The organism is Mesorhizobium australafricanum (assembly GCF_033977265.1).
Lineage (GTDB): Bacteria > Pseudomonadota > Alphaproteobacteria > Rhizobiales > Rhizobiaceae > Mesorhizobium > Mesorhizobium australafricanum.
In genome coordinates, this window is the sequence record NZ_JAVIIT010000004.1 from 1 (window position 1) to 57,671 (window position 57,671).

Here is a 57,671-nt window from a genome sequence, read left to right on the forward strand (position 1 = left end):
CCGAGCGGCTGCGCATCACGCCGACGCCGTTCCATTCGGACGCGCTGATCGCCGAATTGCAGGACGCGCTGGTCGAGACCTGGGACGCGCTGGGCATTCCCTATGCCGGCTCCGGCCGTCCCGCCGTCGTCAAGAGCGACCGGATCATTCCGTTGCTGGTGCCGAAGTCAGGCGGCTGAAGCCGTTTGAAACTCGCTCCGGCTTCAGGTCAGCTCACACACACCGTCTTCATCCATTTCGCCAGGCGATGCGCCGCTTCCTCGAGCTGATCGAGGCGGCGGTGGAAGCATAGTCTGAGGAAGGCTTCGCCGCCGGGGCCGAAGGCGGTGCCAGGCGCCAGGCCGACATTGGCATTGTCGACGATGTCGAAGGCGGCGGCGCGGGAATCGGCGATGCCGTCGACCGTGAAGAACAGATAGAAGGCGCCCTGCGGCACGGTGAAACGCGCCTTGCCGGTGGCACCCAGGATATCGCAGACGAGATCGCGCGCGGCCCGCGCGCGCTCGACTTGGCTCTCGATGAAGCCGTCACCCTCGTCGAGAGCGGCAACCGCGCCGCGCTGCATGAACTGCGCGACGCCCGAGGTCGAGTACTGGACCAGGTTTTCGAACACCTGCTGCAAGGCCGGATGGGTCTTGATCCAACCGACGCGCCAGCCGGTCATCGCCCAGTTCTTGGAGAAGCTGTTGACGAAGAGGATGCGGTCTTCGGGCGTGGCAATGTCGAGGAAGGATGGCGCGCGGCCATGGCCATAGTGAAACAGCGAATAGATCTCGTCGGCGATGATCCACAGGCCCTTTCGGCGAGCAAGATCGAGGATCGCCTGGAGGGTCTCCTTGTCGGCGGTCCAGCCGGTCGGGTTGGACGGCGTGTTGATGAACAACAGCTTCGTGCGCGATGTGATCGCCGCGGCGATCTTGTCGACATCGCAGGACCAGCCATTGCCGGACTGGTCGAGCGTGACCGGCACCGGCACGGCGCCAGCCACACCGGCGGCAGCGGCGAAATTCGGCCAGGCGGGCGAGAGGTAGATCACCTCGTCGCCGCTGCCGGCGATCGCGTCGATGGCCAGCTGGATGGCATGCATGCCGGAGGCGGTGACGATGAACTCTTCCTCGGCAAAGCTCTTGCCGAAATGCCTGGCGTAGTAGCGGGAGAGCGCCTGCCTGAGCTCGGGGATGCCCTTCTGCCAGGTGTAGAACGTCTCGCCATTGGCGAGCCCGCGTGCAGCGGCATCGCTGATAAAAGAAGGCGTCGGCAAATCGCCCTCGCCGGCCCAGAGCGGGATCAGGCCTTCGCGCAGGCGGCCGTGGTTGACGACGGCGACGATGCCGCTTTCAGGCGCCGCGAGGGCTTCGGGGCGCAATGTCTGGATGATGGTCATGGACAAATCCGTATTCGTCTCGCCAGCGCTCTTACCAGATCGCCGAAGAGAAAACCCCGGCCGCGGACGACCGGGGTTTTGGTCCAGAATGCTCGCGAGACCTATTTCTTGGCCAGTAGATCGCGGATTTCGGTCAGCAACGCGACGTCGGCCGGCGGCGGCGCGGCAGCAGGGGCGGGCTTTTCGCGCTCAAGCCGCCTGCGCATGTTGTTCACGGCCTTGACCATCAGGAAGATGATGAATGCAAGGATCAGGAAGTTCAGCACCACGGTGATGAAGCTGCCATAGGCGAAGACGGCGCCCTCTTTCTTGGCGTCGGCCAGCGCTGCCGAATGAACGTTCGAGGACAGTCCGAAGAAGTAATTGTTGAAATCCAGTCCGCCGAAGATCGCGCCGACGACCGGCATGATGATGTCGTTGACCAGCGATTCGACGATCTTGCCGAAAGCAGCGCCGATGATGACGCCGACGGCCAAGTCCATCACATTGCCCTTGGAGATGAATTCCTGGAATTCTTTCAGCATTCGACCCTCCTTGCCATGGCGGGCCGCGCTGCCGCCTCACCAGTGTCCTTCGGCACCGACCCGCGCCCACAATAACAAAAACCCCCGGTTGCAAAACCGGAAAAAGAGCGAAGGCACTGGTTTGTGTTTACGCAGCGTCATCAGCCACCTATGCGCCAAAAGCCGCGATGGACTTAAGCCTTAAGCTATGATTGCGTCTTGCTAGCCGGATAGGAGACCGGCCAGGGAGGAAGTACGGACCGTGCAAGGCTGGTTCGTCGTCATCATTGCGATCGCCTATGTGACGCTGCTTTTCGCCATCGCCAGCGTCGGCGACCGGCGTTCGGCCACGATCGGGCTCGGCCGGGCACGGCCCTTCATCTATGCGCTCAGCCTCGCCATCTACTGCACGTCCTGGACTTTCTTCGGCTCGGTCGGCCTGTCCTCCGAGCGCGGCCTCGAATTCCTCGGCATCTACATCGGCCCGGTGCTGGTCTTCGTGTTCGGCTTCCCGCTGCTCAACCGCATGATCAGGCTGGCCAAAAGCGAGAAGATCACCTCGATCGCCGACTTCCTCGGCGCCCGCTACGGCAAGAGCTTCACCGTCGCGGCGATCGCGACGCTGATCGCCACCATCGGCGCGGTGCCCTACATCGCGCTGCAGCTCAAGGCGATCTCCGGCTCCGTCAGCCTGATGGTCGAGCACTATACCGGCTCGCCGCCCTCTTTCGATCCGTTCGTCAGCGATATCTCGCTGGTGGTGGCGATGTTGCTGGCGCTGTTCGCGGTGCTGTTCGGTACCCGTCATGCCGACGCCACGGAACATCAGGACGGGCTGGTTCTGGCGGTGGCGGTCGAGACCGTGGTCAAGCTCGCCGCGTTCATCGCCATCGGCCTGATGGTGACGTTCCTGATCTTCGGCGGCCCCGGCGACATGTTCGCCAAGCTCGCCGCAAACGGCCAGGTGCGCCAGGCAATGAGCTACAGCACCTCCCTGGCCACCTGGCTGGTGCTGACCGGCTTGAGCGGCTTTGCCGTCCTGATGCTGCCACGACAGTTCTACGTCACCATCGTCGAGAACCGCGGCGAGGCGGAGCTGCGCACGGCGACCTGGGTGTTCCCGCTCTACCTGGTGGCGATCAACCTCTTCGTGCTGCCGATCGCCTTTGCCGGCCTGTCGCTGGTCGGCACCAGGACCAGCAGCGACCTTTACGTGCTGTCGCTGCCGCTGCTCAGCGGCCATGATCTGCTCGCCATGGCCGCCTTCATCGGCGGCCTGTCGGCGGCGACCGCGATGGTGATCGTCGAGAGCGTCGCGCTGTCGATCATGATCTCCAACGATCTCGTCATCCCGCTGTTCGTGCGCCGCGTGCTCAAGACCAGCGCTTCGGAGAACGAGGACTGGTCGACGCTGATCCTGAACGTCAGGCGCGCGTCGATCTTCATCATGCTGTTCATCGCCTTCCTCTACTACCGCGGGAGCACCGACAGCGCGCGGCTGTCCTCGATCGGCCTGATGTCGTTCGCGGCAATCGCGCAATTCGCACCGGCGCTGATCGGCGGGCTGATCTGGCGCCGCGCCAACGGTCGGGGAGCCGCGCTGGGCATGGTCGCCGGCATCGCGGTCTGGGGTTACACGCTTCTCTTGCCGTCGCTCGCCGGCCCCAACGCCGGCATCCTCCAGCACGGCCTGTTCGGCTTCGACGCGCTGAGGCCGCAGGCGCTGTTCGGCACTGCCGGCCAGCCGCTCAATCACGGCGTGCTGTGGAGCCTCTCGGTCAACGCGCTGTTTTTTGTCCTCGGCTCCCTCTCCCGCGCGTCCGTGCCGCTGGAGCGCATCCAGGCGGCGATCTTCGTGCCGCGCGAGGCCAGCCCGATGCCAAGCCTGCGGCGCTTTCGCACCGCCGTCACCGTCAACGACCTGAAGGACACGATTTCGCGCTATCTCGGCGTCGAGCGCACGGAGCGCTCGTTCCAGTCCTTCGAAAAGAGCGCCAACGTCTCCCTGCACGGCAAGGAGCAGGCGAGCATGGATGTCATCCGCTTCTCGGAGCAATTGCTGGCGAGCGCCGTCGGTTCGTCCTCGGCGCGGCTGATCCTGTCGCTGCTCTTCCGCCGTAACGACCGCGATTCAAAAGACGCCTTCAAGCTGCTCGACGACGCCACCGAGGCGCTGCAGCACAATCGCGACTTGCTTCAGATCGCGCTCGACCAGATGGAGCAAGGCATCACCGTCTTCGACCGTGATTTCCGCCTGATCTGCTGGAACCGGCAATACCGGCTGCTGTTCGACCTGCCGGACGAGATGGGCCAGGTCGGTGTTTCGCTCGACCGGATCCTGCGCCATCTCGCCGAGCGCGGCGATATTCCCGCCGACCAGCGCGTGACGATGCTCAACCGGCTGACCAGTTTCGCCGGCCCATGGCAGATGGAACTGAAAACCAGCGGCCGCATCCTGGAGTTGCGCTCCAACCCGATGCCCGACGGCGGCATCGTCGCCACCTATGCCGATATCTCCGGCCGGGTCGAACAGGACCTGGCGCTGAAACGGGCCAATGAATCGCTGGAGCAGCGGGTCAAGACCCGCACCATCGAGCTCACCCGCGTCAACGAGGAACTGGCGCAGGCGCAGATGCTGGCCGAGGAGGCCAACCTCGGCAAGACGCGCTTCCTCGCCGCCGCCGGCCACGACATCCTGCAGCCGCTGAACGCCGCCCGGCTTTATTGCTCGTCGCTGATCGAAAAGGCCGGCAAGGGGCCGGCCGGCAAGGCGGCGGTCAACATCGAGTCCTCGCTGGAATCCGTCGAGACCATTCTTGGCGCCGTGCTCGACATCTCGCGGCTCGACGCCGGCGCGATGAAACCCGAGGACACCGCCTTCAGCCTCGGCGGGCTGCTCGGCCAGATCGGCAATGATTTCCGCCCGCTTGCCGCCGAAAAGAAGCTCGAGCTCAAGATCATACCGTCCTCGCTCGGCGTCATGACCGACCGCAATTTATTGCGCCGGCTGATCCAGAACCTGGTTTCCAATGCGATCAAATACACGCGCGAGGGCCGCATCCTGGTGGGTGTCAGGCGGCGCGGCGAACTGGCGGAAATCCAGGTGATCGACACGGGCATCGGCATTGCCGGCGACAAGCTGAACACGGTCTTCCATGAGTTCACGCGGCTCGACGAAGGTGCGCGCGAGGCCGAAGGCCTTGGTCTGGGGCTCTCCATCGTCGACCGCATTGCCCGCGTGCTGAGGCTCGAAATCCGCATCAACTCCAACCCGGGCAAAGGCACGCGCTTTTCCGTCCTCCTGCCGGTCGCGGCGGTCGCGGCGCCGCCGCGTGAGATCGGCAAGGCGCCGGCTCGCTCCGCGTCGACGCTTGCCGGGCTCAATGTGCTCTGCATCGACAATGACGCGCGCATCCTCGACGGCATGCGGCTGCTGCTCGAAGGCTGGGGCTGCCGTGTCGAGACGGCTTCGGGATCAGGCGATCTCCTGAAGTCCGACGCGCCAAAGCCGGACCTCGTGCTTGCCGACTATCATCTCGACGGCAGCAGCGGGCTCGATGCGATCGCCACGCTGCGCGCCGCCTACGGCCAGGATCTGGCCTGCGTGCTGGTCACCGCCGACCGCTCCAGCGAGATGCGCATGGCTGCCGGCCGGCTCGACATCCCGGTCGTCAACAAGCCGCTGAAGCCGGCCGTGCTGCGCTCGATGATGGCACGCGTCAGGCCGCTGGCGCCGGCCGCGGAGTAACTTCCAGCCGCAGTCTCAACCGCCGGACAATGCCGCGCGCGACGCGCTGTCGAACGGCTTCGGCCGGGTGATGCGCTATGGCGCGGCAGGCAGCGGTTCAGCGCTCCGATTGAGGCGAACCGATCAGCCGACCGGCTGCAGCGGGTCATTGCCGATCTTGGAGAGCTGGATGACCGCCTGGGTGCGGCTGTCGACGCCGAGCTTCTGCAGGATGGCCGAGACATGCGCCTTGATGGTCGCCTCGGAGACGCCGAGCTCATAGGCGATCTGCTTGTTGAGCAGGCCTTCCGCCAGCATGCCGAGCACCCGCGTCTGCTGCGGCGTCAGCGCCTGCAGGCGCTTGATCAGGTCGGAGATTTCCGGATCGCGTTCGACACCGAGGTCGATACCGGCGGGTGCCGCGATATCGCCGGCAAGCACCGCCTGCACGGCATCGCGTATCTCCTCCATGCTGGCCGATTTGGAGATGAAGCCGGAAGCGCCGAGATCGAGGGCGCGGCGGATGGTGACGGGATCGTCATGCGCCGACACCACTACCAGCGGCACCGCCGGATGGATGCCGCGCAGCGAGATCAGGCCGGAAAGCCCGCTGGCGCCCGGCATCGACAGGTCGAGCAGCACCATGTCGACATCCTCGTTGGCCAGCACCAGCGCCTTGGCGCTTTCGAAATCGCCGGCTTCGTGGATGGCGGCAACGTCGCCGATACCGGCCAGCGCCTCCTTCAGCGCGCCGCGAAAAAGCGGATGGTCGTCGGCAATGACGAAGGTGTGGCCCGACGGCAAATATCCCTCCCCCGATCCCATCATGATTTTTTAGCTTCTTGCGGGGACCAGAATGATTATGCGGCGGCGCGGCGCGTTTTCAAGCGGCAAAGGCCGCGTTTGAGGTTTTTCCCAAGGCGGCTCAGTCGCGCCAGCGCTCAGGTCTTCTGCTGGTTCAGCTTGCCGCCGCCGTCGCCGTCTTCCTTGTCCATGTCCTTGACGATGTCCTTGAAGGTCCGGAAGAAGCGCTCCATGTAGCCCATGGTCTTGTTGAAATCCTCTTCGCTGGGCAGTTGCGATTCCAGCCGGGCGGAGAGCGAATTCTCGAGCTTGGCGACACGCGTGTCGAGCGCCTTGACCGATCTGTCCAGCCGGTCGATCTCGTCCTGGTAGGCGGCACGCTCGTCGGCCGCCATCTTGCAGACGAGCTGGCCGGAGCGCTCCTCGCAGATCGACATGGCGCCGGTCTGGGTGTCCATGCGGACATAGCCGTCGGCGGACTTCTCCAGCCGGTAGCGGTCGGTCTCTTCGGAGTAGGCGGAAGCGGCAACCAGCGAGCAGAGCGCCGCCGGGATCAGGATGTGCTGAAGACGCATATTGTCCTCCATGAGCCAGTAAAGGCGGCCTATCACAGGTTTGCGCCGGAAATGGGGAAGAGTCGAGCTTGAGCCTTCCCCGTGCCTTCGGTTCGGACTATAGCGCGACAATGTCTCAGATTATCTACAAGATCACGCCCGAGGCGCTTTGGCGCGAAGCCGAGACGAACGGGCGCTTCACCGGCGCGCCGATCGACGTTGCCGACGGCTTCATCCATTTCTCCACCACGAGCCAAGTGCGCGAGACGGCGGCCAAGCATTTTGCCGGCCAGACGGACCTTGTGCTGATCGCCATCGACGGGAACCGGCTGGGCGAAGCGCTGAAATACGAGGTGTCGCGCGGCGGCGCCCTGTTTCCGCATCTCTATGCTCCGCTCGCTCTCGATGCCGTTCTCTGGGTGAAACCGCTGCCGCTCGGCGCCAACGGCCACGAATTCCCGGCGCTGGAGGGCAAATGAGCGTGCTCGACCGGATCGGCCAGAAGCTGCTTTTCTCCTTCGATCCGGAGACAGCGCATGGCATGTCGATCGCGGCGCTGCGCTGCGGCCTGCCGATTGGCGCGACGGCGACGCGCGACGCGCGGCTGCCGACGCATGACGCGCGGCTCAAGGTCAGTCTCTGCGGCCTCGATTTCCCGAATCCGCTCGGCATGGCGGCCGGTTACGACAAAAATGCCGAAGTGCCGGACGCGCTGCTTGGGCTCGGCTTCGGCTTCGCCGAGGTCGGCACCATCACGCCGCTGCCGCAATCGGGCAATCCGAAGCCGCGCATCTTCCGGCTGACGGCGGACGAAGCGGTGATCAACCGGCTGGGCTTCAACAATGAAGGCCACGCGGCTGCCGAAAAACGCCTTGCCGCACGCAAGGGGCGGCCGGGCGTCGTCGGCGTCAACATCGGCGCCAACAAGGACAGCGCCGACCGCATCAGCGACTATGAGCGCGGTGTCGTCCGCTTCGCGCCCTATGCCAGCTATCTCACCGTCAACATCTCCTCGCCCAACACGCCGGGCCTGCGCAACATGCAGGCGCGCGAGCAACTCGGCGAATTGCTGTCGCGGGTGACGGCCGCGCGTGCCGCGGCCCCCGCGCAACCGGCTATCTTCCTCAAGATCGCGCCGGACCTGATCGAAGCAGAACTGGAAGACATCGCGGCGGAGGTCATCGAGAAGAAGATCGACGGCGTCATCGTCTCCAACACGACGCTTGCGCGAGCCGGATTGCGCAGCACGACCGTGGCCGGCGAGACCGGCGGCCTTTCGGGCAAGCCACTGTTCGAGCGCTCCACCGCTGTGCTCGCCAGGATGCGCAAGCTGCTCGGGCCGAACATGGCCATCATCGGTGTCGGCGGCGTCGATTCCACCGAGACGGCGTTGGAGAAGATCCGAGCCGGCGCCGATCTCGTCCAACTCTACACCGGCATGATCTATGCCGGGCCGGCGCTGCCCGGGCGCATCGTTGCCGGCATGGCGCGGTTTGCGGAGCGCGAGCGGCTCGGCTCGATCAGGGATCTGCGCGACTCTGCTTGCGAGCACTGGGCTGCAAAGCCGATCAGCTGAACGCTGTGCGCACCCTGAGCCGCAGAACCGCCAGCAGGCTCAGCCCCCGCACCAGCAGGAAGACATGCAGCGATGCCCACAGGCCGTCGTTGCCGAAGGCCGGGGCGAGGGTGATGAGCGCGGCGCTGAAGGCGAGAAACGACAACAGCATCATGTTGCGCATGTCGCGCGACCATGTGGCGCCGATGAACACGCCGTCCATCTGGAAGGCGAGCACGCCGCTCAGCGCCGTGAAAGCCGCCCAGGGCAGATAGGTGTCGGCGATGGCGCGAACTTCTTGAGACGTCGTCACCAGTGCCACCAGACCGGCGCCCGCGGTCAGCAGGACGAGCGTGGCGATGCCGGCAAGGGCAAAACCCCAGATCAGCGTCAGCCGGACCGCCTGCCGGAACGGGGCGGGCGCATGCGCGCCGATGGCGCGGCCGGCGAGCTGTTCGGCGGCGGTGGCGAAACCGTCTAGGAAATAGCCGGCGATGAGGAAGAAATTCATCAGCACGGCGTTGGCGGCAAGCGTCACCGTGCCGAACTGCGCGCCCTGCCGCGTGAACAACGCGAAGGCCGCAAGCAGCGAGAAGGAGCGGATCATGATGTCGCGGTTGAGCGACAGCATGCGCCGGTAGGCCGGCAGGTCGAGGATGCGCCGGCGCGAGGGCCGCTCCAGCTTGCGGAAGCGGCTGAGCACGATGGCGAGGCCAAGCAGCATGGCCAGGAATTCGCCCGTAACCGTCGCCCAGGCGACGCCGGCGACGCCCCAGCCGAGCTCGAGGCCGAGCAGGAAGCAGAGCGCGATGTTGATGCCGTTGAGCACCGCTTGCAGCATCAGGCCGAGCCCGCCTTCGCCGCGTCCCAGCACGTAGCCCAGTATGGCGTAGTTGATCAGCGAGAAGGGCGCGGCGAGCAGTCTGATGCGGATATAGACCGACATTGCCGCGCCGACGCGCGGCTCGGCGCCCATGAACCATTGGCCGGCGACGGCAAAGAGTGGCGAAAGGGCGGCAAGCACGACACCTGCGACGACCGCGATCAGCACGGCGCGCCACAGCACCGCCTGCTCTTCCAGCGCATCGCCGCGCCCGAAGGCCTGAGCGACAAGGCCGGTGGTGCCCGAACGCAGGAAATTGAACGTGGTGAAGACGACATCGAAGACGAGCGATCCCGCCGCCAGGCCGCCGAGCAGGGCCGCATCGCCGAACTGGCCGACCACCGCCGTGTCGACGATGCCAAGCAGCGGCGTCGTCAGATAGGCAAGCGTCATCGGCACAGCGATCGCCAACACCGAACGGTTGGTGACGGCGAAGGACCTGACGTTGGCTTGGGTTGCATCCAAGGGGATTGCGGCCTGGCTGATTGCGGCTTGATCGAGGAACCGATGTGCCCCAGTTTGCCCGCGTCACGCAACCACCATCCGCCGAACTGCCAACCGAATTTTCTGCTGTTCTTACGCAATTCCCGACGGAAAACCGTTTCACACTTTTCCTGGAATTGCTCCAGGCTGGCGCAGGCTTCCCGATCCATGCCGCTGCAGATCGTCCATCACCCCGACTATGACGCCGGCTTCGCCGTCAACCATCGCTTTCCGATGAGCAAATATCCGCTGTTGATGGAGGCTTTGCGCTTACGCGGTCTGGCTGTGCCGGGGGCGCTTTCAATGCCCGAGCCGGCGCCGGCGGCGTGGCTGAAGCTTGCCCATGCAGGCGAGTATGTCGACCAGGTGATCGCCTGCCAAGTGCCGGCGAAAATCGAGCGTGAGATCGGCTTTCCGATCGGCCCGCGCGTGTCGCTGCGGGCGCAGCTCGCCACCGCCGGGACCGTGCTGGCGGCGCGACTGGCGCTGAGACACGGCATTGCCTGCAACGCCGCCGGCGGCAGCCACCATGCACGGCGCGCGCAAGGCGCCGGCTTCTGCACCTTCAACGATGTCGCCGTCGCCTCGTTGACGCTGCTTGCGGAAGGTGCCATCGAAAACGCATTGATTGTCGATCTCGACGTGCATCAGGGCGACGGCACGGCCGACATCTTGAGTGACGAACCACGTGCCTTCACCTTTTCCATGCATGGCGAGCGCAACTACCCGGTGCGTAAGATCGCCTCGGACCTCGACGTCGCCTTGCCGGACGGCACCGGCACCGACGCCTATCTCGAGCGGCTCGCCGCCATCCTGCCGGAACTATCCGGGCAAAGGCGCTGGGACATCGTCTTCTACATTGCCGGCGTAGATGTCCACGCCGAGGACAGGCTCGGCCGGCTGGCGCTGACCGACGACGGCCTGCAGGCCCGCGAAGACATGGTCATCGGCCATTTCCGCAACCGCGGCGTGCCGCTATGCGGCGTCATCGGCGGCGGCTACTCGACCGACGTGCCGGCGCTGGCCGCGCGTCATGCCATCCTCTTCGAGGTGGCCGCCCGACACGCCGCAGATTACTAAATCTAGGCAGTAGGGAATAGGCAGTGGGCAATAGGGAAAGACAGCCCTACTGCCTACTGCCTACTGCCTACTGCCTACTACTTCCTGTAGCTAGCGATCCGGAGCAGGATGAAGACCGGCACGACGATCGCGGCGCCGAGCAGGATATAGCCCAGGAAGCGGTCGATGGCGTGGAAGCCCAGATTCCACAAATCGACGAAGAACTGGCGGATGCCATAGAAAACATCCATCGGCGACCAGCCGAAGGCGTGCATGACGAGGCCGACGAGGAAAGAGACCACGAGCAGCTTCAGGAGCACCCTGAGCGGCGTGTCGCCTAGAAAGCGCGTCAGTGCGGACAAGGCCATTCTCCGGTTCGAGCCGCCCGATTCGGCAGCGCAGCCCAGAAATACGCACTCGATTGTCCGCCATCAAGCGGCCAGGAGGACAGTCCAGGCCGGCGCGAACGCTTAATTTCGCGTAAACAGAAACGCAGCAAATTGCTGAAAATAAATAGAAAAATCTTCATTTTGCCGACCCGCGCAATGTGCCGGCAATTTTCGCCTGACAGATAGAGCTGGTCTTTCGAGCAGTGCGTCGCAACGGAAGTTCGGACCGCAAGGCAGGCGCTTTGCGGCAGAAGGATTTTTTCCTGCGAGAGACAAGCGAACCGGAGCGGTCATCCCAAGAGCCGTCTCCACGGGTCAATCCGCGCATGGTGTTGCCCTGCGCCTATGCGTTTGGAGTGTGGAACGTGTTTTGTCGAACCAAGATTGCCTTTACGGCGGCTTTTGCCGTCGGTCTCAGCGGGACGGCTATGGCCGCCGACCTCTCCCCCACCTACAACGATCCACCCGCCTTCCAGTGGAGCGGCGCCTATGTCGGCGTACATGGCGGAACGGCCTTCACCAAGATGCCCAATCCGTTTGCCGGCCGGAATGGCTGGAGCGGCGGGCTGCAGGCCGGCTACAACATACAGACGGGTCCGGCCGTGTTCGGCGCCGAGCTCGAAGGCTCCTATCTCGGCGGCGCCGAGCACAATGTCGAGGGCGGCAAGATCAAGGAGAAATGGCGCGCCGCCGCCAAGGCCAAGGCGGGTCTCGCCTTCGATCAGACGCTGGTCTTCGGCACCGCCGGCGTCGCGATGACCACTTTCGACAAAGCAGGCGGGGTGCGCGACACCGACAGCCGCAAGCTCGGCTACCTGGTCGGCGCAGGCGTCGAGCAGGCCTTCGCCGGCGGCCTCTCAGCCAAGATAGAGTACGACTACATCCGCACACCCAATGTGGAAACGAGATCGGCCTTCGGCACAGCGAAGACCGGTATAGGCAGCCAGGAGTTGAAGGCCGGGATCAACTACCGCTTCTAGCTCGTGGCGCGCCGGAGAGCAGTTTTCCGTGGCGGCTGCCCGCCGATCTCCACCACGGGAAACTGCCTTTCCTCGCCATCGGTGAAGCGACGGCCGCCCATGCCCGCCGCGTAATGTCGATGCAATTTTCATCGTCTAGCTCAAGGCGCTCTCAACGACGGGAACGAAACATGCCCATATCACCGAAGGGCCTCAGATGGGCGCCGAAGGCCTTCCTTGCGGCAGCGCTTTTGTCCATATCGCCTGGCGCATCAGCTGCTCGACCATCAGCTGTTCGAGCGCCCCGACGAACAACGCCAGATCGTCGATCTCGGCGAGCTTGCCCGCCAGGTGGCAGCCGACTTCGCGCCTTTGGCCATCGAAGCCGGCTACGACCTCGGCTTCGAGCCTCCGGCCGGCGAGGTCCATGTCGAGGTGAATGGCACGCAGATCGAGCGCGCGCTGGCGAACCTGGTGCGCAACGCCATCGACCATGGCGGCGGCAGCGGCGCGATCACGGTCGCCGTCGACGAGAGCGGTGGCGTCGAAGTGCGCGACGAAGGTCCGCCGGAGGAGCGGGAAAATGTGTTCCAGCCCTTCTATCGCCTGCAGCCGCAGTCGCGCGGCGCGGGCCTCGGCCTCAATCTCGCCCGGCAGATCGCGCATCTGCATGGCGGCTCGATCAGGATATTGAGCGGCGGGTGGCGAGGTGCGCGCGTGCGTATGCAACTGCCCACCTTGCCGTCATAAGCGGTTCTGTTTTGCCGATTGCTTGAGGCAGCGCCATCATGGTAACGAGGGCTCGCGCGGGTATGATGTAATGGTAGCCTGTCAGCTTCCCAAGCTGAACGCGCGGGTTCGATTCCCGCTACCCGCTCCAGTCTCCGCAAATATCTAGGCCGATATCGGCCATGCTTCATGACCGACATTGACATGGAGCCGGCTTGCCGCCAGCAATTGCTTGCGCTTAAGCGACGCAGCATCCTGGATATCTTGATGGCTCTGCCCGCATAATTCGCCTGCTCCAGGGTCAAACGGAGCTGTACTGGTCGGCCAGGGTCGGCTATCGGCGCATCCATGGCGATGTTTAGAGAACTTAGAACAAAACTGGGCTTGAGAAAGCCATACCCCGGCAGGCATGTCATTATAGGCAGAAAGACCTACGGCGTCGACTTTGGCAACATTTTCCAGGCGACTGCAGAGGCGCCTGTTAGCATTGGAAGCTATTGTTCGATCGCTGCTGGCGTCCTTTTTATCGCAGCCGGCGAGCACCCGATGTCTTCGGTATCCAGCTACCCTTTTCCAGACGCTCACCGATTCGGACCGCCCACGCGTGACATCGCAAAGGGTCCAATCACCGTAGGGAATGACGTGTGGATCGGTTCCCGCGCCATTGTTTTATCCGGTGTGAAGATAGGTGATGGCGCGGTCGTCGGCGCAGGCGCCGTGGTCACAAAAGATGTTCAGCCATACGCCGTGGTCGCCGGCAACCCTGCCAAGCTAATCCGGCATCGGTTTGAGCCGAAAGTCATAGAAGGACTCCTAGCCATCCGCTGGTGGGATTGGAGCGACGATCAAATCGAAGCGGCGATGCCTGATTTCCACACCTCGGTCTCTGAATTCGTCTCGAAGTACCTGGCTGCGTAACCGATCAACGGGGTGATGGGTCTTGCACGGTCGCCTTGCAAGACCCATCCCTTCAACGCCTCTTGCGCCTGAACTACAGCCAGAAGCCGATCCATACGCGCTCGCGCCAGCAGCGGCGGCGCCAGCGGCCATGACGCCAATAGCGACGGCAGACCCTTCTCCACCCACGGCGCCGTCTGCGGCGACGAGGGCCGTAATGCCAATGACGATGGTAAACCTGCTCCAGTTCGGCTCGATCGTCCCCGTCCTCGAAAACGGTTCGATCCGGCTTGTCGAGTTCGTCCAGGATTCCGTTGCCGGCGGGAATTCCGGCAACCGCCTTGCTTGGTCCGGCCAGGCCTGCAAGTGCAGCCGCCCCCGCCACGCCAAGCATTCCAGTCAGAAACAATCGACGTTCCATCAAAACCTCCCGAGCTGTTGAGCATCGGCTGCTCTTCCCTCACCCGCAACGGGCTCAAGCGAGCCGCCGATCGGTTTGAACGTACAAGTAGCATTCTCGTTCCATTACCCCACTTCGCGCAAAATGAAGTCGTGCAGCATTTTTGCGGCCGGCGAGAGCACGCGATTCTTGATCGTGATCAGGCTGTAGGGCCGGACCTCGATGTCGAACTCGGTCTGCACGACGTCGATGGCACCGGCCAGCCCGTCCGGCCCCTGGATGAACTTGGCGACCTGGATCGACACCGGCGCGATGGCGTCGGACTGCGCCACCATGACCAAAGTGAGCAACAGCGAAGACGTGTTGAGGATGCGGTCGGGAAGCGGAATGTCGCGGTTGAGGAAATTGCTTTCCATGGCCTGGCGCAGCGGCGAGCCGCCGGACTGGAACACCCAGTCATAGCCGGCCGTCTCCTCCAGCCGCACCGCCTTGCCGCTGGCCAGCGGGTGGCCGCGGCGCACGATGAGGCAGGCCTTCTCGACACCGATGACGCGCGATTCGAAAAGCCGAGGATTGAGGTCGTCGGGGATGCGCGCGATGATGAAATCGTGCCGCGACGCAATCAGCTCGCGGGCAAGCACGTTCGAGGTCTCGACCTGCATGGTGATCTCGATGCGCGGATAGATGCGGCGGATCTCGCGGATCGCCGGCACCGCGAGTTCGATCGCCGGCGCCGTCACCGCGCCGAGGAACACCGAGCCGCCCTTGCCGGCCTTTAGCTCGGAAATCTCGCGATCTGCCTCCCGCATTTCGAGCAGGATCGAGCGGGCGCGCCGGGCGAGCGCCTGGCCATAAGGGGTCAGCGTCACGCCGCGCGGCAGCCGCTCGCACAACTTCACGTCGAGCACCGCCTCCATCTCGGCGATCATGCGCGAGGCGGCCGGCTGGGAGATGTTCATGACCTGCGCGGCGGCGCTCACCCGTCCGTGATCGTCCAGGGCGGCGATCATGCGCATGTGGCGAAGACTCAGGCCGCTGCGCAGCAGCGTCTCGCCGTCTCCCGGCAATTTCTCGTAACTAACTGAGATCGCGTCGGAATCGCGCAGTGCCGCCATGATTTGGAACCTCTCCACCGGGCTTATATCAGTCCTTTAAGCTATACCGGTTCCGATATAGCAACCAGCGAAGATCGCATTTGACAGTTATGTCAAAGGAACCCAACCTCTGCGCGTTCCGAGGCGCAACAGTCGGCAACGAGCGAATTCGTATCGATTGAAACTGCGTCGCGGGACCGATTGGGAGGATACCGGAGATCGATAAAGCCGACAGTGGCGCGCCAGCGCACCTGCTCGACTGCGCGCCCCGCGAAGCCCCGAGGTGTCGCGTCCATCAACCAGGGAGAGTAATGTGAAGATCATCAAGACGCTGGCCGCCGTCGCGGCCCTTGGCATCGCCGCCATGACCTATTCGGCGCATGCAGCCGACAAGGGTCTCGTCGGCGTGCTGATGCCGACCAAGACCTCGCAGCGCTGGATCAACGACGGCGATGCCGTCAAGTCCCAGCTCGAAGCGCTCGGCTACACGGTCGACCTGCAGTATGCGCAGGACGATATCCCGAACCAGCTCAGCCAGCTGGAAAACGAAATCACCAAGGGCCCGAAGGCGCTTATCATCGCTTCGATCGACGGCACCACCATGGCCGACGCGCTGCAGAAGGCCAATGACGCAGGCGTCGTCGTCGTCGCCTATGACCGCCTGATCAAGAAGACCAAGAATGTCGACTACTACACCACTTTTGACAATTTCGGCGTCGGCGTCATCCAGGCGAACTCGCTGGTCAAGGGCCTCAAGGAGCGTTTCCCGAACACCAAGCCGTGGAACGTCGAACTGTTCGGCGGCTCGCCCGACGACAACAACGCCTTCTTCTTCTACAACGGCGCAATGTCGGTCCTGCAGCCGCTGATCGACGACGGCTCGATCAAGATCAAGTCCGGCCAGATGGGCATGGACAAGGTCGGCACGCTGCGCTGGCTCGCCGCCACCGCCCAGGCCCGCATGGACAACCTGCTCTCGGCCAACTACTCGGACGGCAGCCGCGTCGATGGCGTTCTGTCGCCCTATGACGGCCTGTCGCGCGGCATCACCGCCTCGCTGCGCGCCGTCGGCTACGGCACGGAGGCACAGCCCTGGCCGATCGTGACCGGTCAGGACGCCGAGACCGCCTCGGTCAAGCTGATCATCTCGGGCGAGCAGTATTCGACGGTGTTCAAGGACACCCGCGAACTGGCCAAGGCCACCGTGCAGCTGGTCGACAAGGTGCTCTCCGGCGGCAAGCCGGACGGCCTCGACGAAAAGACCTACAACAACGACGTCAAGGTCGTTCCCTCGATCCTGTTGACGCCGCATGAGGTCGACAAGTCGAACTACAAGGAGCAGGTCGTCGACTCCGGCTACATCAAGGCCGACGAACTGAAGTAATCCAGCCTCAAAGGAAGGGGTCCTGCGCGACGCAGGGCCCCTTTTCGTTCACAAGCGACCCCGGTATTGTTTTTTGCCGGCTTCTGCAGCGCCATGCGCCATCGCGGCGCTGACCAGACTGCAGTATGTTGATTTCGCGCATGACGCTTTCCGCGAATGGAAGGCATGCGCCAGGGAGCAGAACCTCATGGCCTCGACGATTTTGGAGATGCGCGACATCACCAAGACGTTTCCCGGCGTGAAGGCGTTGTCGAACGTCAATCTCAGCGTCGAGGAAGGTGAGATCCATGCCGTCGTCGGCGAGAACGGCGCCGGCAAGTCGACACTGATGAAGGTGCTGTCGGGCGTCTATCCATCCGGCACCTATGATGGCCAGATCGTCTTTCGCGGCCAGGAATGCAATTTCAAAGGCATTCACGACAGCGAGCATATCGGCATCGTCATCATCCACCAGGAGCTTGCCCTGGTGCCGATGCTGTCGATCGCGGAAAACATCTTTCTCGGCAACGAGCATGCCACCTATGGCGTCATCGACTGGAATGCGAACGAGAAGCGCACCGGCGCCCTGCTGCAAAAGGTTGGTCTCAAGGAAGACCCCAAGACGCTGATCACCAATATCGGCGTCGGCAAGCAGCAGCTGGTCGAGATCGCCAAGGCGCTCAGCAAGGAAGTGAAGCTTCTGATCCTCGACGAGCCGACCGCCTCGCTCTCCGAAAAGGACAGCCAGGCGCTGCTCGACCTTCTGCTCGAGTTCAAGCGCCAGGGCATGACCTCGATCCTGATCTCGCACAAGCTCAACGAGGTGAACCGCGTCGCCGACAAGGTGACGGTGATCCGCGACGGGCGCACCATCGAGACCTTGCCGAGGAAGGACATCTCGGAAGACCGCATCATCACCTCGATGGTCGGCCGCTCGCTCGACGACCGCTATCCGCCGCGCGAGCCGAAGATCGGCGACGTCATCTTCGAGGTGAAGAACTGGTCGGTCTACCACCCGATCCATGCCGAGCGGCAGGTGATCAAGAACATCAACCTCAATGTGCGCAAGGGCGAGGTGGTCGGCATCGCCGGGCTGATGGGCGCCGGCCGAACCGAATTCGCGATGAGCCTTTTCGGACGCTCCTACGGCCGGCATATCACCGGAGAGGTGTCGCTGCGTGGCAAGCCTATCGACCTCTCATCCGTGAGCAAGGCGGTGGCAAGCGGCATCGCCTATGTCACCGAGGATCGCAAGACCTACGGCCTCAACCTCATCGACCACATCAAGCACAATGTGACGCTGGCCAATCTCGGCGGCGTTTCCAGCCGCGGCGTCATCGACGACATGCGCGAGATGAGCGTCGCCAACGACTATCGCAAGAAGACCAACATCCGCGCCTCCAGCGTCTACCAGCTGACCGGCAACCTCTCAGGCGGCAACCAGCAGAAGGTGGTGCTGTCGAAATGGCTGTTCGCCGATCCGGAAGTTCTGATCCTCGACGAGCCGACCCGCGGCATTGACGTCGGCGCCAAGTACGAAATCTATACGATCATCGCGCGCCTCGCCGCCGAGGGCAAAGCGATCATCGTCATCTCGTCGGAAATGCCCGAGTTGCTCGGCATCTCCGACCGCATCTATGTCATGAACGAAGGGCGTATCGTCGGCGAAATGGCGGCAAGCGACGCCAGCCAGGAAAAAATCATGCGCGCCATCGTTCGGGGAGAAGGAAAAGCATCATGAGCACAGACAGCGCTCCCGCGCCGCAAAGCGGCGTCGCCGAGGACGTCAAGCAGGGACCGCGCGTTGCCGTCTCGGCGCTGACGACGAACCTGCGCGAGTACGGCCTGATCATTGCGCTGATCGTGATCATGCTGTTCTTCCAGTACACGACGTCGGGAACGCTGTTCAAACCGGTGAACCTCAGCAATTTGGTGCAGCAGAACTCGTTCATCATCGTGATGGCGCTGGGCATGCTGCTGGTCATCGTTTCCGGCTATATCGACCTCAGCGTCGGGTCGGTCGCCGGCTTCATCGGCGCGCTTGCGGCGATGATGATGGTGATCTGGCCGCTCGGTATATTCTCGAATCCGCTGGTGGTCTCGATCGTCTGCCTGATCGTCGGCGCGCTCATAGGCGCCGCGCAGGGCTACTGGATCGCCTATCACCGGATACCGAGCTTCATCGTGACGCTGGCGGGCATGCTGATCTTTCGCGGCATCTGCCAGGCGCTGCTTGGCGGCGGCTCCTCGGTCGGCCCGCTGCCGGACAGCTTCAAGGCGCTGAGCTCCGGCTTCATTCCGGACGTGATCGGGCCGCTCGTATTGATCCCACCGACGGTCAATGCCGCCGGCAAGACCATCGTCGGCAGCGGCTTGACGCTGCACATGACGACGGTCGTGCTGGGCCTGATCGCGGTGCTGGCCTACGCCTATTTCGGCTTCAGGACGCGGCGCAAGCGCGAGCGTCATGGTTATGAGGCGGAGCCCTTCCCGATGTTCGTCGTCAAGACGCTGGTGGGCAGCGCGTTGGCGCTGTTCCTGGTCTTCCAGTTCGCGAGCTACAGGGGCCTGCCGGTCGTGCTTATGGTGATGGGCGTGCTGATCTCGCTGTTCGTCTTCGTCACCAAGCGCATGACCATCGGCCGCCGCATCTATGCGATGGGCGGCAACGCCAAGGCCGCACAGCTTTCGGGCATCAACACCGAAAGGCTGACGCTGCTGGTCTTCATCAACATGGGCGTGCTGTCGGCGCTGGGCGGCCTGATCATCGCGGCGCGCCTCGGCCAGGCCGTGCCGGCCGCCGGTCTCGGCAGCGAGCTCGACGTCATCGCGGCCGTCTTCATCGGCGGCGCCTCGGCAATGGGCGGCGTCGGACAGGTGATCGGCGCCGTCGTCGGCGGCTTCATCATGGGCGTGATGAACAACGGCATGTCGATCATGGGCGTCAATGTCGACTGGCAGCAGGTGGTCAAGGGCCTGGTGCTGCTCGGCGCCGTCATCTTCGACGTCTACAACAAGAACAAGGCCTAGAGCGTGATCCCTAAAAGCAGGAACCGGTTTTCGGAAAGGATCATGCTCAATCTAAAGGCGGCAAGCGAGGTTCAGGAGGCATACGGGTTCTAGATCGCGAAGCTGCCGGCAACCCATCGGCGCCAAGAAGTCCAGGCAAGGACCAGGCTCGCGAGCGCAATCCGGACGAAGAGTTTCAACCGTGGCGCGGATTGCTTCGCGCCGCGCCGGTCGAGGTTTGCGCGTTGGCAGCCGCACCCGGCGAAATGAGAGAGGATTCAAACATGCTGATCTCCCAGATCCTCGATGACGCCGAGACGATCCGCGTCGTTGCCCGCAATGGCGGCGGCAAGACCAGGGTCATCAACGGCGCGCGCAGCGTCTATTCGCTGGCGATGGAGGCCGCACGGACCGGCACAGGCCTCGAAGCGCTGATCGAACGCAAGGGCTATGGCGAGGCGGTCGATCTCGATGCCGCCTACAAGAGAGGCAGGCTGGTTTCGCCGATCAATCATCCCGATCCGGCGCATCTGCACCTCACCGGCACCGGCCTCACGCATCTCGGCTCCGCGGCGACGCGCGATTCCATGCACAAGAAACTCAGCGAGGGCGGCGAGGAGGAGCTCACCGATTCCATGAAGATGTTCCGCATGGGTCTCGAAGGCGGCAAGCCCGCCAAGGGCCAGGTCGGCGTGCAGCCGGAATGGTTCTACAAGGGCAACGGCACGATGGCGGTGGCGCCCGGCGCGCCCCTGATGTCGCCCGCCTTCGCGCAGGACGGCGGCGAGGAGCCGGAGATCGCCGGCATCTATGTGATCGGGGATGACGGCGCGCCATTCCGCGTCGGCTTCACGCTGTCAAACGAGTTCTCCGATCACGTCACCGAGCGGGTGAATTACCTGTTCCTCGCCCATTCCAAGCTGCGCAACGCCTCGTTCGGCCCCGAAATCCTGATCGGCGACCTGCCCGCCGATATTCGCGGCGCATCGCGCATCTGGCGCGACGGCAAGCTGCTCTGGGAAAAGCCGTTCCTGTCGGGCGAAGCGAACATGTCGCACACCATCGCCAATCTCGAGCATCACCATTTCAAATATTCGGCCTTCCGCCAGCCGGGCGACGTGCATGTGCATATGTTCGGCACCGCGACATTGTCCTTCGCCGACGGCATCAGAACCGAGGCCGGCGACACTTTCGAGATCGAGGCGCAGGATTTCGGCCTGCCGCTGCGCAATCCGCTGGAGATCGAAAAGCCGGTGAAGGTGGCGGTGAAGGCGCTGTGAGAGCGAGATATCTCCACCTGCGGGGATAGCGGTAGAGATAGCGCAAAAATGTGGGCACTCGTTGATGCCTCATCGCGACGGCTGTCTACTTCAGTTATCTGGAATGCCCAAGGCGCACATGGTTGACGGGCTGACGCAAGGTAGCCTTGTCGTTTGCCTTTTATGTGCTTGATAATTCCGCAACGAATCATTCAGCATCCGTAGATGGGAAAAAGTGATTTAGTTCGTTTCAGCAGGGATGGAGACCAGTTTCATTATTTGTGGGCAGCGCGACGTTGTCTGCAGATGCTGTCACGGGGCTCCGGGTTGGTAGCTCTATCAATCGAGGGGGCATCAACTTCTGAAAGCAATGAAGGGCGGGCGACCGACGTCGGCGAAGAGCTTATCGATATTGCGGAATATTACGGCAGCCAGAATTTTGAGACGGCTGAATCCGTTAGGTATTATCAGCTCAAACATTCGACTCAGCGTCCAAATGAACCGTGGACCGCTAGCGGTTTGGACAACACCCTCGAAGGGTTTGCGGATCGCTATAAGAAATTACTCGAGCTTTTTGGCGCCGTGAGATGCCAGCAAGTTCTACAGTTCCATTTTGTTTCAAACCGACCGATTTCTTCCGAAATACTGGAGACCGTCGCCGACGCAGCGGGCAGTATTAAGGCCCGTCACCCAAATGAATTATCCAAGCTCGCAAAACACACCGGATTGGCGGGTGACGCCCTGTCCGGCTTCTGCAAATTGCTGCGTCTCGGGGAGCAACAGGCAGCATATTGGGATCAAAGGAACATACTAACACAAGACGTCAGCGGCTACGTAGCGAATGCCGACGTGGACGCTCCGGTGCAGCTCAAGGAGCTAATAAATCGAAAGGCTCTTTCGGAGAGTTCGGACAATCCGACGATAACAAAGATCGACGTGCTGAGGGCGCTCAAGACCGATGAGAGCAGTCTTTTCCCCGCTCCCTGCCTCATATTGGTTTCAGACAATGTTGTGCCTCGGGAACAGGACGCAACATTAATCGCAGAAATCGTCGCCGCCAAGTCAGGCCCCGTTCTCATTCATGCGGACGGGGGCGTTGGCAAGTCCGTTTTCTCGACACGTGTAAGGTGCGGTCTTCCTCAGGGCTCCGTGTGTATTCTGTATGACTGCTTCGGGAATGGACAATATCGCAGTTCAAGTGCATTTCGACATCGCCATAAAGATGCGCTCGTACAAATAGCAAACGAGCTTTCAGGTATGGGTCTCTGCCATCCGCTTATCCCCACTCCGAATGCGGATATGACTGCATATCTAAAAGCGTTCAAACACCGAATCAGCCAGAGCATCACATCAATAAGGGGGAACCATCCGGACGCCTTGTTGTGCATTGTTGTGGACGCAGCTGACAACGCGCAAATGGCAGCAGAAGAAATAGGCGAACCACGATCCTTCGTTCGCGACCTGTTGCGGGAAGATTTTCCGGACGGTGTGCGGCTTGTTGTGACTTGCAGAACCCATCGACGTGAATTGCTGGATCCTCCAATGGATGCTCTTCAGCGCCAATTGAACCCGTTTAGCCGATCAGAAACTGCAACATTGCTCCAACAGAAATTTCCTGCTGCGACAGAGCACGACATAGATGAGTTTCACCGGTTAAGCTCGCAAAATCCTCGGGTGCAAGCGACGGCACTCTCAAACGTGGCTCCCTTGCACGAACTTCTCCGCGCACTTGGCCCGAATCCAACTACCGCCGAAGATACGATTTCAAATTTGCTGGATGATGCAATCAGCCGACTTCGAGATAAAGTAGGGCGGGCGGAACGTGAACAGATTGACCTTATCTGTGCCGGACTCGCTACCCTTAGGCCACTCATCCCAATTAAGGTCCTAGCGTCAATCTCTGGGGTCGAAGAAGCGGCCGTGAGAAGTTTCGCAATTGACCTTGGACGCCCCCTTATGGTGGCCGGCGAGACAATCCAGTTTTTTGACGAACCTGCCGAAACCTGGTTCCGAGGGAGATTCAAGCCGGAGGCGGTCAAGCTGGGGGAATTCATTCAAATTTTAAGACCTCTCGCTTCAAAGATCGCGTATGTGGCAGCAGCGCTCCCGCAATTGATGTTGGAAGCTGGCCAATTTTCAGAGCTAGTGGGGTTGGCTCTCTCGTCAGATGGCCTTCCTGAAGGTAGTCCCCTTGAAAAACGCGACGTGGAGTTGCAGCGACTGCAGTTTGCGCTCAAGGCCAGTCTGCGTGCGAAGCGCTATGCCGACGCAGCAAAGCTTGCGCTGAAGGCCGGAGGCGAAACGGCTGGCGAAGGTCGCCGAGACGACCTGATACAAGAGAACACGGATTTGGCTGCGTTGTTTATGGATGTGGGCCTTATCCAAGAACTGGTATCGCGCAGGACATTCGGGGGCGGTTGGCTCGGCTCCCATCACGCCTATGAAGCCGGGCTGCTCTCAGCGAGGCCTGAGTTGCGGGGTGACGCACGCAGCCGACTGAGAATGGCTCACGAATGGCTTAGAAATTGGGGGAGGCTCGGCGAAGACGATCGTCGCAAAGAGACGCTTGAAGATATCGACATCGCCGAGATGGCGATTGCTCACCTAAACGTCCACGGTGCAAGTGACGCTGCAAACCACCTTCGCGGGTGGACGCCTTGCGATGTTTCTTTTCGGACGGGAACAATTCTCGCAAAAAAACTTGTCGATCATAAGCGATATTCCGACCTGGACCAGCTGGCGTTCGCAGCCGACAATGATCTGGGCATTGTTCTTGCCGTCACGGCAGAACTGCGGAGCGTTCATAGGCACCCACCCGCTGACGTGGTCGAACGTACGTTGCGTCTACTGGGCAATTCTCGAGTCAAGCTGTCGCCAACAGGGGACTTCGATCGCGAAGAAAGGCTGATTGGCTCCGTGACGCCTCTTGTAGAAGCTGGGTGCCAACTTTCTTTGGGCAGCTCCAAGGAGTTCGCATCATTATTGAGGCGCTATCTCCCCGATAGTCCACCGCATGGCCTTTCATCTCGCTTTGGAGGTCAAAGATTTTCGCTCCTTCGCGCCTATTCGCTTGAGACCGCGCTGGATGGCAAGATCCTTGAACTCAACGACCTTGCGCATCCGGAACTGCAGAAAGAGCTAGAGAAGCATGGTTCCCACCACGACTCTAGGGATGTGCGGGAGTTCAAAGAAATCGTGGGGGCTGTCCTACCTTGGCACCAACTCTGGGTTCGCGTTTTTCTCAGGCAAATACCTGAAGACCAGTTGAGCGCTGCCATAGCTGCTACTCGTGCCTCTTCCTCAAAGGCTGGCAGCAGCAGCTATCGAGAGGAGCCTCAAACGTCTGATGAGATCGCCCGGCTTTGGTTCGATATCTTGGTATTGGCCGGCGGTGCACAAGAAGCAAGATTGGACGAGTTCGACGGCTGGATTTCGTCACTCAAGACCCCACTCTTTACGTCCACGAACAACAACATTACGCGGGTCGCTGCCCGTCATGAGCCGATGCAGGCTAGATCCTTCGCCTATGCCAGGCAGTCATTTGATTTGATCAAAGGTGTAAGAGAGGACGCTAGCTCAAAGACTGCCTCATACGTTGAAGTAGCGCGAGCGATCTTGGCGGTTAGCGAATCCGAAGCGAGTGCCTACTTTAATCACGCTGTCGAGGTCGCTAGTAACATCGGCGACGAGAATCTGGACCGATGGTCGTCGATCTTATACTTAGCTGATCGCGCGGCTGACCCCAGCGGTCCTGCCCCCGAAGTTTCCTATAAACTCGCGCGATGCGCGGAGCTTACATACGACTACGTTGCCCGTGACAAGTATTTTGACTGGGAAGCCACGATCAGGGCGATTGCAACCTTATGCCCGTCATCTTGCGTGACAATTCTTAGCCGATGGCGGGATAGAAAATTCGGCCGGGCTGGCCGGTTGCTGCCACAAGCCTTTAAGTTCCTTGTGGAAGACCGCAGGCTCGACCCATTGGCACCGCTGGCGCTGATTGGTTTTCGAGCCGAATGGGACGAGGTGCAATTGTTGGGTTCGGCACTTGCAGCCTGCAAGTCCAAATCACAGAAGGACGCAGTATCTAGCTATCTTTACCGTTATATGCGGCTCGACGAACACGATGCGTCTACTTGGCGAAAGTTGAATGATATCGCCATATCGCATGGCTTAACGCTCCCAAAGATCGACGATGTAATGGCATTCTCCAAACAGAAGGAGCGCCCAAGCCAATCGAATGATCACCATGTCGGCGAACGTACAACCAAAGGCGCGAGCACAGACGGAGCGGAACGGGATTGGGAAGCGGTATTCGCTGATATAGACCTGAGCTCCCCAAACGAAATTTCAACGGCTTATCAACGGTTCAAATCGTTCGATCCGCCTTGGTATGCCGATCGCTTCTTTCATGAGGCCTGCAATCGAGTCACGGTTGGTCAGGAAGACAAGTTCGTTAGGGCAATCCCCGAAGTCCCGGAGTTCGACCTATACGAGTTAAGAAAATTCTTTGATCAGCTATCCGACGATTGGAAGTTGCGGTTGTCGATTAAGTCCGCACTTGGCGACACATTGAAAGTCTTTTGCAGACGCTATTGTATGGAGATAACCAAGAGCCGCAACTACGAGGTGCTACCTTTCAGCACCGCATGTGAGTTGTCCGGCCTTTCGGAGCGCGACATAGCCGGCATCGTTCTTGAAGCCATTGCTGAGACGACTGAAGAACTGGCATCCGGCCGACTGTTCACGCTGACTGGGCTCTTGACGCTGCTGATTAATCAGGAAGAAGCACTGGAGGTGCTTAAATTCGGACTGAACTTATTTGAAGACTTTCTGGGCGCGGAAGATGGTGACGGTATTTGGTCTCCCGACCTGTCTCCACCCCCAGACATACATGCCGCGATTGCCGGCTACGTATGGGCTGGCTTGGCAGCGCCTAATAGTTCACTCCGTTGGCAAGCGGCCCACGCCGTCCGAGGTTTGTGTCTCCTCGAGCGCACCGACATTCTGGCAGAGTTGATCAAGCTTGCTTACGTTGGAGAGGCGGGGCCGTTCGCCGATCGTACCCTCCATTTCTATGGACTGCATGCGCTTCAATGGCTTCTCATTGCGCTGGCACGAGCGGCACGCGAAAGCCCAGACAGCGTCAGGCCGCACGTCGCGTTTCTTTGGACAACTGCGCTGGAAGGCCGCACGCACATATTGATGCAAGATTTTGCCGCGAAGGCGATCCAGACTCTCATAGATAGCGGGCATGTAAGTGCAGACAACGAAATCCGGAGCAGGCTTTCGTCGATAAACACATCAAATTTTCCCGTTGTGTTTAGCAATAGCCACGATCGGATTAGCACTAAAAAGGAAGCGCCTGAAATTTCTCGAGACTGGGAATATTACTTCGGCATTGACATGGGTCCCTATTGGTTCTCAAGCCTCGGTCGCTTGTTTGCTTTATCCCAGGCAGAGATTTCCAAAGAGGTAGCTCATGTCGTTGAGGATGAATGGAGTTTAGGTTCTCGCGAGGTTTGGCGGAGGGACCAAAGGTGGAGCAAACAGATATTCGCGGATCGTGAAACATCCCACTCTCACGGTTCCGCTCCGGCAACAGACGACCTTCAGTTCTACCTGGCCTATCACGGGATGATGACGGTGGCCGGAAAGCTACTGCGGACAAATCCCCTACACCAAGCCCCGGATGACGCCGAGGATGAGCTTCAGTATTGGCTGGAGGGCCACCGCCTTTCCCGAAAAGATGGAAACTGGTTAGCCGATCGACGCGATCCCCACCCCCTTGAATGGCCAGAGTGGAAGAATGAGAAGCCTGGCGACAACTGGCCATCGTCGGTACAAGTTGCTGATTTTGAGAGACTTTTAGGCGCCGGCCGTGATCGACTGAACCTCTGGGGCCGCTGGACCGCCAAGTCGGGAAAACGAGAGGAGTCTGTTCAAATATGCAGTGCCTTCGTATCTCGCGACAAATCGGACGCCCTTATGCGAGCGCTGCAAACCGCCAGCAATCCCCATGATTATCGCATCCCAGACGCTGTCGACGATCTCCAAATTGATCAAGGCAATTTTCAATTGAAGGGCTGGGTTGTAGATAGAACTCGAGAAAATGGCCTAGACGAGTTCGATCCTTGGTCGGGAGACATAAAATGCCCACCAATCACGCCTTCAAGTCTTGTTGTCGAAGCTTTGCCCCTGACTTCGGATAGTGAGAGCAGGACATGGAAACTAAAGGAAAATAATAAAGACGTTATTTGGTGTGAGATTTGGGGTAAACGTCAGACCAAAGGTGAGGAGAATGACGTTGAACGCGGCAGACGCTTAGTCGCAGATGTCGGGTATTTGAAAGAACTTCTCAAACGGGTCGATAAAGACATGATCATAGAAGTTGACCTTAGGAGAAACATTCTCCGATCCAACTATGAAAGCTACAAGGAAAATGACCCCGGATACTTCCCCCCTTATACAAGAATCTACCTCCTCAAATCCGATGGCAGCATCTGCACGGTTTGATGATGTCCTAAAGTTGGGCAAGCAGATTGTTGCAGAACTCGGACTTGATCAGTCCGTCGACACGCTGGGACGTTGGATGGCGCACTACATTGTCGAACTGATGCACAGCGCCGAGGCAGCCAGCGCCGACGAAGGAGAGGGAAAGCGTTCCCGTTGCGCGGCTGCAATTCTCGAACTTTGGAATCATCGCCACGCGATGCCAAATGGGAGGCGGCCGTTTGAAAGCTTTGAGCCTATCGTTAGGACAATCGAGAGCCTTGCTCCGGACGATACAACGCCGAGGTATTTTCGCTCTGCTCGTGCGGCTGCTACGAAGGAGGACGAGAAATCAGAGAGCTCAACTTGGCTCGAAATCGCGGAAGGCCTTGATTACACAGCACGAATTCTCATTAGCTACTGTCTAGCTTGTTCTGCACGAGAAGCCGCCGATAAGTCGAAGGAATGGGTCCGTCTCGCAGAGGCGGCGGGAGCGATGGACGACGGCTATCTGCCAATCATACGAATTATCGCGCACGAGGATGAATTAGCTAACGGCGAAACAGCGACTAACCATGAGCGGGAAGAGATTGAGAATCGAATTAGGCGATTGGAGGGTTTCACGCATATTGCTGAAATGTTGTCCAAGCATCTCTCTGCGAAGCTCAATTTAATTGATCTCGCCAAGGGAAAGTCTCGTCAGGAAAGCTTCTCCGAATAAGATCCTGGAGAGCATCTAATTTATCGCAATCAATCATATTGCCAAGAGAATCACGATCACCCCCCCGAAAGTTGCTGCGACAGCCCGCAAATCCCGTCCTGTTGGATGATGAAATCAGCAGGCGAGGATGATCGGCTCTGGATCAATGCCAAAATGATAGCGTCCACCTCTCGGCGCATTAGAGCTTGGCTTTGGGACGTTTTGCTGCTGCACACACAAAGGTCGCTATCTTTCGCGCCCAGCCCTGCCGGGCATCTCCCCTTGTGGAGAGATTGACAGCTCAGCGCGCTGCCCTGAAGTGCTTGGAGAGCTTCAGGCCCTGCGCCTGATAGTTCGAGCCGAGATCGGTACCGTAAAGCGCCTGCGGCCGCTTCAGCATGTGCTCGTAGACGAGACGGCCGACGATCTGGCCGTGGTCGAGGATGAACGGCACCTCGTGGCTGCGCACTTCGAGCACCGCGCGGCTGCCGCTGCCGCCGGCGGCGGAGTGGCCGAAGCCCGGATCGAAGAAGCCGGCATAGTGGACGCGGAATTCGCCGACCAAGGGATCGAACGGCGTCATCTCGGCGGCGTAGAGCGGCGGCACGTGCACCGCCTCCCGGCTGACCAGGATGTAGAATTCGTCGGGATCGAGGACCAGCTCGCCGGCGCCGCTCTTGTAGATCGGCTCCCAGAAATCGACGACATCCTGCGCGGCGCGCTTGTCGACGTCGACGAGGCCGGTGTGGTGCTTGCCGCGGTAACCGACAAGGCCGTCCTTGTCGCCATCGAGGTCGATCGAGAGCGCGATGCCGCCGCCGGAAATGTTGGGCGGCTCGGTGGCGACCAGCATCTCGGCGCGGTGAAGGTCGCGCAATTCGTTTTCGGACAGCAGCGCGTTGCCAGTGCGGAAGCGTATCTGCGACAGGCGCGATCCGGCTCGGACGACGATCGGGAAGGTGCGTGGGCTGACTTCGAGGTAGAGCGGACCATGATAGCCGGCAGCGATCTTGTCGAACTCGTGGCCACGATCAGTCATGACGCGCGTGAAGATGTCCAGCCGGCCGGTCGAGCTCTTCGGGTTGGCCGAGGCTGAAACCTCGGCCGGCAACGCCAGGCTCTCGAGCAACGGCACGATGTAGACGCAGCCCGTTTCGAGCACCGCCCCCCCGGTAAGGTCGATCTCGTGCAGCTTCAGCCGCTCGAGCTTGTCGGCGACCAGGTGGTCCGGGCCAGGCAGGAAGGAGGCGCGCACGCGGAAGGCTTTGTCGCCGAGCCTGAGGTCGAGGCTGGCCGGCTGGATCTGATCGGCATCCAGCGCGCGCGGCGACTTCAGCGCACCGGACTGGAACAGCGCGGAAATATCCTGGTCGGGAAGAATGCCTGTCTGCCGCAAAGTCTTAACTCCGCTCTGCTGGTACAAACCTCTTAATGAAGCCGGCAATTGACGCAAGCGCGGCGCGGGTCTAAAGGGTCGTTATCCCGTGGTGATTTGGCCGGTCGGCTTGCAGCCACGTTAAACAAGTCGCTAAAGGACCGTCGAGCCGCAAGGCTATATGGACCGGTTGCGACTTCGCGGCCGGTTTTTTTGTGTCTGGAAGCAGGGCTATGAGCACCAAGAAGCGCAACTGGAAACCTCAGACGGCACTCGTGCATGGCGGAACATTGCGTTCCGGCTTCGGCGAGACCTCCGAGGCGATGTACCTCACCCAAGGCTATGTCTATGAGACGGCGCAGGCCGCGGAGGCCCGTTTCAAGGGCGAGGAGCCGGGCTTCATCTATTCGCGCTACGCCAATCCGACCGTCGACATGTTCGAAAAGCGCATGTGCGCGCTGGAAGGGGCCGAGGATGCCCGCGCCACCGCCTCCGGCATGGCGGCTGTCTCGGCCGCATTGCTCTGCAGCGTCAAGGCCGGCGATCATGTCGTCGCGGCGCGCGCTTTGTTCGGCTCCTGTCGCTGGGTGGTCGAGACACTGGCGCCGCGCTACGGCATCCAGGCGACGCTGGTCGACGGCACCGACATCGCCAATTGGGAAAAGGCGATAAGGCCGAACACCAAGCTGTTCTTCCTGGAAAGCCCCACCAATCCGACGCTGGAGGTGGTGGATATCACGGCAGTCGCAGCACTTGCCAATTCAATCGGCGCCCGGCTGATCGTCGACAATGTCTTCGCCACCCCGCTGCAGCAAAAGCCGCTGCAGCTCGGCGCCCATATCGTGGTCTATTCGGCGACCAAGCATATTGACGGCCAGGGCCGCTGCCTTGGCGGCGTCATCCTGTCCGACAAGAAATGGATCGACGAGAACCTGCACGATTATTTCCGCCACACCGGCCCGAGCCTGTCGCCCTTCAATGCCTGGACGCTGCTCAAGGGCCTGGAGACGCTGCCGCTGCGCGTGCGCCAGCAGACCGAAAGTGCAGGCAAGATCGCCGATTTCCTGGCCGGCAGGCCGGAGATAGCCCGCGTCATCTATCCGGGCCGCGCCGACCATCCGCAGGCCGATATCGTCAAGAAGCAGATGTCGGGCGGCTCGACGCTGATCTGCCTGGACGTCAAGGGCGGCAAGCAGGCGGCCTTCGCCTTGCAGAACGCGCTGGACATCGTGCTGATCTCCAACAATCTCGGCGACGCCAAGAGCCTGATCACCCATCCGGCGACGACGACGCATAAAAACCTGAGCGACGAGGCGCGCGCCGAGCTCGGCATCGGGCCTGGTACGCTCAGGCTCTCCGTCGGTCTGGAGGACACCGACGATTTGCTGGCCGACGTCGAACAGGCGCTGAAGGCGGCCAAATAAGACCTGTCGCGGCGCTCGCCGCGACCATAAGACTTCAGGCGAGCTCTTCCAGTTCGGTCATCGCCTTGGTGCTGATGGTCATGGCGTTGCCGCGCCATTCGACGGCGCCGCCGAACCAGGCGCGCGCCCAGATGGCGGGCAGCATCGCGTCGCGCGCGATCATCGCGGTGACGCTACGCGGCGACAGATACCAGCCCTTGGCCGAGGCCAGCAGGCATTCCGGCAGATAAGCGATAGCCAGCACGCACAAGGCCGTGCCAGGCAGGCTGACCCCGGCGCTTGCCGCGGCAATCAGCGCCAGCAGCAGCGGCATCGCGGCGCCCGTCAGGATCTCGGGCGCGAAGAACAGCGGGAATGTGACCCGACGCAGCCGCGCCCAGCGCGCCTGGCGCGACCAGATCTCGGCTAGCGTGCGCTGGCCGAGCGGCTGCTCGAAGGGCGAGGCGACGAGGTTGACGCGCAGGCCCATGCTGTTGACCAGCTTGGTGGCGGCCGCGTCCTCGGCGATCTCGGCGCCAAGCGCCTGAATACCGCCATTGGCGTCGAGCATCGGCTTGTTCCAAAGCATGCTCTTGCCCTGGGCAAAGCCGAGGCCAACCGCTTCGCCGGCATACTGCCAGCGCGCCTGCAGCGTGTTGAGGAAGGCGCATTCGACTTCGGCCCAAAAACCGTCCGGCCGCGAGCCGATCGGCGTCGAGCAGACGAGCCCGGTACCTGGGCGCCATGCCGCCATCAGATGCTGGACATAGTCCGTCGGCATCAGCACGTTGGAATCGGCGAGGATCACCCAATTGTGCCGCGCCGCCTGCCAGCCCTTGACGCAGTTGTTGAGCTTGGGATTGGCGCTGATGCGGTCGTCGCCGATCAGAAGCCGCGCCGGAACCTTCGGGTAGCGCGCGATCGCCGCATTGATGAGCTTGACCACCGGGTCTTCGGCGTGGGCAACGCAGAAGATCAGCTCATAGCGTGGCCAGTCGAGCGAGAAGGCGCGCTGCAAGGTCTCCTGCGTGAACGGCTCGACGCCGCGCGACGGCACGATGATCGAGACCGGCGGCTGCGCGACGGCGGGCGGCACGATGGCACGCCGCCGTTTCAGCCGCGACGAGGCGAGCAGAATGCTGGTGAGATTGCAGAGAAGAAGGGCTGACGAAGCGAGCGCGGCTGCGATAGTCGGTTCCATCGAGATCTGGTCACTCCCGAAAGGCCGCATGCGGCCGTTTCATCAGTCGACAGAGCGCCCGAGTCGCCCGGCACGGTTCGTGCACACCAACATTGTCATGTGTCACTTAAATGACATTGTTTTTCGGCACTTGCGCTTAAAGGCCGGCAGGACGGCCAGCGGCCTCGCGTGATAACAGCGAAGTGCTGCAGACATTCCCCTGTGGCGGCAACCGGAGTAGCCCATGTATCGCGCAGTGACGCGCAACATCGAAGTGCTGGTCAGGCCCTTCTACCTGGAGGACCGATCCGATCCGTCCGAGAACCGCTATGTCTGGGGCTATCAGGTGACGATCGACAACCGCTCCGACGAGTTCGTGCAGCTTTTGTCGCGCTATTGGCACATCACCGACGGCCGAGGCCGTGTCGAGGAGGTGCGCGGCGCCGGCGTCGTCGGCGACCTGCCGGAACTCAACCCCGGCGACAGCTATCAGTACACCTCAGGCTGCCCGCTCTCGACGCCGTCGGGCATCATGGTCGGCCACTATACGATGCGAAACGGCCGCGGAGAGACGTTCGATATCGCCATTCCCGCCTTCTCGCTCGATATGCCGGGGACCAGGCGGACGGTGAATTAGACGTCGGCGACAGCCTCTTTCTCCCCGTTTACGGGGAGAAATGCCCGGCAGGGCAATGAGGGGCGGCGCCAAGCCTCTGGGATTTTCCTTGAGGCAGAGGAAGGCCACGCATGGCGGACGCCATCTTCACCAACGTTCGCGCTGCCCCTCATCCGCCCTTCGGGCACCTTCTCCCCGTGAAACGGGGAGAAGGAAGAGGCTTACTTCACGAACTCAGCCGGGTCGAAGTCGTATTGCGTCGAGCAGAACTCGCAGGCGACATGGATGCCGCCGTCTTCGGTCGAGTCCTTGATCTCCTCAGCCGAGAAGCCTTCGAGGATGCCGCGGATCTTGTCGCGCGAGCAGGAGCACTGGTCGGCGACCGGAACGCCGCGGAAAACGCGCACGCCATGTTCGTGGAACAGCCGGTAGAGCAGCCGCTCGGCGCCCACGGTCGGATCGATCAGCTCTGTCGGCTCGATCGTGCCGAGCAGCGCCAGCAATTCCTGCCAGGAATTGTCGGCCGGATGGTCCGCCACCTCGCGGTGATCGCCGTCGCCGCCCGAAATATCGGGAATGCGCATGCGCTCCGGCGACTGCGGCAGGAACTGCGCCAGGATGCCGCCGGCGCGCCACTGTTCGCGCGCGCCGGCCGGGCCGGGCGTGACCAGCTTGGCGACCGACATCCTGATTTCGGTCGGGATCTGCTCCGACTGGCGGAAATAGGTGCGCGCGGCGTCCTCAAGCGAGGTACCGTCGAGCTGGACGATGCCCTGATAGCGCTGCGTATGCGCGCCCTGGTCGATGGTTAAAGCCAGCACGCCGTTGCCAAGCAACGTCTGCTGCGAGGTCTCGCCGGCGGCGATCAGGGCCTGCAGCCGGTCGGCATCAAAGCGCGCATAGGCGCGCAACGCATGCGGCGTGGTGAAATCAGCCACCAGCATGTCGACCGGCCCGTCGGTGCGGGTCTGCAGGATGAATTTGCCTTCGAACTTCAGCGAGGTGCCGAGGAGCACGGTGAGCACGCAGGCTTCCGCCAGCAGGCGGGCGACCGGCTCGGGATAATCGTGGCGGCTCAAAATAGCGTCGAGCATCGGCCCGAGCTGCACGGTGCGGCCGCGCACATCGAGCGGCGCGACCTCGTAAGGCACGACATGATCGTCGCCGGCGAAGCCGAATTCACCGAGTTGGGGTTTATGCTCAGCCAAAGTCTGGGTTTCCAACATGACAATACTCCGGGGCGCAGCCATGCCGCCCGGTGAGCCGCATGCGTCGAAGCGCGTTCAATTTACGTGATGGCCCCCAAATAGGCATCACATATCCCCGGATCAAGTCGACATCCCCGTACCGGCCGCGTCGGATCAAGCGCCCAGGCACCAGGCCAGCACCGCCTTCTGGGCGTGCAGTCGGTTTTCGGCCTCGTCGAAGACCACCGAATTCGGCCCGTCGATGACCTCGTCGGTGACCTCCTCGCCGCGATGCGCCGGCAGGCAGTGCATGAACAAAGCGTCGGACTTGGCCTTGGCCATCAGCTCCGCGTTGACCTGATAGGGCAGGAAGACGTTGTGGCCTCGGGCGCGGTGTTCCTGACCCATCGAGACCCAGCTGTCGGTGATGACGCAGTCGGCCTGGTCGACGGCTTCTTCGGCCGAGCGCGAAAAGCGAACCTTGCCGCCATTGGCCTTCGACCAATCGACATATTTCTCGAAAGGTTCGCTGCCTTCCGGCACCGCGACATTCAAGTTGAAACGGAACCGTGCCGAGGCTTCCAGCAGCGAATGCAGCACATTGTTGCCGTCGCCGGTCCAGGCGAAGGTCTTGCCGGCCACCGGACCGCGATGCTCCTCATAGGTCATGACGTCGGCCATGAGCTGGCAGGGATGCGTGTCGTCGGTCAGCCCGTTGATGACCGGAACGGTGGCGTTCTCGGTGAGTTCCAGCAGCCGGTCATGCGAGGTGGTGCGGATCATGATGGCGTCGACATAGCGCGACAGCACCTTGGCGGTGTCGGCGATGGTCTCCGAGCGGCCGAGCTGCATCTCGGTGCCGGTCAGCATGATGGTCTCGCCGCCGAGCTGGCGCATGCCGACATCGAAGGACACGCGCGTGCGCGTCGACGGCTTGTCGAAGATCATGGCCAGTACCTTGCCATCGAGCGGCTTTGAACGCTCCCCGGCCTTGAGCCTGGTCTTTCGCGCCACCGCGTCGTCCAGCATGATGCGCAGGTCGCCCGCCGAAACGGCGGATAGATCGGTGAAGTGGCGAACACTCATCGGCAGGTTTCCAGAAATTATTTCGCGGCTTCGGCCGCTATCGCGTCGGTCAGGCCCTTGGCGCCGCCACGGATTCGCTTCAGCGCCTCGCCGATCTCGTCGTCGGTGACGGTGAGCGGCGGCAGGAGGCGGATGACATTGTCGCCCGCCGGCACGGCAAGCAGGTGCTGGTCGCGCAGCGCCATGTTCACCTTGGTGTTGGGCATGGCGCATTTCAGGCCCAGCATAAGGCCGGTTCCCCTGATGCCTTCGATAACATCGGGAAACTCGTCGGCGACTGCCGCAAGGCCCTGTTTCAGCAGCAGCGCCTTGCGCTGCACGTCCTCCAGGAAGCCGTCGGCCAGAACAACGTCGAGCACGGCATTGCCGACTGCCATCGCCAGCGGATTGCCGCCGAAGGTCGTGCCGTGCACGCCGGCCGTCATGCCGGTCGCCGCCTCGTCGGTGGCAAGGCAGGCGCCCATCGGAAAGCCGCCGCCGATGCCCTTGGCGATCGCCATCAGATCGGGCGTGACGCCTGTCCATTCATGCGCGAACAGCTTGCCGGTGCGGCCGATGCCGCACTGGACTTCGTCGAATATCAAAAGCAGGCCATGCTTGTCGCAGAGTTGCCGCAGCCGCTTCAGCGATTGCGTCGGCACCGGGCGTATGCCGCCCTCGCCTTGCACCGGCTCGATCAGGATCGCCGCGGTCTCCGGCGTGATCGCCTTTTCAGCCGCGTCGATGTCGTCGAAAGCCACCTGGTCGAAGCCCTCGACCTTCGGGCCGAAGCCTTCGAGATATTTGTACTGGCCGCCGGCGGCGATCGTCGCCAGTGTTCGGCCGTGGAAGGCGCCCTCGAAGGTGATGATGCGGAAACGCTCGGGATGGCCCTTGACGAACTGATAGCGCCTGGCCGTCTTGATGGCGCATTCCAGCGCCTCGGCGCCCGAATTGGTGAAGAACACCTTGTCGGCAAAGGTCGCATCGGCCAGCCGCTCGCCCAGCCGGCGCTGCTCCGGGATCTCATAGAGGTTGGAGACGTGCCAGAGCTTGGCGGCCTGCTCGGTGAGCGCCGCGACGAGATGCGGATGGCTGTGGCCCAGCGAATTCACCGCGATGCCGCCGGCGAAGTCGAGATATCGCTCACCCTTGTCGGTGACCAGCCAGGTCCCCTCCCCACGGTCGAAAGCCAGGGGTGCGCGAGCAAAGGTCTCGTAAAGCGCCGAACCGCTCATTATATGCGTCTCCGGAACCGGAAATCAAAAAAGCCGCCAATGCGGCGGCCTTTGCGGCTTATCATGTTTTTCGGCCATGAAGTCAACGAAAACGTCACGCAGAAGCGCGTGGCAAGCCCCTGACGCCACGCCGGCACGTGATAAGGCCGCAAGTTGGGGAAAACCGTAAAAACCGAATCGGTGTTGCCTTTGGGACTCTTGTCACCGAGTCAGCGCATAAGGTATTTGTAGTCGAGAAATAACTATATTTCGTGCGGCGGACCTAGATCACCCGGTACATGTGGTGTCGTTTGCCCGGCGAGAGCCGGCTCGGGAAAGGATTCTGGCTGCCGCACGCTTCAGCAGGAGCGCGGTCTCATGAACTGGACTGACGAGCGGGTAGAACTTCTCAGGAAATTGTGGTCGGAGGGTCTGAGCGCCAGCCAGATTGCCGCACAGCTTGGCGGAGTGAGCCGCAACGCCGTCATCGGCAAGGTGCATCGCCTGAAGCTGTCGGGCCGCGGCCGCGCGACGGCCGCCCCGGCACGCCAGAAGAAGGTGGCGCAAGGCGCCTCGATGCAGAAATCGGTGGCTCGCGCCGCCAGCACCTCGCGCCATGTGACGGCTTCCGTCGGCGCAACGGCGCTGCAGATACAATTCGACGCTGAGCCAGTGGCGCGTCATTACATCCGTCCGGTCGAGAACGTCGTGGTGCCGATCTCGCGGCACCTGCAGCTCGTCGAGCTCAACGAACGCACCTGCAAATGGCCGAACGGCGATCCGCTGTCGGAAGATTTCAGCTTCTGCGGCAACGACGCCGCCGAAACGGGACCGTACTGCAAGTATCATTCCCGTGTCGCGTTCCAGCCGGCGGCGGAACGGCGGCGGGCGCGCTGAGCGAATAGCGAATAGCGAATAGCGAATAGCGAATAGCGAATAGCGAATAGCGAATAGCGAATAGAACGGTGCTGGCATCCGAGTACGGCGCAAGCTTCGTTTGTCCCTATTTGGCTACTCGCTATTCGCTTTTTTCACAGCCATCCATTCTTCTTGAACCGCCAGTAAAGGAATGAGCAGATCATGGCCATCGCCGTCAGAATGATGGGATAGCCATATTCCATCTTCAATTCAGGCATGTCGGTGAAATTCATGCCGTAGATACCGGCGAAGGCAGTGGGTACCGCCAGAATGGCGGCCCATGAGGCGAGCTTCTTGGAGATCGCGGTTTCCTGGCTCTGTCCGACAAGAAGGCTGGCTTCGAAAGCGAAGGCCAGAACCTCGCGCAGGGAGTCGATCTTTTCCTGCACGGTGCGGATGTGGTCAGTCACGTCGCGAAACAGCGGATGCATGGCGGCATGGACCTGCGGCAGGTCGGCGCTGGTCAACCGACGGCAGACCTCTACCAGCGGCAGGGCTGCGTTGCGCAGCCGCAGCAGATCGCGGCGCAACATGTAAAGCCGCTCGATATCGGAACCGGTCATCGGCTTCAAAAGCACCTTGTCCTCGATCGCCTCGACCTCGTCCTCGATCTGTTCCAGCACCGGCATGTAATTGTCGACGATGAAATCGAGGATGGCGTAGAGGACGAAGTCCTCGCCTTTGGCGAGCGAATGCGGGCAGGTTTCCCAATGCTGGCGCACGGCGGCGTAGGAGGTCGACGGGCCGTGCCGGACGCTGACAATGTAGCCGGTGCCGACGAACAGATGCGTCTCGCCGAAAGTAACGCGGCCGTCGATCAATTGCGCGGTGCGGGCGACGATGAACAGGGCGTCGCCATATTGCTCGATCTTCGGGCGCGCATGCGGATGCTCGGCATCCTCGATCGCCAGGTCATGCAGGTGGAATTGCGCCTGCACCCTGAGCAGAAGGTTGCGATCGGGCTCGAGCAGGCCGATCCAGACGACATGGCCGGGCTTTGCCGCCCATTCGCCGGCCTGTTCAATCGCGATGTCGGCGATGCGCTTGCCGCCCGAATAGACGCTGGATGCAATGATGCCCGACGTTGTGGCCGGGGTCAGGTTTCGAACTTGTTCCATCGCGACCTCCCGCGCTGCGCCTGGAGGAGCTTAGCCTAATTTAGAAAATCGTTCGAGGGGCCTGAATTCACTTAGCCGGTACCATGCCCGGAAGCACGACCTGGTCAGTCTTGTCACCCTTCGGCCGATCGGCGGGCATCTGGTCGCCGGTGACGATGTAGTAGATGGTCTCGGCGATGTTGGTCGCATGGTCGCCGATGCGCTCGATATTCTTGGCGCAGAACAGAAGATGCGTGCAGGGCGTGATGTTGCGCGGATCTTCCATCATGTAGGTCAAAAGCTCGCGGAACAGCGAGGTGTACATGGCGTCGATCTGGTCGTCGCGGTCGCGCACCAAGCCGATCCTCTCGACCGAGCGCGAGGCGTAGACGTCGAGCACTTCCTTGAGCTGCGTCAGCGCCAGGTTGGCAAGGGCCTCCAGGCCGCGGAAAAGACTGTTCGGCTGGCGGCCGTCGACCGAGGCAACGCGCTTGGCGACGTTCTTGCCGAGGTCGCCGACGCGCTCGATGTCGGCCGAGATGCGGATGGCGCCGACGATCTCGCGCAGATCCGTTGCCATCGGCTGGCGCCTGGCGATGATGATGATGGCCTTGTCGTCGATCTCGCGCTGTCCTTCATCGAGGACCAGATCATCCTGGATGACTTTCTGGGCGAGGCCCAGATCGGCATTGACCAGCGCCGCGATCGCCTGTTCGACCATGCGCTCGGCGTGGCCGCCCATCGCGGCGATGCGCTTCGACAGGAAGTTCAGTTCTTCGTCATAGGCACTGGCGATATGGACGGACTGCATGAACATGCCTTCCCGGTTTGTGCCGGCTGGTGCGTTCCCTCAATCTGTCGCTGATACGCGAACCGCATGACAGAAAGAAGAAAATCTCGGTTAGCAACCGGTACACGATCAGCGAGCCGGCAAATGAACCGTGAACGCCGCACCCTTGCCGACTTCCGACTTGATGGACAGTCTTGCGTTATGACGAGTCAATATATGTTTCACGATCGAAAGGCCAAGGCCGGTGCCTTTCTGCGTGCGACTGTTTTCGACATCGACGCGGTAGAATCGCTCGGTGATGCGCGGGATGTGCTCTTCGGCAATGCCGGGACCATAGTCCCTGATCGTGACGTCGAAGCCCGCCTGCTGGGCATCCTCGCCGGCGGCGACCGATACGGTGACGTGCCCGCCTGACTGGCCGTATTTGCAGGCATTCTCCAGGAGATTCTCGAAAACCTGGAACAGTTCGTCGCGGTCGCCGGGAACGACAAGCCGCCCATTGGCGAACTCCCGCTCGACGACGATGCCGTTCTCCGCGGCCAGCGGCCCGAGCGAATCGATGACGCTGTCGATCGTCTGGCGAAGATCGACCTCTGTGCCCGGCTTCAGATAGGGTTTCATCTCCAGCCGCGACAGCGAAAGCAGATCGTCGATCAGGCGGGCCATGCGGCCGGTCTGGTTCTGCATGATCTGGAGGAACTGGTCACGCGCCGCCGGATCATTGCGAGCCGGCCCGCGCAGCGTCTCGATGAAGCCGGAGATCGAGGCGAGCGGCGTGCGCAGCTCATGGCTGGCATTGGCGATAAAGTCGGCCCGCATGCGATCGATGCGGCGCGTTTCGCTCTGATCCTTGAACACCAGCACATAGAGGCCGGTGGCATGGCCGACCGTCGACGCGCTAACCCGGTATGTCCGCTCCACCGGCAGCTTTTCGGTGTAGTCGACCGCGTCCGAGGCGACCTCCCCCGACAGAATGCTGTCCAGCAGCGCCTGCATTTCCGGCGCGCGAAACTTCAGCGCCAGCGACATGCCGGGCGCCAGCCCGCCAAAGGCCGCGAACGCGGCCGCATTGGCATGAACCATGGCGGCGGAATGGTCGAAGATGATCAGCGGATCGGCGACAGCGGCCGCCAGATACTCGCCGGAAAGCCGCTGCAGCCCGCTGGCTTCGATCGCGGCCGCGGCATCGGTCGACTGGCGCTCGGCGTCGACGGGCAGCATTGCCGCGGCCGCTAGCAGAGCCAAGGCCAGCAGCAGCGCATAGCCGGAGACGCCGGCGAAATAATAGACGGCAAAGACCGCGACAACGCCCGCGGCAAGCAGCCAGCGGTTGCGCCAAAGCCGCGCCGCCAAGGCTTGCCCCGTGCTCTCTTGCTCCGCGCTCGTCTCTGCCATAGGCCCGCGCTACCCCGCATCCCGTCGACCGGTCCGCGGCTCGCTGGACTGGTCAGCGGCTCGCTGGACTGGCCTGGCGCATGAGGCCCTGAAAATCAGGATCGATTTTCGCGAAGGTTCATGCGCAAAATCAAAATGCTACAGCGTCTTCGCGCCCGGATGGGCGCCACGCCGCACAGGCTCCATAGCATGAGTCCGCAAACTGGAAAGGTTCGTCTGGATGAAAAACGCCAAGGAAACGGCTGAAGCGGTGCCGGCCACGGGACCGATCAAGATCAAGGTCGGCGGCAAGGAGCGCGAGTTCGATATAGACAATCCGACGCTTCCGGACTGGATCGAGGAGAACAAGCTGACCGCCGGCGGCTATCCTTACGACAAGAAGATGAAAGGCGAGGACTACGAAAAGGAGCTCGAGCGGCTGCAGATCGAACTGGTCAAGGCCCAGGCCTGGCTGCTGGCGACCAGCAAGCGGGTGATGGCTTTGTTCGAGGGTCGCGACGCCGCCGGCAAGGGCGGCACGATCTTCGTGCTGCGGCAATATATGAACCCGCGCACGGCGCGCAACGTGGCGCTGACCAAGCCGACGCCGACCGAGACGGGGCAATGGTACTACCAGCGCTATGTCGACCATTTCCCGACGTCGGGCGAATTCATCACCTTCGACCGCTCCTGGTACAACCGCGCCGGTGTCGAGCCGGTCATGGGGTTCTGCACGCCCGAGCAGCACGAGAAATTCCTCGACGAGACGCCGCATTTCGAGCGGATGATCGCCAATGAGGGCATCCATTTCTTCAAATTCTGGCTGGACATCGGCCGCGAGACGCAGCTCGAACGGTTTCACGACCGCCGCTGGTCGCCGCTCAAGAACTGGAAGTTCTCGCCGATCGATATCGCCGGCGTCAGCAAATGGGACGACTACACCAAGGCGCGCGACCAGATGATCGAGCGCACGCACAAGGAGTTCTCGCCCTGGATCGTCGTGCGCGCCAACGACAAGCGCCGCGCCCGGCTTGCGGTGATCCAGCGTATCCTTCTGTCGCTGCCCTATGACGGCCGCGACCTCGATGCCATCGGCAAGCCCGACAAGAAGATCATCGGCGAAGGGCCGTCGTTTCTGAAGGACTGATGCACGTCTCTCAAAAGCATGCCCTCGGACTCGACCCGACCCGAGGGTGCGCGGCGGTTTTTGGGAAGACGACATACATCAAGCAAAGATTACGGATTACAGCGCCGCGCGCCTTTCAGCTCGCGCGGCGCTGAGACTTTCATGCCGGCCGATCAGGCGGCCAGGCGAGCGATCCGCTGCAGCCGCTTCAGCGTGGTATCATCCTGAAGCGCCTGCTGGAACAGCGTGATCTCGTGGTCGATACGGTCGCACAACACGTCCGTATCGCCCTTGAGCAGGCTCCGCGTCTGCAGCAACGCCGCCACCGGCTTCTTGGCGAGCTGTTTCGCCCTCGCCAGCGTTGCTTCCTCGGCGCTGCCTTGCGTCACGATCTCACCGACGAGGCCGAGCGCCTTGGCGTCTTCGACGCCGAGCGTGTCACCCAGGCAGAAGAAGCGGAATGCACCGGCATAGCCGAGCTTCTGGGGCGCCAGGATGCTGGTCGCCGCATCCGGCACCAGGCCGAAATCGACGAACGGCACCCTGAAGGTGCTGCCCCTGGAAGCGATCACCATGTCGCAATGGAACAGGATGGTGCAGCCGACGCCGACGGCGTCGCCGTCGACACAGGCAAGGACCGGCTTGGGGAACGTCGCCAACATGCGGAACATGTCGGTGACGGCGGCGATCAGCTGCTGGTGCTTGGTGGCGTCGAGGAATTCCGAGAAGTCGCCGCCAAGGCAGAAACAGCCGGCAAGGCCACGCAGCATCACGACACGGACCTCGTCATTGACGGCGGCCTCGTGGAAGGTCCTGGCTAGGCTCGCATATGCGTGCCTGTCGAGCACCGGCCGGCCGTCATGCGAGGACACCGTGACGACCAGCGTATGGCCGCGCAGTTCCGGTTCGGGATGGAAACTCATGACCGCCTCCATCACGAAGCCTGCTTCAGGCCGAGCAGACCCGGATAACCCCGGTTCAGCACCGGCAGGAAGTGGTTGCGGCGCGCTCGCACGATATCGAGCGTATGCTCGGTGAAGGTGAGCAGCGTCGCCACGACCTGCTGGTTGCCATAGGTGCGCTGATAGCCGAGCGGCGTTGCCAGGAAGTGCAGCTGCAGCGCGCGCAGCACCCACATCGGCTCGAACTCGATGATGACCTGGTTGACGTTGCGCTTGAGGCCCCATTCGACGAAGCCGGCGATCAGCTCGGTGCCGACCGTCGAGACGCCGCGCTTGCCGTCGCGAAAACCCGGAGCCACCGCGTAGCGGGTCAACTCCCAGACGTTCGGTCCCGAGGGGGACGGCCCCTCGCAGAGATCCGACAGCACGTCGGTCAGAAGATGCGGCCGAGTGGTCGGCAGCATGCGCTGGTAACCAGCCAGTTCACCGTTGCGGATGACAAGGTGATGTTCGGCCTCGTCATGGTCGAACTGGTCGATCTCGAGCTGGTCCGAACGATCGAGATCGGCCCACCCCATCTCCTCGACGAAGATCCTGTAGCGCAGGCGATGGACGGCCTCCCAAAGGTCGGGACGTTCCATCAATTCTTGGGTTGTAAGGGAAAAAAGCATTAGCCGTCTCCTGGGCTTAGAGGAAGATACGGCCGGGCTTTCCCGAAAATATTACGCGATCGCGTAGGCAAGAATTCTAGGCCAGCACGGCCGACCTGGCTAATATAGCCACGCCTAATCGCCTCCGCGACTGTCTGCACACGGTAGTGGAGCCTAGTTTGCTTTTGGCGTTAAGAAATCATTAGCCCTCTCCCAAGAGGGAGATTCGGCTGCGCTTTTCTGAAAATATCACGTGACCGCGTAAGCAGGAATTCCAGGCCGGCACGTCCTAGCTAATATAGCCGCGCCTAATTGCCTCGGCGACTGCCTGCACGCGATTGGCGGCACCAAGTTTGCTTTTGGCGTTGAGAAGATGTTTCTCGGAGGTGTGCTCCGAGATGCCGAGAATCTGGGAGATTTCCCACTCGGACTTGCCGACGGCGGCCCATTGCAGGCATTCGCGCTCGCGCGGCGTCAATTCTATGTGATCGATGATGCTGTCGGCCTTGGTGTGCAGTTGCATGGCGCGGCCGATCGCGTAGGTCGACGCCAGCGAGACCATTCCGAATTCCGCATCCGACAGTTCGACGGACTCGCCGCCCAGCGAGACCATGACGATCTGGCCGTCGAGCGTGACCAGCGGAAACGCGAGGCCGTCGCGCAGCTTGAACTCGCGCGCGTCGCCCATGACTTCGTCGCTGCTCTTGTCGATGGCGATGCTGCGAGAGGCTTCTCGCCACTGGAACGGCGCCTGCAGCTGCTTCATGTGGCTAACGACCGGATCATGGTCGACATAGTTGCGCGCCACATAGCGCTCCAGCCAATCACCGGGCCAATCGCAAAGCAGAACGTGCTGTTTCTGCCGGCCGCGTGGCGTGCCGGGCTGCGGCACGGTTCCGGCCATCAGGGCAGTCAGGCCGAAATTCGAGGTGACGCCCAGCAGGCGCTCGCAAACCGCTGCCGCGGTGCCAGCATTCTGCAGCTGGTCGATGTATTCCAGAGTTCTGTCGAACATACTCATCGCAACATCTACCCCATGTTGCTTCTGTTTTTTCTTTACCGACGATAGATGCCTGAACCGTCCTTCGCCATCAACCCCCGGATTGGAAAGACCTTTGCGAATGCCGGTAACTTCCGCCTTTCCGGCGCCGCGAGGTGACTTGCAAACCTGCTAAACCATACGCCTAATTTGACCGCTTGAAATCAAAAACCGTTGTGCCTGCATCATTTTCATACGAAAAGCCTCCGAGCGGGGACGGTGCGGAGCCATATCGTGAAATTGCGGTGGATACTTCCGGCCCTGATGTCCGTGCTGATCGGTGTGTTGCCGTTTGCCGGCGCGACTCAGGCGGCGGAGCCGCAAGTGCCGGTGCTGTGGGACGCCAAGGAGCGGCTGCCGAAGCCCGACCTCTCCGCGCTGCCGCGACTCAGGTTCCTTACCACCACCGATTTTCCGCCCTTCAACTTCCTCGATGGCTCTGGCCGGCTGTCGGGCTTCCACATCGATCTGGCGCGGGCGATCTGCGCCGAATTGGGCGTCGTCGCGAAATGCCAGGTCCAGGCCCTGCCGTGGAACGAGCTGGAGGATGCTCTCCAGAAAGGCGAAGGCGAGGCGATCATTGCCGGCATCGCCGCGACGCCGGACAGCCGGGAGAAATACGCTTTCTCGCGCTCCTATATGCAGTTCCCGGCGCGCTTCATCATGCAGAAGGCGAATGCCTTCGCCGAGCCGATCCTCGACAAGCTGCGCAGCAAGCGGGTCGGCGTCGTTGCCGGCTCGGCGCATGAGAAAATGCTGCGCGATTACTTCAACACCGTGCAGGTCGTGACCTTCGACAAGCCCGAGGAGCTTTATGCCGACCTCAAGGCCGGCAAGATCGATGCCGCATTCGGCGACGGCATGCGCTTCGCCTTCTGGCTGGGCGGTTCCGATGCCGCCGGCTGCTGCCGCTTCGCCGGCGGTCCGTATCTGGCGCCGGAATATCTGGGCTCGGGCATGGCGATCGCCACCAGGGCGGGCGACCCCGCGCTGGCGGCGGCCTTCGACTACGCGCTCCAGGAAATCTCGATCAAGGGCACGTTCGCCGAGTTCTATCTGCGCTATTTTCCTGTGAGCTTTTTCTAGCCGTTATCTACGCAATTCCGGGCGGAAAATCGTTGCGCACTTTTCCTGGCATCGCTTCACGTCAGCGTGCGCAGGCGCGCCTTGGCCGCACGCGCGATGGCGGCCACCGTCAGCGTGTCGAGATCGAGCTTGAGGCGGATGAGCTGCAGCACGCGAACCTCCTCCATGCGCATTTCGAGATCGACGGCGGCGACCTCGAAAGCAGCGGCGTAAGCGGTGTCGCGCAGCCGCTCCGGCAGCGCTTCGGCAACGCGCGCCAGCACGCCTTCCAGCCCGTCCTTCTCATGCAGTGCCTTCTGGCAGGCTTGGGCCACCGCAACCAGCCTGTCCTGGTTGAAATCGACGAACACCGGCCAGGAGCGGACGACGTCGCCGATCCGCGCCAGCTCGACATCGGTCATGTCGCGATCGGAGGCCGATGTGATGACCATCAGGTGGATCAGGGCTTCATGCGGGTTCAGCAAAGGCATCCAAAACTCCTTGATGATGAGGTTCGAAGGTAGGGACGCCATCATGCCGCAGCAAGGAAAACCGCCGCAAATCGTTGACGCTCCGGCCTGTCGCGCCTAGAGACCGGTTGAAAAAACTTACCGCCGCGAAGACGGCCATCACTGGAACTTTGACATGACGGGATCAAACACCATCGATCTCACTCCCGAGATGCTTGCCGCGGCCGCCGAAAGCAAAGCCTGGCCGTTCGAGGAAGCCAAGAAGATCATCGCCCGCTACAAAGGCAAGGACTTTCCCGAAACCGTCCTGTTCGAGACCGGCTACGGTCCGTCGGGGCTGCCGCATATCGGCACCTTCGGCGAGGTGGCGCGCACGACCATGGTGCGGCATGCCTTTCGGGTTCTGACAGGGAACAAGGTCAAGACCAAGCTTCTGTGCTTCTCCGACGATATGGACGGCATGCGCAAGATCCCGGAGAATGTGCCGGACCGTGCCGCGCTCGAGCCCTATCTGCATATGCCGCTGACCTCGGTGCCCAATCCGTTCGGCGGCGACTATGCGAGCTTCGCAGACCACAACAACGCGATGCTGTGCCGCTTCCTCGATACGTTCGGCTTCGACTACGAATTCGCCAGCGCGACCCAATACTACAAGGCCGGCCGCTTCGACGAGATACTGCTGCGCGCCGCCGAGCGCTACGACGAGATCATGGCGGTGATGCTGCCGACGCTCGGGCCGGAGCGCCAGGCGACCTACAGTCCGTTCCTGCCGATCTCGCCGAAGAGTGGCCGCGTGCTCTACGTGCCGATGAAGCATGTCGACGCCAAGGCCGGCACCATCACCTTCGACGACGAAGGCACCGAGACGACGCTGCCGGTCACCGGCGGTCATGTGAAGCTGCAGTGGAAGCCGGATTTCGGCATGCGCTGGGCAGCGCTCGGCGTCGATTTCGAGATGTTCGGCAAGGACCACCAGACCAATGCCGCGATCTACGACCGCATCTGCAACATCCTCGGCGGTCGCGCGCCGGAGCATTTCGTCTACGAACTGTTCCTCGACGAGGAAGGCCAGAAGATCTCCAAGTCGAAGGGCAATGGGCTGACCATCGACCAATGGCTGACCTACGCGCCGACGGAGAGCCTCGGCCTTTATATGTACCAGCGGCCGCGGCAGGCGAAGAAGCTCTATTTCGACGTCATCCCGAAGGCGGTGGACGAGTATTACGCTTTCCTTGGCGCCTATCGGCGCCAGGACTGGAAGGAGCGGCTCGGCAATCCGGTCTGGCACATGCATGACGGCAACCCGCCGGCCATCGACCTGCCGGTGCCGTTCGCGCTGCTGCTCAACCTGGTGAGCGCCTCCAACGCGCATGACAAGGCGGTGCTGTGGGGCTTCATCTCGCGGCATGCGCCGGGCGTGACGCCGAAGACGCATCCGGAGCTCGACCGGTTGACCGGCTACGCGATCCGCTATTTCGACGACTTCGTGAAGCCGACCAAGGTCTACCGCGCCGCCGACGAGGTGGAGCGCGAGGCGCTGGCCAAGCTTTCCGAGGCGCTTGGCGCGCTGCCGCAGGGCGCCGACAGCGAGGCGATCCAGAACGCGGCGCTCAATGTCGCGCGCCGCATCGAGCGCTACCAGGACCATTCCAAGCAGAGCCCGGAAGGCGGGCCCGGCGTATCGGTCGCCTTCTTCCAGATGATCTACCAGGTGCTGATCGGCCAGGAACGCGGGCCGCGCTTCGGCTCGTTCGCAGCACTTTACGGCATTGCCGAGACGCGCGCGCTCATTGAGCGGGCGCTGGCTGGTCAGCTGGCGGCGTAAGGGCGCCGCCTTCCTCCGGCAGGATCGAATCCGGCGCCACCGGCGCCGGCCCTGACGCAGCCGGCAGCCACGGCAGGCCGTCGAGCTTCGGCGCCGGTCCGAAAATACCCTTCCTTGCCGTGCGGGCCTTGTTCTGCGCCTCGACATAGGGGCCGCCCAGCGCGGCGCGCGCCCAGCCGTTCTCCACCAGCCACTGGCCGATGTCCTGATTGCCGATATGGCATTCGGCGGAAATGCTGTCGCGGCCGCCTTCCGGCGGCACCGTGCAGGCGACCGCCCGGCCGCGCAGGAAGGCGCGGAAGGCCGTCCTGGCACGCGCGCCGCAGGCCCAGCTCTTGCCCTCGTCGCTGCAGGTTTCGTCCTCTTTGACGACGTCCACGCCGGACACAGCCACCGCGAAGCCCTTTGCCTCGATCAGCCCGGCGGCCGTGGCGACCGGCTGGAAGAGTTTGGTGCCGTTCCAGTCGCCTGGCATCTTCGTTTTGGGCGGCTTGGGCGGCCCGGCCAGCGCCAGATCGCTGAGCGGCGCGCGCGGTTCCACCCGTTCGAGCTCGTTATCCGAGAGGGCAGGCGGCGCCACCACTTCGGGATCGATGGCCCTTGAATGAACAGGTGGCTGCGGAGCGGCGGGCGCGGGAATGGCCGAGGTCGCCGGCTCTTGCGCCGGCGTGTCGGTTCCCGGATCGGAGATCGCGGCCGGATCGATCTGATCCACGGCGATCACGCTCTCATGGCCTTTGACCGCGTGGCCGCCGGCAATGACGAGCGCCGCCATGACCGGAATTGCCAGAACCGCCAGGGCTGTTTGAAGGAGCCGCACCAGCCCGGACCTACTGGCTCGCCCAGACGATGCGCGCCACCCATTCGATATCGCGCGCCGGGATGTCCCGGTCCGGGTGGGCGGGGTTGAGCGAAACCAGCACGATCGACTTCACGGTTTGCCGGTCGAGCACCTTGGCCATCACCTCGCCGGCGGTGGTCTTTACGACGACACGGTCGCCCTTGCGCGTCGGCGCGCCCGGTTCGACGATCAGCACGTCGCCATTGCGGTAGAGCGGCAGCATGGAATCGCCTTGCACCTGCAGCGCGTAGGACGTCTCGGTCGCCCGCGCAGGAAGCTCGACCAGATCCCAGCCCTGCCCCGCCGGATAGCCGGCATCGTCGAAGAAGCCGCCTGCACCGGCCTGGGCGAAGCCAAGCAAAGGAACGGCGCTGCGCTGTTGGGTTATGGAGACGACGCCGCGCCCTTCGACCAGTCCGGTGAATTCCTCGAGCGAAGCGCCGGTGGCCTCGATGATCTTGGCCAGCGATTCGGTCGACGGCCAGCGCGGCCGGCCGTCGGACGACAGGCGCTTTGATTTGTTGAAGGCCGTCGAATCGAGACCCGCGCGCCGGGCGAGGCCGGAAGCCGACAGCGAATAGCGCTCGGCGAGTGCGTCGATTGCGGCCCAAACGCGGTCGTGTGAGAGCACGCGCGCTCTCCTTCAAACAGGAAAAAATGCCTCGACCCTGTCTAGCGCGCAGTCACGCGCTTGTCCACCGGCGCAGCCGGCGGACCGTTAAGAATGCCTCGTGACCTTCTCGTTCCGACGCGGTGCCTATCCGATGCCGGCCACGCGCCCCCAGACATACATGGTCGGGTTCGTTCGTCAGGCCGCCTGCTTGACCTCGCCCTTCTGGTAGGGGTCGAAACGCTGGTAGAAGGTCTCGCCCTTCTCCGCCATGTCGAGCAAAAGCTTCGGCGCCTTGAACTCGGCTCCATACTTTTTCTGCAGGCTCTTGGCGATCTTGACGAAACGCTTGGCCCCGATGCCGTCGATATAGGACAGCGCGCCGCCCGTGAAAGGCGCGAAGCCGAAGGCGAGGATCGAGCCGACATCGGCTTCGCGCGGATCGGTGACGATGCCCTCTTCCATCACCCGCGCCGCTTCCAGCGCGATGGTGACCAGCAAGCGCTCCTTCAGCTCCTCATAGTCGACCTTCTCAGGCTTCAGCTGCGGATAGAGATCCTTCAGCCCTGGCCACAGCTTCTTTTTCGCCGGCTTGGCCGGATAGTCGTAGAAACCCTTGCCGTTCTTGCGGCCGAAGCGGCCATGCGTGTCGACCATGGTGTTGATCAGCGCCATCTGCTTGGGGTCGACAGCCTTGTCGCCGAGATCCCTGATGGTCTGCTTCATGATCTTCTGGGCAAGGTCGACGGCGGTCTCGTCGGTCAGCGCCAGCGGGCCGACCGGCATGCCGGCAGCCTTGGCGGCATTCTCGATCATCGGTGCCGGGACGCCCTCGATCAGCATCTTGTAGGCTTCCGACATGTAGCGGAGCACGCAACGGTTGACGTAGAAGCCGCGCGTGTCGTTGACGACGATCGGCGTCTTCTTGATGGCGCGCACGAAGTCGAACGCGACGGCCAAAGCCTTGTCGCCCGTCTTCTTGCCGAGGATGATCTCCACCAGCATCATCTTGTCGACCGGCGAGAAGAAGTGGATGCCGATGAAGTTTTTCGGCCGCGCCGAGTTCTTCCCCAAAGCCGTGATGGGAATCGTCGAGGTGTTGGAAGCGAAGATCGCCGACGACTTCAGCACCGCCTCCGCCTTCTCGGTGGCCTCCTTCTTGACGCCTGAATCCTCGAAAACCGCCTCGACGACGAGATCGCAGCCGGCAAGGTCGGCATAGTCCGCCGTCGGCGTGATCAGCGACAGAAGCTTGTCCTTGTCTTCCGGTTTGGCGCGGCCCTTCTTGACCTGATCGGCCATCAGGCTGTCGGAATGCGCCTTGCCCTTCTCGGCCGACGGCAGATCACGGTCGAGCAGCACCACCGGAATGCCCGCACGAGCGGTCACAAAGGCGATGCCGGCGCCCATGAAGCCGGCGCCGAGGATGCCGATCTTCTTGAACTTGGTGTCCGGCACGCCGGCCGGCCGGCGTGCGCCCTTGTTCAGCTCCTGCAGCGACAGGAACAGCGAGCGGATCATCGCCGCCGCTTCCTTCGACTGCATGATCTCGGTGAAATAGCGCTGCTCGATCCTGAGCGCCGTATCGAAGGGCACCAGCAGGCCCTCATAGACGCATTTCAGGATCGCGGCTGCGGCCGGATAATTGCCGTAGGTTTCGCGGCGCAGGATGGCGATCGCCGGCGGCCAGAGATTGGCGCCTGCCGCCGAATAGATCGGCCCGCCCGGCAGCTTGAAACCCTTCTCGTCCCAGGGCGCCACCGGCTTCAGGCCGTTCCTGATCATCGCCTTCGCGGTCTCGACGAGTTTCGAAGGCTCGGCGATCTCGTGAATCAGGCCCATCGACTTCGCCTTCTGCGGCGTCAGGTTCTGTCCGGTGGTCAGCATCTGCAGCGCCTGCTGCTGGTCGGTCAGCCGCGGCACGCGCTGGGTGCCGCCGGCGCCGGGGAAGATGCCGATCTTCACTTCGGGCAGCGCCATCTTCACCTTGTCGGAATCGGCGGCGACACGGCCGTGGCAGGCGAGCGACATCTCGAAGGCGCCACCCATGCAGGTGCCGTTGATCGCCGACACAAACGGCTTGCCGCAAGTCTCGATCTTGCGGAACAGGCCGGTCATGTAGCCGGCATTGTCGAACAGCGCCTTGGTCGCCTTTTCGAGGTCATTCTCCTTGTCGAGGGCAAAGGTGGCCAGCATCTTCTGCAGCATGGTGATGTCGGCGCCACCGGAGAAACTGTCCTTGCCGGAGGTGATGACCGCGCCCTTGATGGCGGCATCGCCGGCCACGTGATCGACGATGGCGTTCAACTCGCGCATCACCTCCTCGGTGAACACGTTCATCGAGCGGTCCGGCATGTCCCAGGTGACCAGCGCAATGCCGTCGGCGTCGATATCGAGGGTGAAATTGGTGTAGCTCATTTCTTCTCTCCCCGTCAGACGCGTTCGATGATGGTGGCGGTGCCCATGCCGGCGCCGATGCAGAGCGTGACCAGCGCGGTGTTGAGATCCCGGCGCTCCAGCTCGTCAAGCACCGTGCCCAGGATCATGGCGCCGGTGGCGCCGAGCGGATGGCCCATGGCGATGGCGCCGCCATTGACGTTGATCTGGTCGTGCGGGATCTCGAAGGCCTGCATGTAGCGCAGCACGACGGAAGCGAAAGCCTCGTTGAGCTCGAACAGGTCGATGTCCGACAGCTTCATCTTGGCGCGCTTCAGGAGCTTCTCGGTGACGTCGACCGGACCGGTCAGCATCAGCACCGGCTCGGAGCCGATATTGGCGAAAGCACGGATGCGTGCGCGCGGCTTCAGGCCCATCGCCTTGCCGGCCTTCTTGGAGCCGAGCAGCACGGCGGCGGCGCCGTCGACGATGCCGGACGAGTTGCCGGCGTGGTGGACGTGGTTGACCTCCTCGACCTCCGGATGCTTCTGCACGGCGACCGCGTCGAAGCCGCCCATTTCGCCAGGCATGACGAAGGACGGGTTGAGCGAGGCCAGCGACTGCATGTCGGTCGAAGGCCGCATATGCTCGTCATGGTCGAGGATGGTAAGGCCGTTCTGATCCTTGATCGGGATCACCGACTTCTTGAAGCGGCCATCAGCCCAGGATTTTGCGGCGCGCTTCTGGCTCTCGACGGCATAGGCATCGACGTCGTCGCGGCTGAAGCCGTATTTGGTGGCGATCAGGTCGGCCGAAATGCCCTGCGGCACGAACCAGCCGGGCAGGCCGACGGACGGGTCCATGAACCAGGAACCGCCGGACATGCCCATGCCGATGCGCGACATCGATTCCACGCCACCGGCAATGACGATCTCGTCCGCCCCTTGGGCGATCTTGGCGGCGCCGAAATTGATGGCGTCGAGACCCGAGGCGCAGAAGCGCGAGATCTGCATGCCGGGGGCCGAGGTCGCGTAACCGGCCTCGAACGCCGCGGCGCGCGGAATGACGGAGCCCGCCTCGCCGACCGGGTCGACGCATCCGAAGATGATGTCGTCGACATTGCCGGTGTCGAGCCCGTTGCGGTCGCGCAATGCCTCGAGCGTCCTGGCGGCGAGCCGTACCGCCGGCACCTCGTGCAGCGAGCCATCCTTCTTGCCCTTGCCGCGCGGCGTACGCACGGCGTCATAGACGTAAGCCTCAGTCATTTTCGTGCTCCTTGGCTTTGCCGGTCGCCGCGCTCAGAGAGAGCGCCCGATCAGCAATTTCATGATTTCGTTGGTGCCGCCATAGATGCGCTGGACGCGGGCGTCGCGGTACATGCGGGCGATCGGATATTCATTCATGTAGCCATAGCCGCCATGCAATTGAAGGCATTCGTCGACGACTTTGCCCTGCAGGTCGGACAGCCAGTATTTGGCCATCGAGGCGGTGACCGGGTCGAGGCCGCCATCGATGTGGCGGGCGACGCAGTCATTGTAGAAAACGCGGCCGATCGTGGCCTCGGTCTTCAATTCGGCCAGCTTGAACTGGGTGTTCTGGAAATCGATGACCGCCTTGCCGAAGGCCTTGCGTTCCTTCACGTAGTCAATGGTGAGCGCCAGCGCCCGCTCGATCATGGCGATCGCCCCGGTGCCGATCTGCAGCCGCTCCTGCGGCAGTTGCTGCATCAGCTGGACGAAGCCGTTGCCCTCCTCGTGGCCGAGCAGGTTGGAGGTCGGCACACGCACGTCGTTGAAGAACAATTCGGACGTGTCGTTCGACTTCAGCCCGATCTTGTCGAGGTTGCGGCCGCGCTCGAAGCCCTCGACCTCGTCGGTCTCGACGACGATCAGCGAGGTGCCCTTGGCGCCCTTGTCCGGATCGGTCTTGGTGACGACGATGATCAGATTGGCGAGCTGGCCATTGGTGATGAAGGTTTTCGAGCCGCTGATCTTGTAATGGTTGCCGTCCCTCTCGGCGCGGGTCTTGACGCCCTGCAGATCGGAGCCGGCACCGGGCTCGGTCATGGCGATGGCGCCGATCAGCTCGCCGGTCGCAAGCTTCGGCAGCCATTTCTGCTTCTGTTCCTCGGAGCCGTAATGCAGGATGTAGGGTGCTACGATCGAATTGTGCAGGCCGATGCCGAAGCCGTCGACGCCAACGTGGCCGATCGCCTCGATAATGGCGCTCTCATGCGCGAAGCTGCCGCCCGAGCCGCCGTATTTTTCCGGCATCGAGGCGCAGAGCAGGCCGGCAGCACCCGCCTTCAGCCAGCTCTCGCGATCGAACATCTCGTTCTTCTCGAATTCGTCGTAGCGCGGCGCGATCTCTTCCGCCATGAAACGGGACGCCATGTCGTAGAGCATGCCGACCTCGTCCGCCGCCCAGGCGGGCTTCGGAAGACCAAGAATTTCGGCTGGGTTTGTCGCCACGATTTCCTCCGCGTTCCGACAATTGTGGGCCGGCGGTGCCGGCCCGCCAAACTAGAACGCTTCCGCCGGCAGCGCCATTAGCGTGTCCGCGCCACTGGAAATGCGGGCGAGACGCGTCGCCGTTTCAGGCATGATGCGCTCCATGAAGAAGCGCGCCGTCGTGAGCTTGGTATCGTAGAACGCCGAAGCGCCATTGGCGCCTTCCGCGAGCTTCGCCTCGGCGGATTTCGCCATCTGCGCCCACATATATCCCAGCGCCACAAGGCCGAAGAGGTGCATGTAGTCGGTCGAGGCCGCACCCGCATTGTCGGGCTTGGCCATCGCGTTCTGCACCAGCCACATGGTAGCCGCCTGCAGGTCGTTGAGCCCCTTCTTCAGCGCCTTGGTGAAGGACGCCATCTTCTCATCAGTGCGGTTTTCCTCGCAGAACTCGCCGACCTCCTTGAAGAAGGCCTGGACGGCGCGGCCGCCATTCTGCGCCAGCTTGCGGCCGACGAGATCGAGCGCCTGGATGCCGTTGGCGCCTTCATAGATCATGGCGATGCGGGCATCGCGCACGAACTGGCTCATGCCGTGCTCTTCGATATAGCCGTGGCCGCCGAGCACCTGCTGCGCCATCACGGCGTGATCGAAACCCTTGTCGGTGAGCACGCCCTTGACCACCGGCGTCATCAGGCCGGTGTAGTCGTCGGCCGCCTGGCGGTCCTTGTCGTCGCCAGAGCGATGCGCGACATCCGACTTGATCGCCGTCCACAACGCCAGCGCGCGACCGGCCTCATTGAAAGCCTTCATGGTCATCAGCGAGCGACGGATGTCGGGATGGACGATTATCGGGTCAGCCTTCTTGTCCGGTGCCTTGGCGCCCGAGAGCGAGCGGCCCTGGAGCCGGTCCTTGGCGTAGGAAACGGCATTCTGATAGGCGATCTCGGAGACCGAAAGCCCCTGCAGGCCGACGCCGAGGCGGGCCTCGTTCATCATCGTGAACATGGCCTTCAAGCCGCCGTTCAATTCGCCGAGCAGCGTGCCCTCCGCCTCGTCATAATTCATGACGCAGGTCGAGTTGCCGTGGATGCCCATCTTCTCCTCGATCGAGCCGCAGGAGAGTGCGTTGCGCTGGCCGGGATTGCCCGCTGCATCGAGCTTGAACTTCGGCACGATGAACAGCGAGATGCCCTTGACGCCTTCCGGCGCGCCCTCGGCGCGGGCCAGCACCAGATGGACGATGTTGTCCGACATGTCGTGCTCGCCGGCCGAGATGAAGATCTTCTGGCCGGAAATCTTGTAAGTGCCGTCGCCGTTGGGGACGGCCTTGGTGCGCAGCAGGCCGAGGTCGGTGCCGCAATGCGGCTCGGTCAGGTTCATGGTGCCGGTCCAGGTGCCCTCGATCAGCCTCGCCAGCCAGGTGGCCTTCTGCTCGTCCGTACCGTGGGTGACGATGGCCGCGATCGCGCCCTGCGTCAGGCCGGGATACATCATCAGCGCCATGTTGGCGGAGATCATGTATTCGGAGACGGCGGTGTGGACGGCGTAAGGCAGGCCCTGGCCGCCGAACTCGGCAGGCGCGGCAAGCCCCATCCAGCCGCCTTCGCGATACTGCTGGTAAGCGTCCTTGAAGCCCTTGGGCGTCGTCACCGAGCCATCGTCATGACGCACGCAGCCTTCCATGTCGCCGACACGGTTCAGCGGATGCATGACGTTCTCGGCAAGCTTGGCGCCCTCGGCAAGGATCGCCTCGACCACATCGGGCGTCGCGTCGGAGAAACCCGGAAGATTGGAATAGCGCTGATAGCCCAGCACGTCGTTGAGCACGAACAGCGTGTCCTGGATCGGCGCCCTGTAGATCGTCATGCCTTCCTCCACCCTTATAGTCCCGGCCGACAAGCTGCTTGTCCTCGTCCTGGACAGGAGGCCGGGCCAATGTCGATGCTCGGATAGCAAATATTGACGTTTGCGTAAACGTCAACTTCGTCGCAGCCAAAAATTTTTGTGGGCGGTCAGGCATTGTGGCGACAAAAAAGCCGCGCGGCTATAGCCGCGCGGCTCTCCATTTCCGGGATCGTCGCTGTTGAACGCGAGCGTTCAGCCGGCGGCGCTGGCCTGCGGCGGCGCGGTGCGCTCGACGAGCATCTGGCGCACCGCCGTCATCGACGTGCTCAACTCGTTGATGGCGTCGTCGATCAGCGCACGCTGCTTCTGCAGGCGGGCGAGCTGCTTCTCCGACTTGTCGAGCGTCAGCCGCAACTGCTTGGTGTTGGTGCCGGTCGGATCGTAGAGATCCATCATCTGCTTGACGTCGCGCAGCGAGAACCCGACCTTGCGGCCGAGCAGGATCAGCTTCAGCCGGGCCTTGTCGCGGCGCGTATAGAGACGGGTCGAGCCGTCTCGATGCGGGTTGAGAAGGCCCTTGTCTTCATAGAAACGCAGCGTGCGCAGGGTCACGCCGTATTTCTTGGCCATCTCGCCGATGCGGACGAATTCCTCGCCGGCCTCGGCCGGTATGTCATTGGTATTAGCCGCGGCTTCGCCGGGCGAAACAAGTTTCATGGTCATTGGCTTTCCCCTGGCGGCGTCGCGGTCGCGGACCAAGCGTCGCCTGAATGGAAGCGGGGGCGTGCTTCCAATCGTGGTTGCAACAAGTCAATCGCAAGAGGCACGGCTTCGCACCTTTTACGTTTACGTCAATTCTATACCGACAGCCGCGAGGTGACGCAAGGGCGTTGTCAAAACGGACCTTTATGCCGCACCCGGCAGGCGGCCCATGATTTATGCGCGGCTTCTTAAGCTTGGTTAACGCCTTGTTTACCACGTTGGGCGAAATGTGCGCATGTCGGTCACCCGTGTTTATCCTGTAGCGAATTTTTCACGGTTTTTCGAAGCGCGGGTGAAAACCCGGGAAGCTCGTCTTCCTCCGCAGCAAAACCGCTCGGCTCGCTTCGTTCCCGGCAGGCTACTGGGAAGCCGGTCTTTGGCCGGCCATTCTGAACACGGGCGCATCGATGAACAGCAAGCGGTCCTATCTCGATACACTCAACGCCGGCAGGCAACGCCGGTCGCACGCCTCGCTCGAAGAACTGAACCGCTCGCTCGAAACGCTGGAGCAGCGGCTGGACCGCACGCGCGCCGACATGCCCGATCGCCCCGAATTGCGGCGGCCGCCCGTCGAGCCGCGTTATCCCAGCGCGCAGCCTTATGGCCAGCCGCGCTGGTACGAAGATCCCTATTCCGCGCAAAGGCCTCTGGACCGGGCGCCGCAAGGTCCGGCACCGCAGACTCTTGGCTCACAGGCTCCTGGCCCGCAGAATCCGTGGCCGCAATATCGCGCTCCGCAAAATCCGGCGCCCGCCGCGCCTGCCTTCGGCCAGAGCTATCAGGCGATCGCGCGCGACATCGACCAGGTGCGCGGCCAGGAAGACAGCGTCGCCATGGTCGGCAAGATCGCCGTCGAGCTGCGCGGGCTGCGCGAGGAACTGCGCCACCAGATGACCGCCGGCCTGCAGCGCGAGTTCGAAGCCTTTCGCCAGGACATCGACCGCGCCATGCAGGCCAACGGCCAGCGCGGCGCCAACGGCCTGCCGGACAAGAGCAGCGCCGAGCTCGGCCTCGAATTCGAGCGGCTTTCGGGCGCCATCCAGACGCTCGCCGAAAAGAGCGACGACCGCAGCGTCAACCTGCTGCGGCTGGAACTGGAGCAGGTGAAGGGCGCGCTCGACACGCTGGCCCGCGAGGAAAGCGTTCAGAAGGTGGACCGCCGCTGGGACGATTTCGATCGCCGCTGGAGCGCCTTCGAGGACCGCGTCGACGCCGATCAGCGCAAACGCGCCGAAGGTCCGG

General features: G+C 62.3%; 47 protein-coding genes, 1 tRNA gene, 1 pseudogene and 1 riboswitch (1 of these 50 running past the window's edge). Of the genes and pseudogenes, 22 read left to right on the plus strand and 27 right to left on the minus strand.

The window, feature by feature from the left end; genetic code table 11:
- A pseudogene (locus RFM98_RS09290) lies at positions 1–179 on the plus strand (5-aminolevulinate synthase); the annotation flags it as partial.
- Between the two features lie 29 nt (positions 180–208).
- On the opposite strand, the gene RFM98_RS09295 reads toward RFM98_RS09290, so the two are convergent.
- Both RFM98_RS09295 and mscL read right to left on the minus strand, forming a co-directional pair.
- Positions 209–1,384, minus strand: a complete 1,176-nt coding sequence (locus RFM98_RS09295; RefSeq protein WP_320308594.1) for a pyridoxal phosphate-dependent aminotransferase — start codon at positions 1,382–1,384, stop codon at positions 209–211.
- A gap of 101 nt (positions 1,385–1,485) precedes the next feature.
- On the minus strand, positions 1,486–1,908 hold the full coding sequence (mscL, locus tag RFM98_RS09300) for a large conductance mechanosensitive channel protein MscL (protein WP_320308595.1): 423 nt from the start codon (positions 1,906–1,908) through the stop codon (positions 1,486–1,488).
- A gap of 241 nt (positions 1,909–2,149) precedes the next feature.
- Here mscL and RFM98_RS09305 point away from each other — a divergent pair, with 241 nt between their 5' ends.
- The gene (locus RFM98_RS09305) at positions 2,150–5,635 is read left to right on the plus strand and encodes a PAS domain-containing hybrid sensor histidine kinase/response regulator (protein ID WP_320308596.1); all 3,486 of its coding nucleotides are present in this window, start codon (positions 2,150–2,152) and stop codon (positions 5,633–5,635) included.
- 123 nt (positions 5,636–5,758) lie between these two features.
- On the opposite strand, the gene RFM98_RS09310 is transcribed toward RFM98_RS09305, so the two are convergent.
- Together RFM98_RS09310 and RFM98_RS09315 are read right to left on the minus strand one after the other, a co-directional pair.
- Entirely contained in the window at positions 5,759–6,418 is a 660-nt protein-coding gene (locus RFM98_RS09310) for a response regulator transcription factor (protein WP_320308933.1), read from the minus strand.
- Positions 6,419–6,555: 137 nt separating this feature from the next.
- A complete protein-coding gene (locus RFM98_RS09315) occupies positions 6,556–6,993 on the minus strand; it encodes a hypothetical protein (protein WP_320216665.1) in 438 nt (145 codons plus the stop codon).
- Between the two features lie 110 nt (positions 6,994–7,103).
- On the opposite strand from RFM98_RS09315, the gene RFM98_RS09320 reads away from it, so the two are divergent.
- Complete coding sequence (locus RFM98_RS09320) at positions 7,104–7,451, plus strand: DUF952 domain-containing protein (protein WP_320308597.1); 348 nt, start codon at positions 7,104–7,106, stop codon at positions 7,449–7,451.
- The gene (locus RFM98_RS09325) at positions 7,448–8,548 is read left to right on the plus strand and encodes a quinone-dependent dihydroorotate dehydrogenase (RefSeq protein WP_320308598.1); all 1,101 of its coding nucleotides are present in this window, start codon (positions 7,448–7,450) and stop codon (positions 8,546–8,548) included. Before RFM98_RS09320 ends, RFM98_RS09325 begins: the two co-directional genes overlap by 4 nt.
- Here the strand turns inward: RFM98_RS09325 and RFM98_RS09330 are convergent.
- Complete coding sequence (locus RFM98_RS09330; protein ID WP_320308599.1) at positions 8,541–9,875, minus strand: MATE family efflux transporter; 1,335 nt, start codon at positions 9,873–9,875, stop codon at positions 8,541–8,543. The two genes, RFM98_RS09325 and RFM98_RS09330, sit on opposite strands and share 8 nt — an antisense overlap.
- A gap of 186 nt (positions 9,876–10,061) precedes the next feature.
- Here RFM98_RS09330 and RFM98_RS09335 point away from each other — a divergent pair, with 186 nt between their 5' ends.
- A complete protein-coding gene (locus RFM98_RS09335; protein WP_320308600.1) occupies positions 10,062–10,973 on the plus strand; it encodes a histone deacetylase family protein in 912 nt (303 codons plus the stop codon).
- Positions 10,974–11,050: 77 nt separating this feature from the next.
- Here RFM98_RS09335 and RFM98_RS09340 read toward each other — a convergent pair whose 3' ends face one another.
- Entirely contained in the window at positions 11,051–11,320 is a 270-nt protein-coding gene (locus RFM98_RS09340) for a DUF6460 domain-containing protein (protein ID WP_224714515.1), read from the minus strand.
- 347 nt (positions 11,321–11,667) lie between these two features.
- Here RFM98_RS09340 and RFM98_RS09345 point away from each other — a divergent pair, with 347 nt between their 5' ends.
- From RFM98_RS09345 to RFM98_RS09360, 4 genes are all read left to right on the plus strand, one after another.
- Positions 11,668–12,321: an outer membrane protein gene (locus tag RFM98_RS09345; protein ID WP_320308601.1), complete on the plus strand. Its 654-nt coding sequence runs from the start codon at positions 11,668–11,670 to the stop codon at positions 12,319–12,321.
- A 216-nt stretch (positions 12,322–12,537) separates the two neighbouring features.
- Entirely contained in the window at positions 12,538–13,050 is a 513-nt protein-coding gene (locus RFM98_RS09350; protein ID WP_320308602.1) for a sensor histidine kinase, read from the plus strand.
- A 56-nt stretch (positions 13,051–13,106) separates the two neighbouring features.
- Positions 13,107–13,180 (plus strand) — tRNA-Gly (locus RFM98_RS09355).
- A 197-nt stretch (positions 13,181–13,377) separates the two neighbouring features.
- On the plus strand, positions 13,378–13,947 hold the full coding sequence (locus RFM98_RS09360) for a CatB-related O-acetyltransferase (protein ID WP_320308603.1): 570 nt from the start codon (positions 13,378–13,380) through the stop codon (positions 13,945–13,947).
- Positions 13,948–14,020: 73 nt separating this feature from the next.
- On the opposite strand, the gene RFM98_RS09365 is transcribed toward RFM98_RS09360, so the two are convergent.
- Together RFM98_RS09365 and RFM98_RS09370 are read right to left on the minus strand one after the other, a co-directional pair.
- Positions 14,021–14,347 (minus strand): protamine-2 (modular protein), encoded by a 327-nt coding sequence (locus RFM98_RS09365; protein ID WP_320308604.1) that lies wholly within the window; start codon positions 14,345–14,347, stop codon positions 14,021–14,023.
- A 104-nt stretch (positions 14,348–14,451) separates the two neighbouring features.
- Entirely contained in the window at positions 14,452–15,441 is a 990-nt protein-coding gene (locus RFM98_RS09370) for a LysR family transcriptional regulator (RefSeq protein WP_320308605.1), read from the minus strand.
- Positions 15,442–15,733: 292 nt separating this feature from the next.
- Between RFM98_RS09370 and chvE the strand changes: the two genes are divergently transcribed.
- From chvE to avs3b, 6 genes are all read left to right on the plus strand, one after another.
- Positions 15,734–16,804: a multiple monosaccharide ABC transporter substrate-binding protein gene (chvE, locus tag RFM98_RS09375; protein ID WP_320308606.1), complete on the plus strand. Its 1,071-nt coding sequence runs from the start codon at positions 15,734–15,736 to the stop codon at positions 16,802–16,804.
- Positions 16,805–16,991: 187 nt separating this feature from the next.
- The gene (mmsA, locus tag RFM98_RS09380) at positions 16,992–18,524 is read left to right on the plus strand and encodes a multiple monosaccharide ABC transporter ATP-binding protein (RefSeq protein ID WP_320308607.1); all 1,533 of its coding nucleotides are present in this window, start codon (positions 16,992–16,994) and stop codon (positions 18,522–18,524) included.
- Positions 18,521–19,813: a multiple monosaccharide ABC transporter permease gene (mmsB, locus tag RFM98_RS09385; RefSeq protein WP_320308608.1), complete on the plus strand. Its 1,293-nt coding sequence runs from the start codon at positions 18,521–18,523 to the stop codon at positions 19,811–19,813. Before mmsA ends, mmsB begins: the two co-directional genes overlap by 4 nt.
- Positions 19,814–20,076: 263 nt before the next feature.
- Positions 20,077–21,072 carry an AraD1 family protein gene (gene araD1 / locus RFM98_RS09390; protein WP_320308609.1) on the plus strand — a complete coding sequence of 332 codons (996 nt, stop codon included), beginning with the start codon at positions 20,077–20,079 and terminating at the stop codon, positions 21,070–21,072.
- A gap of 204 nt (positions 21,073–21,276) precedes the next feature.
- Complete coding sequence (avs3a, locus tag RFM98_RS09395; RefSeq protein WP_320308610.1) at positions 21,277–27,567, plus strand: AVAST type 3 anti-phage nuclease/ATPase Avs3a; 6,291 nt, start codon at positions 21,277–21,279, stop codon at positions 27,565–27,567.
- Between the two features lie 13 nt (positions 27,568–27,580).
- A complete protein-coding gene (avs3b, locus tag RFM98_RS09400) occupies positions 27,581–28,264 on the plus strand; it encodes an AVAST type 3 anti-phage protein Avs3b (protein WP_320308611.1) in 684 nt (227 codons plus the stop codon).
- A gap of 280 nt (positions 28,265–28,544) precedes the next feature.
- On the opposite strand, the gene RFM98_RS09405 is transcribed toward avs3b, so the two are convergent.
- Positions 28,545–29,639 carry a 2'-deoxycytidine 5'-triphosphate deaminase gene (locus tag RFM98_RS09405; protein ID WP_320308612.1) on the minus strand — a complete coding sequence of 365 codons (1,095 nt, stop codon included), beginning with the start codon at positions 29,637–29,639 and terminating at the stop codon, positions 28,545–28,547.
- A gap of 78 nt (positions 29,640–29,717) precedes the next feature.
- A riboswitch (SAM riboswitch) is annotated at positions 29,718–29,795 on the plus strand.
- 56 nt (positions 29,796–29,851) lie between these two features.
- Here RFM98_RS09405 and RFM98_RS09410 point away from each other — a divergent pair.
- On the plus strand, positions 29,852–31,042 hold the full coding sequence (locus RFM98_RS09410) for an O-succinylhomoserine sulfhydrylase (RefSeq protein ID WP_320308613.1): 1,191 nt from the start codon (positions 29,852–29,854) through the stop codon (positions 31,040–31,042).
- Between the two features lie 34 nt (positions 31,043–31,076).
- Here RFM98_RS09410 and RFM98_RS09415 read toward each other — a convergent pair whose 3' ends face one another.
- Positions 31,077–32,222, minus strand: a complete 1,146-nt coding sequence (locus tag RFM98_RS09415; protein ID WP_320308614.1) for a ceramide glucosyltransferase — start codon at positions 32,220–32,222, stop codon at positions 31,077–31,079.
- A 223-nt stretch (positions 32,223–32,445) separates the two neighbouring features.
- Here RFM98_RS09415 and apaG point away from each other — a divergent pair, with 223 nt between their 5' ends.
- A complete protein-coding gene (apaG, locus tag RFM98_RS09420) occupies positions 32,446–32,838 on the plus strand; it encodes a Co2+/Mg2+ efflux facilitator ApaG/CorD (RefSeq protein WP_320308615.1) in 393 nt (130 codons plus the stop codon).
- 200 nt (positions 32,839–33,038) lie between these two features.
- On the opposite strand, the gene RFM98_RS09425 is transcribed toward apaG, so the two are convergent.
- The 3 genes from RFM98_RS09425 to RFM98_RS09435 all read right to left on the minus strand — a co-directional run bounded on the left by RFM98_RS09425 (position 33,039) and on the right by RFM98_RS09435 (position 36,307).
- Complete coding sequence (locus tag RFM98_RS09425) at positions 33,039–34,067, minus strand: Hsp33 family molecular chaperone (protein ID WP_320308616.1); 1,029 nt, start codon at positions 34,065–34,067, stop codon at positions 33,039–33,041.
- Between the two features lie 111 nt (positions 34,068–34,178).
- On the minus strand, positions 34,179–35,090 hold the full coding sequence (argF, locus tag RFM98_RS09430; protein ID WP_320308617.1) for an ornithine carbamoyltransferase: 912 nt from the start codon (positions 35,088–35,090) through the stop codon (positions 34,179–34,181).
- Between the two features lie 17 nt (positions 35,091–35,107).
- The gene (locus tag RFM98_RS09435; RefSeq protein WP_320308618.1) at positions 35,108–36,307 is read right to left on the minus strand and encodes an aspartate aminotransferase family protein; all 1,200 of its coding nucleotides are present in this window, start codon (positions 36,305–36,307) and stop codon (positions 35,108–35,110) included.
- A 357-nt stretch (positions 36,308–36,664) separates the two neighbouring features.
- Here RFM98_RS09435 and RFM98_RS09440 point away from each other — a divergent pair, with 357 nt between their 5' ends.
- Complete coding sequence (locus RFM98_RS09440) at positions 36,665–37,183, plus strand: GcrA family cell cycle regulator (RefSeq protein WP_320308619.1); 519 nt, start codon at positions 36,665–36,667, stop codon at positions 37,181–37,183.
- Positions 37,184–37,317: 134 nt separating this feature from the next.
- Here the strand turns inward: RFM98_RS09440 and RFM98_RS09445 are convergent, their stop codons facing one another.
- The 3 genes from RFM98_RS09445 to RFM98_RS09455 all read right to left on the minus strand — a co-directional run bounded on the left by RFM98_RS09445 (position 37,318) and on the right by RFM98_RS09455 (position 40,486).
- Positions 37,318–38,322 (minus strand): magnesium and cobalt transport protein CorA, encoded by a 1,005-nt coding sequence (locus RFM98_RS09445; RefSeq protein WP_320308620.1) that lies wholly within the window; start codon positions 38,320–38,322, stop codon positions 37,318–37,320.
- Between the two features lie 67 nt (positions 38,323–38,389).
- A complete protein-coding gene (gene phoU, locus RFM98_RS09450; protein WP_320308621.1) occupies positions 38,390–39,112 on the minus strand; it encodes a phosphate signaling complex protein PhoU in 723 nt (240 codons plus the stop codon).
- Positions 39,113–39,220: 108 nt separating this feature from the next.
- Positions 39,221–40,486 (minus strand): ATP-binding protein, encoded by a 1,266-nt coding sequence (locus RFM98_RS09455; RefSeq protein ID WP_320308622.1) that lies wholly within the window; start codon positions 40,484–40,486, stop codon positions 39,221–39,223.
- Positions 40,487–40,706: 220 nt separating this feature from the next.
- Here RFM98_RS09455 and ppk2 point away from each other — a divergent pair, with 220 nt between their 5' ends.
- A complete protein-coding gene (ppk2, locus tag RFM98_RS09460) occupies positions 40,707–41,612 on the plus strand; it encodes a polyphosphate kinase 2 (protein WP_320308623.1) in 906 nt (301 codons plus the stop codon).
- A gap of 152 nt (positions 41,613–41,764) precedes the next feature.
- Here the strand turns inward: ppk2 and RFM98_RS09465 are convergent, their stop codons facing one another.
- The 3 genes from RFM98_RS09465 to RFM98_RS09475 all read right to left on the minus strand — a co-directional run bounded on the left by RFM98_RS09465 (position 41,765) and on the right by RFM98_RS09475 (position 44,164).
- Positions 41,765–42,514, minus strand: coding sequence for an enoyl-CoA hydratase-related protein (locus RFM98_RS09465; protein ID WP_320308624.1), 750 nt, complete (start codon positions 42,512–42,514; stop codon positions 41,765–41,767).
- A gap of 11 nt (positions 42,515–42,525) precedes the next feature.
- On the minus strand, positions 42,526–43,164 hold the full coding sequence (locus RFM98_RS09470) for an acyl-homoserine-lactone synthase (protein WP_320308625.1): 639 nt from the start codon (positions 43,162–43,164) through the stop codon (positions 42,526–42,528).
- Positions 43,165–43,432: 268 nt separating this feature from the next.
- Positions 43,433–44,164: a LuxR family transcriptional regulator gene (locus RFM98_RS09475; protein ID WP_320308626.1), complete on the minus strand. Its 732-nt coding sequence runs from the start codon at positions 44,162–44,164 to the stop codon at positions 43,433–43,435.
- 282 nt (positions 44,165–44,446) lie between these two features.
- Between RFM98_RS09475 and RFM98_RS09480 the strand changes: the two genes are divergently transcribed.
- On the plus strand, positions 44,447–45,268 hold the full coding sequence (locus tag RFM98_RS09480; RefSeq protein WP_320308627.1) for an ABC transporter substrate-binding protein: 822 nt from the start codon (positions 44,447–44,449) through the stop codon (positions 45,266–45,268).
- A gap of 56 nt (positions 45,269–45,324) precedes the next feature.
- Here RFM98_RS09480 and RFM98_RS09485 read toward each other — a convergent pair whose 3' ends face one another.
- Positions 45,325–45,738 (minus strand): tellurite resistance TerB family protein, encoded by a 414-nt coding sequence (locus RFM98_RS09485; protein ID WP_320308628.1) that lies wholly within the window; start codon positions 45,736–45,738, stop codon positions 45,325–45,327.
- Positions 45,739–45,892: 154 nt separating this feature from the next.
- Between RFM98_RS09485 and RFM98_RS09490 the strand changes: the two genes are divergently transcribed.
- On the plus strand, positions 45,893–47,542 hold the full coding sequence (locus tag RFM98_RS09490) for a lysine--tRNA ligase (protein WP_320308629.1): 1,650 nt from the start codon (positions 45,893–45,895) through the stop codon (positions 47,540–47,542).
- Here RFM98_RS09490 and RFM98_RS09495 read toward each other — a convergent pair.
- From RFM98_RS09495 to RFM98_RS09525, 7 genes are all read right to left on the minus strand, one after another.
- The gene (locus RFM98_RS09495) at positions 47,505–48,362 is read right to left on the minus strand and encodes a thermonuclease family protein (protein WP_320308630.1); all 858 of its coding nucleotides are present in this window, start codon (positions 48,360–48,362) and stop codon (positions 47,505–47,507) included. The two genes, RFM98_RS09490 and RFM98_RS09495, sit on opposite strands and share 38 nt — an antisense overlap.
- A gap of 10 nt (positions 48,363–48,372) precedes the next feature.
- On the minus strand, positions 48,373–49,014 hold the full coding sequence (locus RFM98_RS09500) for a S24 family peptidase (protein WP_320216631.1): 642 nt from the start codon (positions 49,012–49,014) through the stop codon (positions 48,373–48,375).
- Positions 49,015–49,191: 177 nt separating this feature from the next.
- Complete coding sequence (locus RFM98_RS09505; RefSeq protein ID WP_320308631.1) at positions 49,192–51,411, minus strand: 3-hydroxyacyl-CoA dehydrogenase NAD-binding domain-containing protein; 2,220 nt, start codon at positions 51,409–51,411, stop codon at positions 49,192–49,194.
- 14 nt (positions 51,412–51,425) lie between these two features.
- The gene (locus RFM98_RS09510) at positions 51,426–52,634 is read right to left on the minus strand and encodes an acetyl-CoA C-acetyltransferase (RefSeq protein ID WP_320308632.1); all 1,209 of its coding nucleotides are present in this window, start codon (positions 52,632–52,634) and stop codon (positions 51,426–51,428) included.
- 33 nt (positions 52,635–52,667) lie between these two features.
- Positions 52,668–53,840, minus strand: coding sequence for an acyl-CoA dehydrogenase family protein (locus RFM98_RS09515; RefSeq protein WP_320308633.1), 1,173 nt, complete (start codon positions 53,838–53,840; stop codon positions 52,668–52,670).
- Between the two features lie 51 nt (positions 53,841–53,891).
- The gene (locus tag RFM98_RS09520) at positions 53,892–55,688 is read right to left on the minus strand and encodes an acyl-CoA dehydrogenase (RefSeq protein ID WP_320308634.1); all 1,797 of its coding nucleotides are present in this window, start codon (positions 55,686–55,688) and stop codon (positions 53,892–53,894) included.
- 231 nt (positions 55,689–55,919) lie between these two features.
- Positions 55,920–56,390 carry a MerR family transcriptional regulator gene (locus RFM98_RS09525; RefSeq protein ID WP_320308635.1) on the minus strand — a complete coding sequence of 157 codons (471 nt, stop codon included), beginning with the start codon at positions 56,388–56,390 and terminating at the stop codon, positions 55,920–55,922.
- Positions 56,391–56,836: 446 nt separating this feature from the next.
- Between RFM98_RS09525 and RFM98_RS09530 the strand changes: the two genes are divergently transcribed.
- Positions 56,837–57,671, plus strand: the 5' end (the start) of a protein-coding gene (locus tag RFM98_RS09530; RefSeq protein WP_320308636.1) for a peptidoglycan-binding protein. It continues 3,230 nt past the right edge of the window; only the first 835 of its 4,065 coding nucleotides appear in the window; it begins with the start codon at positions 56,837–56,839; its stop codon lies off the right edge, out of view.

Bases quoted from the DNA above. Each gene is read 5' to 3' on its own strand.
- RFM98_RS09295 (WP_320308594.1), bottom strand. From the start codon at position 1,384: ATGACCATCATCCAGACATTGCGCCCCGAAGCCCTCGCGGCGCCTGAA.
- mscL (WP_320308595.1), bottom strand. From the start codon at position 1,908: ATGCTGAAAGAATTCCAGGAATTCATCTCCAAGGGCAATGTGATGGAC.
- RFM98_RS09315 (WP_320216665.1), bottom strand. From the start codon at position 6,993: ATGCGTCTTCAGCACATCCTGATCCCGGCGGCGCTCTGCTCGCTGGTT.
- RFM98_RS09320 (WP_320308597.1), top strand. From the start codon at position 7,104: ATGTCTCAGATTATCTACAAGATCACGCCCGAGGCGCTTTGGCGCGAA.
- RFM98_RS09325 (WP_320308598.1), top strand. From the start codon at position 7,448: ATGAGCGTGCTCGACCGGATCGGCCAGAAGCTGCTTTTCTCCTTCGAT.
- RFM98_RS09335 (WP_320308600.1), top strand. From the start codon at position 10,062: ATGCCGCTGCAGATCGTCCATCACCCCGACTATGACGCCGGCTTCGCC.
- RFM98_RS09340 (WP_224714515.1), bottom strand. From the start codon at position 11,320: ATGGCCTTGTCCGCACTGACGCGCTTTCTAGGCGACACGCCGCTCAGG.
- RFM98_RS09345 (WP_320308601.1), top strand. From the start codon at position 11,668: ATGGTGTTGCCCTGCGCCTATGCGTTTGGAGTGTGGAACGTGTTTTGT.
- RFM98_RS09360 (WP_320308603.1), top strand. From the start codon at position 13,378: ATGGCGATGTTTAGAGAACTTAGAACAAAACTGGGCTTGAGAAAGCCA.
- RFM98_RS09365 (WP_320308604.1), bottom strand. From the start codon at position 14,347: ATGGAACGTCGATTGTTTCTGACTGGAATGCTTGGCGTGGCGGGGGCG.
- RFM98_RS09370 (WP_320308605.1), bottom strand. From the start codon at position 15,441: ATGGCGGCACTGCGCGATTCCGACGCGATCTCAGTTAGTTACGAGAAA.
- mmsA (WP_320308607.1), top strand. From the start codon at position 16,992: ATGGCCTCGACGATTTTGGAGATGCGCGACATCACCAAGACGTTTCCC.
- mmsB (WP_320308608.1), top strand. From the start codon at position 18,521: ATGAGCACAGACAGCGCTCCCGCGCCGCAAAGCGGCGTCGCCGAGGAC.
- araD1 (WP_320308609.1), top strand. From the start codon at position 20,077: ATGCTGATCTCCCAGATCCTCGATGACGCCGAGACGATCCGCGTCGTT.
- avs3a (WP_320308610.1), top strand. From the start codon at position 21,277: ATGGGAAAAAGTGATTTAGTTCGTTTCAGCAGGGATGGAGACCAGTTT.
- RFM98_RS09410 (WP_320308613.1), top strand. From the start codon at position 29,852: ATGAGCACCAAGAAGCGCAACTGGAAACCTCAGACGGCACTCGTGCAT.
- RFM98_RS09415 (WP_320308614.1), bottom strand. From the start codon at position 32,222: ATGGAACCGACTATCGCAGCCGCGCTCGCTTCGTCAGCCCTTCTTCTC.
- apaG (WP_320308615.1), top strand. From the start codon at position 32,446: ATGTATCGCGCAGTGACGCGCAACATCGAAGTGCTGGTCAGGCCCTTC.
- RFM98_RS09425 (WP_320308616.1), bottom strand. From the start codon at position 34,067: ATGGCTGCGCCCCGGAGTATTGTCATGTTGGAAACCCAGACTTTGGCT.
- argF (WP_320308617.1), bottom strand. From the start codon at position 35,090: ATGAGTGTTCGCCACTTCACCGATCTATCCGCCGTTTCGGCGGGCGAC.
- RFM98_RS09435 (WP_320308618.1), bottom strand. From the start codon at position 36,307: ATGAGCGGTTCGGCGCTTTACGAGACCTTTGCTCGCGCACCCCTGGCT.
- RFM98_RS09440 (WP_320308619.1), top strand. From the start codon at position 36,665: ATGAACTGGACTGACGAGCGGGTAGAACTTCTCAGGAAATTGTGGTCG.
- RFM98_RS09445 (WP_320308620.1), bottom strand. From the start codon at position 38,322: ATGGAACAAGTTCGAAACCTGACCCCGGCCACAACGTCGGGCATCATT.
- phoU (WP_320308621.1), bottom strand. From the start codon at position 39,112: ATGCAGTCCGTCCATATCGCCAGTGCCTATGACGAAGAACTGAACTTC.
- RFM98_RS09455 (WP_320308622.1), bottom strand. From the start codon at position 40,486: ATGGCAGAGACGAGCGCGGAGCAAGAGAGCACGGGGCAAGCCTTGGCG.
- ppk2 (WP_320308623.1), top strand. From the start codon at position 40,707: ATGAAAAACGCCAAGGAAACGGCTGAAGCGGTGCCGGCCACGGGACCG.
- RFM98_RS09465 (WP_320308624.1), bottom strand. From the start codon at position 42,514: ATGAGTTTCCATCCCGAACCGGAACTGCGCGGCCATACGCTGGTCGTC.
- RFM98_RS09470 (WP_320308625.1), bottom strand. From the start codon at position 43,164: ATGCTTTTTTCCCTTACAACCCAAGAATTGATGGAACGTCCCGACCTT.
- RFM98_RS09475 (WP_320308626.1), bottom strand. From the start codon at position 44,164: ATGAGTATGTTCGACAGAACTCTGGAATACATCGACCAGCTGCAGAAT.
- RFM98_RS09480 (WP_320308627.1), top strand. From the start codon at position 44,447: ATGTCCGTGCTGATCGGTGTGTTGCCGTTTGCCGGCGCGACTCAGGCG.
- RFM98_RS09485 (WP_320308628.1), bottom strand. From the start codon at position 45,738: ATGCCTTTGCTGAACCCGCATGAAGCCCTGATCCACCTGATGGTCATC.
- RFM98_RS09490 (WP_320308629.1), top strand. From the start codon at position 45,893: ATGACGGGATCAAACACCATCGATCTCACTCCCGAGATGCTTGCCGCG.
- RFM98_RS09505 (WP_320308631.1), bottom strand. From the start codon at position 51,411: ATGAGCTACACCAATTTCACCCTCGATATCGACGCCGACGGCATTGCG.
- RFM98_RS09510 (WP_320308632.1), bottom strand. From the start codon at position 52,634: ATGACTGAGGCTTACGTCTATGACGCCGTGCGTACGCCGCGCGGCAAG.
- RFM98_RS09520 (WP_320308634.1), bottom strand. From the start codon at position 55,688: ATGACGATCTACAGGGCGCCGATCCAGGACACGCTGTTCGTGCTCAAC.
- RFM98_RS09525 (WP_320308635.1), bottom strand. From the start codon at position 56,390: ATGACCATGAAACTTGTTTCGCCCGGCGAAGCCGCGGCTAATACCAAT.